Source organism: Hymenobacter profundi, from assembly GCF_019334315.1.
Taxonomy (GTDB): domain Bacteria; phylum Bacteroidota; class Bacteroidia; order Cytophagales; family Hymenobacteraceae; genus Hymenobacter; species Hymenobacter profundi.
The window spans coordinates 57672-106055 of record NZ_JAHWGL010000004.1; the positions used below are offsets into that span (position 1 = coordinate 57672).

Consider the following 48384-nt stretch of genomic DNA (forward strand, 5'->3'; position numbering starts at 1 on the left):
GTCGATACCAATACCGGTTTTGGCCGATACTTCCTGCGACTGATACTTACCACCCCATTCTTCTACCAGAATATTGATAGCCGACAACTCCTCCCGTACTTTCTCGGGGTTGGCGCCGGGCTTGTCAATCTTGTTGAGCGCGATGATGATGGGTACACCAGCTGCCTGCGCGTGGTTGATGGCTTCTTTCGTCTGTGGCATTACCGAGTCGTCGGCAGCTACCACGATGATGGCGATGTCCGTTACCTTGGCACCGCGGGCACGCATGGCCGTAAATGCTTCGTGACCCGGCGTATCAAGGAACGTAACTGGCTTGCCCGACTGCGTTTTCACCTCATAGGCACCAATGTGCTGGGTGATACCACCGGCCTCACCCTTAGCTACGCTCGCATCGCGAATGTAGTCTAGGAGCGACGTTTTACCGTGGTCGACGTGACCCATGATGGTAACAATCGGAGCACGGTCGCGGAGGTCTTCCGGATCGTCCACAATCTCCATCTCGGTCTCCTCTTCCTCCGCCGACAGGAATTCCACGTCATAACCGAACTCATCGGCAATAACGGTAATGGCTTCCGCGTCGAGGCGCTGGTTGATGGATACGAACATGCCCATGCTCAGGCACACCTTAATTACGTCGTTAACCGACGCGTCCATCAGCGAGGCTAGGTCGTTGGCCGAGATGAACTCGGTAACTTTCAGTGTCTTCGAGTCCAGCTCGTTTTGCTGACGCTGCAACTCGGTAGCTTCGGCCACACCAGCCCGCTTGTCGCGGCGGTATTTGGCGCGGTTACCGCGGCTGTTATTGTTGCTGTTGCCGCTAAGCTTCGCCAGGGTTGCTTTAATCTGCTCCTGGATCTGCTTATCGTTCTGCTCGGGCGTATTGGCTACGGCCGGACGAGCTGGCTGATTGCGGTTACCTTGGCCAGGACGGTTATTGCCGCGCTGTTGATCGGGACGACCTCCACCGGTGCGGTTGCCTCCTTGTTGGCCTTGCTGGCCGGGCTGGTTCTGCCCGACAGTTCCACCACCAGGGGTAGGAATGCGCTGCCGCTTCTTTTTGTCCGCACCGATGCCGCTTTTCCGCACATCAGATGAAGCCACAGGCCGCCGGCCACCGCGTCGCGATGAGTCTACGGGTAGCTCAATTTTGCCCAGTACCGTGAGGCCTTTCAACTGATCGGCCTTCGCTACGATGGTTGAATCTTCTTCGGCTGGAGCCGTTGGAGCTGCGGAGGGCGTTTCCGGAGCTTTTGCTGAAGCAGCAGGAGTAACCGTAGCCGCTGGCGCAGCCGGGGCCGCGGGTGGAACCGGAGCAGGGGTAGCAGTAGGTGTCGCGGGTGTCGGAGTTGGAGCCGGAGCAACTGGGCGCGTTGGCGTAGTTACTACTGGTGCCGGTGCCGGTGCCGCCGGAGCGGGAGTAGGCGCAGCCGCTACAGGAACTGGTGCTGGCTGCGGAGCGGCCGGTGTTTTTTCCTGGGCGGATTGTGCTGGCGCTGGTGCAGGAGCAGCCGTCGGCTTGGGAGCTGGGGCTGGGACCGGCGTAGCGGCGGCGGGAGCAGGTGTCGGCGCAGCAGGTCGGGGTGGCACGGGGCGACCCTTGGCATCCAGCTCAATCTTACCCAACACCTTTAGCCCAGGCACGCGGGGTGCTTCGGGCTGGGCGGGAGCAGCAGGGACCGATGGCATAGCAGCCACCGGTACAGCCGCTGCGGGAGCAGGCTGCTCAGCGGGTTTGGGCGCAGCGGGTTGTTCGCTGGCCTTAGGAGCCGGAGCTGGCTCGGGTTTGGGCTGGACGGTTTCTTGCTCCGTCTGGCGCTTGGCCTGGCTGAGCTTGGCCGCCTCGATTTTATCCTGCACCGACGATTCGAAGGCCTTATTGAGCATGCGTACTTGCTCGGCCGTCAATTTCGTGGTCGGTTTATTATCGATATCAATGCCTTTTTCCGACAGAAAGTCCACAATCGTGGAAATTCCGACGTTCAGGTCTTTGGCCGCCTGATTCAGCCGTTTGGTTGCTGCTTCCGCCATTCTATGCTCGCGAACGATACTCTTATCCAGTTGCAAAGTTACTATATTAAATCTTGTCAGCCGACGCTAAGTCGCGCCACTGGCGTGATTTAGCGTCTTTGCCGTACCGGCCGCCGCGCCCTCATTGCGCGTCGTCGGAAATGGTTGGTTCTGTTTGCTCTTCGTCGGCTTCAAATTCCTGGCGGATGATGCGGAAAACATCTTGTACCGTTTCCTCCTCCAGCTCCGTGCGCCGCACGATATCCTCTTTGCTGACCGCTAATACGGCGCGGCCAGTATCGAGACCGATTTTCTTGAATTCATTAAGGATCCACTCCTCAATTTCGTCGCGGAACTCGTCGAGGGCAATGTCCTCTTCGTAATCGCCCGCGTCGCGGAACACATCGATTTCCATGCCCACCAGCCGCGAAGCCAGTTTGATGTTGGCACCGCCCCGGCCAATGGCCAGACTCACTTGGTCCGGCTTCAAGAACACCGAAACCCGACCAGTTTGTTCGTTTATCTTCATCGAAGTCAACTTCGCGGGTGACAAAGCCCGGGCGATGTATAGCTCCAAGTTGTCGGTGTAGTTGATGACGTCGATATTCTCGTTTTCCAGCTCCCGCACCACGGCGTGAATACGCGAGCCTTTCATGCCCACGCAAGCACCTACCGGGTCGATACGGTCATCGTAGCTTTCAACGGCTACCTTGGCCCGCTCGCCAGGCTCGCGCACGATGTTCTTGATGGTGATAAGGCCATCATAAATCTCGGGCACTTCCAACTCAAACAAACGTTCCAGGAACGCCGGTGCTGCCCGCGACAGGATGATCTTGGGCGTACCGTTTAATACATCCACGCGGTGCACTACGGCCCGGATGGTGTCACCTTTGCGGTAGCGGTCCTTGGGGATCTGCTCTACTTTGGGCAATACCAACTCGTTTTCTTCTTTATCCAGAATCAGCGCCTCGCGGCTCCAAACCTGGTAGACCTCGCCGGTGATAATTTCACCCACCATGTCTTTGTATTGCTGGTAGAGATTGTCACGCTCCAGGTCTTTCACGCGCTGAATCAGCGTCTGACGGGCCATCAGCACAGCACGACGACCGAAATCTTCGAGCTTCACGTCTTCGGCTACTTCCTCGCCTACCTCAAAGTCAGCCTCAATCTTGCGGGCTTCGGCCAACGGAATCTTGTCGAAATCCCAGATATCCTCGGAGTTATCATCTACAATTTCCCGGTTGCGCCAGATTTCCAAGTCGCCCTGGTCCACGTTGATAATGACGTCGAAGTTCTCGTCGGTCGTATACTTCTTGCGGATCATGGTACGGAACACGTCCTCCAGGATGCTCATCATCGTGGGGCGGTCAATGTTCTTGGATCGGGCAAACTCGGCAAACGATTCGATCAGGACGTTGCTGTTCATCGAATTTGAAGATTAAATTGTTGAATTGTTAAATGGCTGCTTATTGAATGATAAACGGTCGGTGAGTTCAGCTAGAGCAAACAACCATTCAGCAATTCAACCTGTCAGTACTTAACTATTAACCAGTTATTTAAATGAAATAACCACTTTGGCCTCCGCAATATCCGCAAACGGAATGTGCGCGGCGGGTAGGGTTTTCTTTTTGTTCTTTTCTTTCACTACCTCCGCCAGCTGAATGCCTTCAGGGGTGGTTTCTTCCAATACACCAGTTTTCTCGGTGCCATCGGTGAGCTTCAGATCCAAGGAGCGGCCCACGTGCCGGGTGTATTGGCGTGGGTCGGTGAGGGATTGGTCGGCGCCAGGCGAGGTGACTTCCAGCGTGTAGCTGGCTTCCTCACTGTATTCCTCTTCGATGCGGCGGGCTAGCCGGCGGCTCACCTGCGCGCATTCGTCAATCCCTACTCCTTGTTCGCCATCCAGCGTGACGGTGACTTTGGGCCGAATGGCATCCGAAACCGTCAGGCCTACCACAAACAGGTTGGCGTCATCGGGCAGGCAGGCTTGCAACAGCTCGGCAATGCGGTCACGATCAAACTTCATAGGCAGAAAAGCAGGGGGCAAAAGAAAGAGGGGACTGCGCGTCCCCTCTTCACGATAGCTAATAAGTGGGGCAAAGGTACGAAATAAGAATGCAATTCGCAACCTGTGGCCCACTTACTGTTGCATAGTAGAGAGGGGCAGCAGTACTATAATAGCATAACACTATGTTAGGGCCACTTAGTTCATGTAATGCGGCCTGTATTAATGTGAAGTTACCGGCGTACCTCTACCCAACCTTTGGCTGTTCGACCGTCTGCCAAGTACAGCAGATAGTAGTACACGCCATCGGGATGGGTACCGCCGTCCCAGTCGTTTTGGTAGGACGCCGACTCGTACACTTTGGCTCCCCAACGCGAGAAGATTTGCAACTGCGGCGGGCAACTGGTGGTAACTTGAAAAAAGTCGTTTATATGGTCGTGGTTGGGGGTGATGATGTAAGGCGGCGTGAAGGCTGGCAGCACGTCCACAGCCGCGAGCGTGAGCGGCAGCCGACACAGGCTATCATTATAATAAGGCAGAATGATGGTAGGGTGACAGCGCTTAACTATGGTATAGGTGTGCTACACAGTACTGCCAGCTCCTTGCGTGTTATCGTCAAAATACTAGGTGGTAGTGGCACCTAGGGATAAAATGCGGAGGGGCGTTTTCCGGTTTTCTGAATAGAGTTGGGGAGTAGGCAGGGTAGCCACCCGCACGGTGCGGGTAGTGGTGCTTGAGTATGCGCAGCGTTAGCAGGTAAGCTTGGCCGAACCGGTGAAGCCTGCAGGTGGCGTAAACAGACCGTCGACCATAACGTAGGAGTTGCTCTAAGTGCCGCCGGCCGCGGTGGCGCGCAGGAGGAAGGGTTGGGTAGTGCCTAAATAAATAGTAGTTTACTCTTCGTCTATCTAAAAAGGAATACGCACCGTGACAGTGTCTAATGGAATGAGTGGTAAGATGTGCTGGCCTGTAACCTCGGGGGAGAGGTCAGGGGTAATGCGCCAGTAGATAAATCCCTCCGTGGTATTGTAGTAAGGAAAGACCACGGAAGTGTCGCGTGGGAAGTTCAAAGTATAGCCTCCACCTCCAAAACCGGAAAAAAATATCCGAACCCGGCTTTTAGGCGGTTCATCAACGAGTTGCACCTTGATCCAGGCGGGGGCGAGCACGGGCACTTGCAGGCCCTGGTTCTGGCGCCCGCCCTTCAGGCTGGGAGCCTTGAGCCAGTCGGTGAAGTGGCCCAGCGGGGTGCTGGCGCGCACGATGTAGTCGCTGGCGTCTTCGGTCTCGAAGCGGAAGCGAAAGCGCCCCTGCGCGTCGGTGGGGTAGCTGGTCCCGACGGGGGCATAGCCGCCGCTGCCGAAGCCGCCGCCGCGGCTGGCCTGCTCAACCTGCACCGTGGCGTGAGCCACGGGCTGCTGAGTCTGGCTGTCCACGACCTGGCCCTCGACTAGCGTGGGACCCGACTCTTCAGCGCAGCCACTCAGTAACGCAGCCAGCAGCAGGTAGCGGCCGGTAGCATATAAGAACACACGTGACATGGAAATAAGAGAAAATAAAACAACTAGAAACAGGGTTCGGGTATATGTATATATAGAAGCAGGCGTACCATCGGTAACAAAGTGCCTGTTGCGTTAGGCGATGTGGCATCACGCCACAAACAGAACGTATTCAGCAGCTATGCACTATCTCTTGTATATCGTTTGCTTACAGAAGGCGAAGGCAGAACTAAAAGATAGGCTACAATCAGTGCTTTAATATTAAATAAAAAAAGTGAAGAAAATAAGCTACTGCGGTTTAAGGCAAGTGATATTCTCTCTGTAGGAAAAGCTATAAGTAAATACGATGTAAATGCCTGTTTGTTAAAATGATAAAATATAATTTAAATGTACTTAACTTATATAGAAGGATAATATTTGAAATTCGATATTATTGAAAATTTACAACTTGTTCATATAATCATACTCAACGTCTGACTTCTACCCAACCTTTAATCGTGCGGCCGGCCGTGTCGCGGAGGTGATAATAGTACACCCCATCCGGCAGATTGTCGGCGTGCCAGTCGTTGCGGTACGTCTCGGTTTCATACACTTTCGTGCCCCAGCGGTTGAACATTTTCAGGGCGGCTGGCTGGCAGCTGAAGCGCGGCACAAAGGTTTCGTTTTTGGTGTCGTGGTTGGGCGTAAAAATATTAGGCACGAACACGTCGCCTACCTCCACGGGGGCAAACTGCGTCACGACCACGCAATTGGCGTAGCGGGCCGTTAGCTGCACGCGGTAGCTGCCGCCTTTGGTGTACTCGTGGCTGGGGTTGGCGTCGGTGGATTTCGTGTTGTCGCCGAAGTCCCACTCATAGCTGCCGCCGGGTAGTATCGGCTCAAACTGCACGGTGAACGGGGCCAACCCCGCGTACTGTGGGGCGGCGGTGCATTCGGGTACGTTCAGGACCACGTTGGAGGCAGAAACGGGGGCTAGTACTACCTGTTGGGTGCCGGTGTTTTCGCAGCCATCAAGGGTAGCATAGCGGTAGGTGAGCGTGATGTTAGCGCCTTTGCCCTTGGTATCGGGTGGCGTGAACATGCCGGACGACGATACGCCCGTGCCGGTCCAGGTGCCCCCGGCCGGAGAAGCCGCCGGCAGTTGAAACGCTTGTAGCTGGTCGGCGCAGAGCGTAATAACTGGGTTGGTGGTAATGATAGGGAGCGGCTGCACCGTGACGGCCATCGTAGACACAGTGCAGCTCACCGTGTCGGCGAGCGAATACGTGAGCGTGTGCGTGCCCGCGCCGGCCCGGCTGGGGGTAAAGCTGTTGTTTGCAACGCCAGGACCACTCCAGGTGCCACCGGCTACGGCGGCCGCAAGGGGTAGGGCCGCCGTGCTGCTGACGCATAGGGTAGGCATGGCTGTAAGAGCGACGGGCAACGTGCCCGTTATCACGTAGCGCACGGTGGTGCTGCTCACGCAGGTGCCCGTAACGGGGGCGGAGTAGGTAAGGAAGTAGGAGCCTGCACTCAGGTTGGCCGGCGAGAATTGGTAGGAGCCCGAAGCGGTTCGGGTCACGCCAGGGCCGCTCCAAGTGCCACCGGCGGGCGTGCCGCCCAACGTCATAGGAGACGCGCTGGCGCACACGTAGCGCACCGGGCCGGGGTTGGAGCGCACCGGCAGGAAGTCAATCTTGAACGCGGCATTGTTGCAGTTGCTGCTGCGGTTGGTGCTGGAATACGTGCTGGCGCCAGGTGGTATAGGGAAACTGGAATTGCCCCCGCAACCACCGCACACAGCCTGGTACACCACGCCCCGCTTATCGAAGCGCGAGGTACCACCATCTACGTGTTCCCCAGAGCGGCCGGTGCCCCCAAAGAAGGTAGCGTACTCCAGCCGCACCATGCCCGGCGTAAACTGGGCCAGGTAGAAGTCGGAGCCGTCGGTTTCTTTTTGAATGGCGTTGGCCGTTGTAGGCAGGCTGTAGGTGTTGCCGCTGTAGTTGGTGTTGCCGCCCCAACCGCTGATATAAATCCGCTCACACTCGTCTACCAGAAAAGCCGTGGGCGAAATGTTGGGGTCGGCGGCGCCCGAGCCGAAGGTGCTGATGTATTCGCTGCGCGTGAGGTTGTGGTCGAGCTTCTGCACAAACTGATGGCCGTTCGGGACGCCATACACGCCCGCGGTAGCCGTCATCCGGCCACGTGTCTGACCCAGAATATAGACGTTCTCATCCCCATCAAGCTGCAAAAAATACGCTTGGTCGGTGGCGCTGGTACCCAGGTAGGTGAGGTGCTCCAAAGTAGCGCCATCGGCGCTGATGCGGGCCGCAAACCCATCGATGCCACCTTGGCGGGTAGGGCGGTAGCTGCCGGTGGTGCCGGGCAGGTTGCTGCTGACAGTACCACCGCAGATAAAGACTTCGTGCGCCTTATCTACTTGAATGGAGTAGGCCGCGTCGTTGCCGGCACCGCCCAAATACGTACTCCACGCCAGCGTGTGCAGATCAGCCGAGAACTTGCAGATAACCGCATCGGAAATACCGCCCCCCATACGGCGCTGGAAGCCTGTGGCCGGAAAGTTGTTGCCAGTAGTGGAAGAAGCCAGGTATACATTGCCCTCGGCATCGGTGGTGACATCGCCCCGAAACTGGTCGCCGTAGTTCTGCACCAGGTCATCACCAATGCGCTCCAGGATGCCGTCGTTGGCGGAGCTGCCCAGGTAGGTAGAGGCCAGCAAGGCGCTGCCGTTTGCGCTGAGCTTGCTGATGATGATGTCGGAGCCACCGGGGTAGTCCAGGCCCGGATCGGGGGTGAAGGTGGTACCGCCGTTGTAGGTGCGGTCGTAGGCGCCGGCGCTGGTTGGGTAATTGCCGGAACTGGTAGAACCCAGTATCACCAGCTCACCCTGCGGATTCACTACTAGGCTCTGCGGCACCTCGGCGCCGCTACCTCCTATGTAAGTGGCGTATAACCGGGTAGCGGTGCCGCTCGCCTTGGTGTTGTATTTAATGATGCCAATGTCGGTGTTGCCGCTCCAGCTGGTGCTGTACGCTCCGCGCGACACTGGGAAGCCGAGGGCGAATACCGTACCGCCCGAATACATGTTGCTCTGGGCATCGTAGGTGGCCGTGAAGCCCCAGTTGTCGGCCGTGGAGCCGGTGAACGACGAAAATTCCAGGGTAGGGTCGATGACAAGCGGCAGGCGGTGGTCGTACTTGCCCAGCTGAAACGTGAGCGTGTTGCCGGTGAGCACAAAGGCCACTGGTACGGCCACCCGCCGGCCGTTACGCTCCTGCCAGGCCTGCGGGGCCTGCTCCGTTACGTGGCCCACGCTGGTAGTAATTACCAGGTTGCCGTGGTCGAGGCGCAGCTGGGCACCGTCGTAGCGCAGGCTGATTTGCTCGGGCTGGGCGCCGGGCTGCACCGTGAAATCGTACTCCAGTAGCTGCCGGCTGTTTTCATACAGTCGCATCCCAATGCCAGGGTAGAGCTTGTCGTAGCGTACCGTGTGGTAGCCCTGCGCGGCGCTGGCCCAGCGCTCTTCCTGGTTGCCCAGGAAATAGTTGCGCTGCCCGGCAGTGGGCTCTTCTCCTTGCAGCACGGCATCGGGGTTGGCTCCCACAAACTCCACGCTGTAAGCATGCGCGCGTACTTGGTCGGTGATTTCCGCCGCTACGTGGTCGTGGTGGGCGCGCAGGGCCGCCGGGTCTACAAAGGCGTAGGTGAAGCGGGTAGGGCTCAGAAACAGGCGGCCAGCGGGTAGCTCGGCCGCAAAAGCAGCTTGGTCGTTCCACTGCCCGCGGTTCTCCACAAACTCCAGCGTGCGCGCATCCGGCGTAGCAGACGCAAACGCCGGTAGGGTGCTGGTAATCAAACTAGTAATCAAAGCGCACAAGCCAGTGCGTAGGGTAGAAATAAGCATAGGCGGATAAGGTAAAAACGCAGGTAATGTACGGACAAAAAACTGTTTCCTGCCCTTCCAAAGTTGCCAAAAGATCAGGCTTGTAGTGCTTCCGCTGTCGCCAATCCGCCCCGAAATCCTACCTTTGCCAGCGGACCCGCGTTGCCGGCGCAGGCCTGCTTTTCCGCCGATTTTCGTGGCCTGTGCCACGCCGTAGTGCCTGTGCGTCGTTCCTTTGCTTTTAAGTCTACCCTGCTCATCATCCTGTGGGTGCTGGTGACCATTGCCTGCATGCAAGTGCCGGCCCGCACGTTCTGGCCTGCGGCGTTTGGCGCTCTTACCCTGCCGGTGGCGTTGGGCTTCAACGTGGGCGCCCTGTTCTACTGGCTGCTGCGTAGCTGGCGGGTAGCAGCGTTGCCGCTGTTGGTGGCGGTGCTCACGTGGCCGCACTTCCAGCGTGGGCTAGCGCTGCACCCACTGCACGTGGTGCCGCCTACCAGCGCGCCTGGCCAGCTGGTGCGGGTGCTCAGCGCCAACGTGCGCATTTTCAATGTATACCCACAGCTACGCGATGCGGGCCTCACTTCCTCTCGCCGGCTAATTGAGTGGGTTGCCACTAACCCGGCCGATATCATCTGCCTGCAAGAGTTCTACAACGAGCCCAAAGCCACTCAGGATGGCGACGTGTTCAATGCTGTACGACGCATTGGGCCGGCGCAGGGTAGGGAAGTGTTCGTGTCGAAATCATTGACAAACAGTATAGGAGCGGAATTTGGGTTAGCCATTTTCTCGCGGTTCCCGATTGTCAACCGCGGCACCATTTCCTTTGGCAAGCTCACGCAGAACCACGCCATGTTTGCCGACCTACGTCTACCCTCCGGCGACACAGTGCGGGTGTTCAACTTTCACCTGCAAAGCATGAGCATGGAGGAGCGCGACATTGTGGACAGCTACTCCAGCAAGGCCGGGTTCAAGCAGAAAGGCCGTGGGCTGCTGGCGCGGTTCCGGCGCGGCATGGTGGCGCGCAGCGTGCAGATCGACTCGCTCACGCGCCGATTCGACCGTAGCCCCTACCCACTACTACTCTGCGCCGACCTTAACGACCTGCCCTATAGCTACAGCTACGACCAACTAGCCGACCGCTACCAAAACGCCTGGGCCAGCATCGGCAACGGGGTAGGGGCCACCTACAACGGCCGCATACCCTTCGTGCGCATCGACAATCAATTTGTGAGCGATGAGTGGACCATCGACGACGTGCAGGTGCACCGCGAAATTCCGTATTCCGACCATTTTCCACTCACGGCGCGCTACCGTTTGCACGTGTCAACACCGGCAAAGTAGTGTTATGTACTGGCAATTGAACTTTATATACTGTTGAGCTTCGACTTTATACTACGCAAACTGACTTTTGTACTTAGTTGCGTCATAAAACAAGAAAAAACAGGACGCCGGAAACGAAACGGCCTCGAACTAGTTAGCTGTTCTTACTCGCTAATTGTTTGTCTGACGGCCGCACACAAAATCAGTGCAAGCCGCTGAATCAGCAATATCTGCGATTTACCTTTGCCTTCATGGAGCACCCGCTTTCCCTCTACAATACCCTCACGCGCCGCAAGGCCCCGTTCGAACCTCTACACGCGCCGTTTGTGGGTGTGTATCTGTGCGGCCCTACCGTCTACAGCGAGGCGCACCTAGGCAATGCCCGTGGCCCGGTGGTGTTTGATGTGCTGACGCGCTACCTGCGCTACCTTGGCTACACCGTGCGCTACGTGCGCAACATCACCGACGTAGGCCACCTCGAAAGCGACGCCGACGAGGGTGAGGACAAACTGGCAAAGAAGGCCCGCGCCCAGCAGCTGGAGCCCATGCAAGTGGCCGAAACCTACGCCCACCGCTACCACCACCACATGGCGCAGTTGGGCAACTTGCCGCCCGACATCGAGCCTCGTGCCTCTGGCCACATCACCGAGCAAATCACGATGATCGAGGAAATCATCGCCAACGGCTTTGCCTACGAGGTGAACGGCTCAGTGTATTTCGATGTGCCTACCTACAACGAGAGCCACAACTACGGCAAGCTCTCCAACCGCAACATCGACGAGCTGTTGGCCGGCACCCGCGACAACTTGGCGGGCCAGAGCGAGAAACGCTCCCCGCTGGACTTTGCGTTGTGGAAAAACGCGTCGCCCGAGCACATTATGCGCTGGCCCTCACCCTGGGGCGAAGGCTTTCCGGGCTGGCACCTGGAGTGCTCGGCCATGAGCCGCAAGTACCTGGGCAAGGAGTTCGACATCCACGGCGGTGGACTGGACCTGATGTTTCCGCACCACGAGTGCGAAATTGCCCAGAGCCAAGCCAGTCACTCGCACACCGATGAGTCGCAGGTATGGATGCACAACAACATGATTACGGTGAACGGCACGAAGATGAGCAAGTCGACGGGCAACTTCATCACCCTCACCGACTTGTTTGCCGGCACCACCGAGGCGCTGTCGCAGGTGTTTTCGCCCATGGTGGTGCGCTTCTTCCTGCTGCAAGCCCACTACCGCTCGCCCGTAGATGTGACGGAGGACGGCTTGCAAGCCGCCCGCAAAGGCTACCGTAAGCTCATGAACGGCCTGCGCCTACTCGACAAGCTGGCCCTACCCGAAGGTACCGAGCGCGCCCCCGACACTGAAAAGGCCGATGCTGAGCTGCGCAAGCTGACGGCCGACTGCTTCGTGGGCCTCAACGACGACCTGAACACGGCCCGCTGCGTGGCCAGCCTGTTCAACCTGCTGCGCAAGCTGAACGGCTACGGAGCCAATCTGGCTACCCTCGCCAACGTGAGCGAGGCTGCGTTGCAGGAAACTACCGCTGCCTACCGTGCGTTGGTGACCGACATTCTGGGCCTGGCCGACGAGCCTCGCGCCGACGCCGAGCAACTGCTGCACCTCACGCTGCACTTCTACCAAGAAGCCAAAGCTGCCAAAGACTACGCAAAAGTGGACGAAATCCGGGCCGCGCTTAAAGAGCAGGGCATTGTGGTGAAAGACACCAAAGCAGGTGTTGATTGGGCGTACAGCGAAGAGTAGGTTTGTCGTTAACGCAATACGTTTTGACGTAGAAAATCACTTCGTCTGACCGTCATTCTGGGCTTGTCGAGGAATGACGTTCTTAGCGCGCTATTTATTTCAATAAAATGACCCAAAAATTCTCCTGGCTGGCTCCTGCGCTGGCGTTGCTGCTGCTCGTAACGGGTTGTAAGAAAGACAACCAGGCCGAAACCACCGCCACCGCACCCGAAACGCCTGCCCTACCCAAAGCCCCCGCTTTCAACGCCGACTCGGCCTATGCCTACACAGCTAAGCAGGTAGCGTTTGGGCCGCGTGTGCCCAACTCCAAGGCCCACGTAGCCACCGGCAACTGGATTGTAGACAAGTTTAAAAGCTTTGGGCTAAGTGTGCGCGAGCAGCCGTTTGAGGCGATGGCGTTTGATGGTAAGATGCTGCGCAGCCGCAACATCATTGCGCAGTTCAACCCGCAGGCGGGGCGGCGCGTGGCGGTGTTTGCCCACTGGGACACGCGCCCGTTTGCTGATAAAGACAAAGAGAACAAAAACGCCCCGCTCGATGGGGCCAGCGACGGCGCCAGCGGCGTGGGCATTGCCTTGGAAATGGCCCGCCAGCTCAGCATGCAGCCCGATAGCCTGGAGCCCAATGTGGGCGTCGACTTTATCCTGTTCGACTCGGAAGACTACGGTTATGACGAATCGACCCAGAGCGACCTGAAAAACCGCATTACCGACGGTACCGATAGCTGGTGCCTGGGCTCACAATATTGGGCCAAGAACAAGGTGCCAGCTAATTATAACCCTAGCTTCGGCATTCTGCTGGATATGGTAGGCGCTCAAAACGCCAAATTCAGCCGCGAGGAGCTGTCGGTGCAGAACGCTAAAGACGTAGTAGATAAGGTGTGGAATAACGCCTCCAACCTCGGCTACTCCGACTACTTCCTGTTCCAAAGCGCCCCCGGTATCGACGACGACCACGTATACACCAATCAGGCCGGTGTGCGCACTATCGACATCATCGACCACCTACCCGTAGGCGACGAGTACTTCCCCGCCTACCACCACACTACCCTCGATAATATGGACATCATCGACAAGCGCACGCTGAAAGCCGTGGGCCAAACGGTGCTGACGACGATTTACGGCGAGTAAACAAGTTATCTATAAAAGCAAAGGGCCACCGCGTTACAACGCGGTGGCCCTTTGCTTTTATAAGTACTGTAGTTGTGTACCGTCCCTATTCACCAGTAGCCGTGCCCTGCGCCCCACCACCAGCGCCATATTTTCGGGCTCGTGGCCTACCGGGAAGCCGTATGCTACCGGGAAATTATACTTGTTGGCGTAGGTAGCAATGATTTCCTCGGGCGTCTGCCCGAAAGGCACTGTATTGTCCTGCGGAGCCGAGAAGTGACCGACCACCAAGCCCGCCAGATTACGCAGCTTGCCGGTGCGGTCAAGGTGCACCAGCATCCGGTCGATGCTGTAGAGATACTCCTCTACATCCTCTAAAAACAAGATGCGTCCGGCCGTAGATACATCGGAAGCGGTGCCAGTAATGGTTTGAAGCAGACTAAGGTTGCCGCCTACCAGCTCACCTTCGGCCGTACCTAAACGGTTGAGCAGGTGCAACGGCACAGCATACGAAACTGGCTCCCCGAATAGCACCCGCCGCAGACTTTCCAACGATGCCTCACCGCCCGCCTGATGAAATAGCAGCGGCATCACGCCGTGAATGCTCGCGTGGCCCAGGGCCAGCAAATGGCAGTTCAGAGCCGTGATGTCGCTGAAGCCGGCTACCCATTTGGGGTTGGCAGCGAAGCCAGAAAAGTCTACCTGGTCGAGGATGCGGGTGGTGCCGTAGCCGCCGCGCGCCACCAAAATCGCGCGGATATCGGGGCGGTCCAGCATTTGCTGCAAATCCTGCCGGCGTACCTCATCGGAGCCGCCAAACTGATGCTGCGCGACGTTGGTGGACGCACCCAGTACTACCTCTAGGCCCCATGCAGTGAGGGTAGCAACGGCGGCGGCAAGCTCTTCGTGCGAGGCTTTGCGGGCGGTGCAAACAATGGCAACCCGGTCGCCGGGTCGGAGGGTAGGAGGGAGGGTAGGCATAACGTAGCAGCTTGTTCGGCGCAAACCTACTCAACAAACACACTACTTATATAGGTGAACAAGTGTAGCTACTGGGCTAGCGCAGTAGCATAGAACTGCGCCAAATGGTGCGCAATCTGCTCTACCTCAATCAAAAAGCCATCGTGCCCGTAGCGGGAGTCCATTTCGGCGTAGGTGGCGCCGGGAATGTGCTGCGCTAGGAATTGCTGCTCGCTGGGCGGAAACAGCACATCGGAAGAAATACCCAGAACCAGCGTATGCGCCCGGATGCGGGCCAGTGCTTCTGCTGCGCCTCCTCGTTCCCTACCCAAATTGTGCGAGTCCATAGCCCTCGATAGCGTTACGTAAGAATACGCATCGAAACGAGCCGCGAGCTTTTGGCCCTGGTAGCGCTGGTAGGCGCTGGCGCGGAAATCAGTGAGCTTCTCGTCGGTGTCTTCCTGCTGCGTTTGGCCGTAGGCATCGTAGGTGCGGTAGCTGAGGAGCGCTACGGCCCGAGCTGCTTGCAAGCCAGCCTGGCCGCCGTCGGGTGTGGCCGCGTGGTAGGTAGGGTCAGCCAGAATGGCCATGCGTTGGGCTTCGTTGAAGGCAATGCCCCAGGGCGAATGCCGGGCGCTGGTAGCCAGCACCACCAAATGCTCGAATAAAGCAGGCTGCTGCACGGCCCACTCCAAGGCTTGTTGCCCGCCTAGCGAGCCACCTATCAGCGTGTGAATTTGTGTGATGCCCAGGTGCTGGCACAACAACTCGTGGGCGGCCACCTGGTCGCGGATGGTGACCAGGGGAAACGCCTGGTAGGGCGCCGGCGCGCCGGGCGCGGCTGGCGTGAGCGGCCCCGTGGAGCCGTAGCAGGAGCCCAGCACATTGGCGCACACGATAAACCAGTCGGCCGGATCGTAGTAAAAGCCCGCACCAAACAAGCCGGGCCACCACGTCAGCACGTCGGCGTTGGCCGTGAGGGCGTGGCACACCCATATCACATTGGTGCCAGCGGCATTCAGCGTACCCCAGGTGCAGTAAGACACCTGCATCTGGGGTAGGGAGGTGCCACTCTCCAGCGGAAAGGGCTCAGGTGATACAAAAAGGTGAGTTGAATCCTCCATAAAACGCGAAAAGCAGGCAGTGGTACCAGCCGCCGTATTGCGCCCGGTACGCACTTCCTGCGCATAGAATATACCTCAAATTGGAGCCGGTGCCGAGGGAACGTTTAAAAGTCCCACCCCAAAAACAAAACCCAGTCGGCACCGGACCAATTAGATTGTCATTTCGAACGCAGTGAGAAATCTGAGTGAAGACCCCAGGTTTTACTCAGATTTCTCACTGCGTTCGAAATGACAGGCTTATACTTCCAGCGGCTGCACGTGCTCCTTGGCTGGCTTTTGCAGCGCCTCCTCCGACTCGTCGGGGGTAGCGAGGTTTTTCACCGCATCAAAAGCTTGTTGCAGGTCACCTTTGATGTCTTCAAAGTGCTCAATGCCTACTGAGAGGCGCAGGGAGGTAGGCGTCACGCCCGAGGCTAGCTGCTCTGCTTCCGACAACTGCTGGTGCGTGGTAGCCGAAGGCTGGATGATGAGCGTTTTGGCATCGCCTACGTTGGCCAAGTGGCTCACTAGCTTCAGGTTGTCGATGAACTGAGTAGCCGTTTCCTTCGAGCCTTTGATGCTGAACGTAAGCACGCCGCCTGCGCCTTTGGGCAGGTATTTCTGCGCCAGGGGGTAGTAGGGGCTGCTTTGTAGACCAGGGTAGTTCACCGATTCCACTTGCGGATGCTGCTCCAGCCAGTTCGCAATTTTCAGGGTGTTTTCTACCGTGCGCTCCACGCGCAATGAGAGCGTTTCCAGGCCAATCAGCAACTGCCAGGAGTTGAAGGGGCTGATGGCGGGACCAAAGTCGCGCAGGCCCTCTACCCGTGCCCGAATGGCAAAAGCGATGTTGCCAAATGGCCCGCCTACTCCAAATACGTCGTTGAACACCAGACCGTGGTAGCCATCGGAAGGCTCTGTGAACTGCGGGAACTTGCCGTTGCCGAAGTCATACTTGCCGCCGTCTACAATCACGCCGCCCACGCTGGTGCCGTGGCCGCCAATCCACTTCGTGGCCGATTCTACCACGATGTGCGCGCCGTGCTCCAGGGGGCGGAACAGGTAGCCGCCCGCCCCGAAGGTGTTGTCTACTACCACCGGCAGGTCGTGCTTCTCAGCAATAGCCGTAATCTTTTCGAAGTCTGGAATGCTGAAGCTGGGGTTGCCGATGGTTTCCAGGTAGATAGCCTTGGTTTTGTCGTCAATCAGCTTCTCAAATTCCTCGGGCTTGTCGCCATCGGCAAAGCGTACTTCAATACCCAGCCGCTTAAATGCTACCTTAAATTGGTTGTAGGTGCCACCATAGAGGTAGGTGGTGCTCACGAAGTTGTCGCCGGCCTGCAAGATGTTGTTGAGGGCGATGAACTGCGCCGCCTGACCCGAACCTACTGCCACAGCCGCTACCCCGCCTTCCAGAGCCGCCACGCGCTGCTCAAACACGTCGGTGGTAGGGTTCATCAGGCGGGTGTAGATGTTGCCAAACTCCTTCAGTGCAAACAGGTTAGCACCGTGCTCAGCGTTTTTGAAGACGTAGGAAGTAGTCTGGTACAAGGGTACAGCACGAGCGCCCGTGGTAGGGTCGGGTTGTTGGCCGGCGTGGAGTTGGAGGGTTTCGAAGTGGAGGTTCTGCGTAGACATATGGAAAACGAAAAAACGAGTCAGAGAAGAAGAAAAAAAGCAGGATTGGGAAACTCCAGGGGCTGTCGGAGCCGGGCCAGGGACGCAGCAGGGCGTGCGTCGGAGGAGAGGGGCCGCTCGTGCGCAGGGCATGAAGCGGCGTGCTGGCAAGGGAAAGGAGCGATGCGCGCTACGGCAGCATCAAAAAGCTACATCCGACAACCCCAACACATTCGCATTCGCACCGGCGCAGTAGCCCGTGAAACGCAAGAACTCGCAAAACTTTCGGAACACGACGAGGCGGCCGGAGTGTGCGAGTAGGTAGGGATGATGTCGGAAGAAAGCAACATGTGGTACTCAAGGTTATAGTTCCCGCCGGCAATACGCCAAGCGGGCAGGAATTGGCACCTGTCGCGCTTCCGCGGATGGTTGCCAGTGGGTCAGGGAGCCTGTTCTCTCGCCACTTCTGTATAAATCTCAAAAAAACTACCCCATCGTGTTGGGGGAGTACCGGGTTGGTGGTTGCAAATGTAAAGGCAGGATTTTAAAATCCAAACTTTAATAAAAATATTTTTTTGAAGGCGTAGCAGGAAAAGCAACTGGGCTGCCAGGGTCGTAGGAGCGAGGGATACACAATAAAAAAGCCGCTTTCTATAGTAGAAAGCGGCTTTTCGATATGTTGGATTAGCTTAGAGCTTAGGCAACTGAAGCACTTGGCCTACCTCGATTTTGTCGGGGTTGCTGCCGATGGTGCCTTTGTTGGCATCATAAATCTGGTGCCACTTGCTGGCGTCGCCGTAGTGATTTTTGGCAATTTTGGAGAGCGAGTCGCCGCTTACTACCGTGTAGGTTTCGCTCGTGGTAGCTGCTGCGGTAGTGGTATCGGCTTTGCTGTTGCCGAAGAAATCGGTGTCGGCATTGGCGTTGGGCGTCCCGGCGGCGGGGGCAACAGGTTTTTCTTCGCCTTTATTCAGAAAATCAAAGAGTCCCATGATATATCAAATGCTAGGAGGTGAGGGAACTAGGAAAAACCGCATGTGGCTGAGCCTCATACGGTCTTGCGTAACTTACGCTTGCCGGGCATTTTGGTTGTGCGGAGCACGGTAGCGCTTGCGTGTGGTAAACTCTTTCGAGCTAGGGGCGTAGAAGTCGCAATATCGGCGCAGTGCTATACCGTATTGTGCGATTTGCTTTTATTCACCCCATTTCACTCCTCCCTATGAAACGTTTTCCCCTTTCTTACCTAGCCAGTTTGTTGATGCTGGTGTCTCTGTTCATGGCTAGCTGTAGCTCAGAAAACAAAGTAGGCGAAACCAACCTGCTCTATGGCACCGACAGCAAAACCTGGACAACTGACAAAGAAACCAATGCCGCCGGCGAAAAAGTGGCCCAAACCAGCGCCGACAAGAAAACAGAGCTAAAATTCTACGCCAATGGTTCGTTCAATATGTCGTCGCCCGCGCAGAGCATGCAGGGCAACTACACCTTCGACCAAACGGCCAAGAAAATAACCCTCACGCCTACTGGCGCGCCCAATTCTATGACGTTCGACGTGGTGAACCTGACCAAGGATGAAATCACGCTGAAAGCTCCCGACGGCTCGCAGATGATGCTGGAAGCTCAATAGAAATATTGGGTTTTAAGTGTCGAATTAGCTTTGACACACAACACAAAAGGCCCGCTGACTATCTTAGTCAGCGGGCCTTTTGTGTTGTGTAGGAAGGGTAGGCTCATTACGACGCCATAACCTCGGCCGCTGCTCGCCGGCCAAACACCCGGCCTACCCACCGCGGCAGGAAAATGGCGCCGAATACCAGGTACAGGTAGTAGGTAGTGATGCGATAGAGTAGCACAATGAAATTGGTCATGGTGGGCGTGCCGATGAATTTGCCGAAGAAGGTAGGGAAAGCACCTTCGGCAATACCTGCGCCACCGGGCGTAATAGCCAGCAACAGAATTACTTTGTAGGTAAGGTTGCGGGCGAAAATCATGGCAAAATCGTGGCCCGTAACCTGAATGAAAGCGGCAATAATGCAGCCGATAACCGCGTAGCGGGCCGTCCAGACGAAAATGGTAGAGAAGATGGCCCGCAGCCAGTAGCCCGAGCCGTTGCCACGCAGCTGGGCCGAGGCCGCTACCATTTCGGCGCCGTGCTGGTAGGCGCTGCCACGCCACCGCCGCAGCAGCTGCCACGAAAAGAACCGCACCAGAAACCGTCGCACCGATATGGGGTTGATAAACAGCGCGTACAACATCAGCCCGGAGTAGAGCGACACCATCACGTAGCTCAGCACAAAGGCAATTTGCAAGGTAGTGATGAGGCCGCTGTGCAGGGTTTCGTCGGGGTAGAGGCCCTCGCCGGCCAGCAGCACCACTAGCGGAACCAGCACCACATAGTACATATTATCCAGCAGGGCCGTCACCATCACATAGGCCAGCGATTTGCCTAACGTAATGCCTTCTTTATTTAGCAGAAAGGGTGCTACCGAGGTGCCGCCTACCGCGGAGGGTAGAACACAGGAGGCAAATTCCCAGACCATAATTACCTCCATGCTAGCCCGCCAGCTTAATACTTTCTCCGAAATGTGCCGGATGCGGTACATATAGCCCGCATCGCGGGCAATAAGCACGAGTAGGGTGATAAATAACCAGTGCAATTTTGCATTGGCCAGTGGGGCAAGGTCGCCGGGCTTGTAGCTGCGCCAGAACATGAAGCCCACTACACTCAGCCCCAGCAGCACTGGCAGCACGATGCGCGAAGGGCGCAGTTTGTGAAGCAGTTGCTGTTCCTGAGAGTCTTCAATAGGTGGCATATGCAGGTAGGGTAGGGAAAACAAAAGTAGGTATTAATCAGGCTGGCCCGGAATTGGTTGCTAGGCAGTAAGTCAGGAGCAAGGTATCGTACAACCGCGCCTTCGGAAAAGTCGTACCTTTGTCTAGTGTACGGCATGTAACGTATGGTTGGGTTCGAGCAACGTCATCCGGCCGATTAACCGACACTATTTCTAGCTTATTCTGCTCTCTCTACGATGATTGTTGAACCTGGTCCCCTGCTGGCGGCAATAGACTCGCCCGACGACTTAAAAAAGCTCAGCCCCGAGCAGCTCGTACAGCTCAGCCAGGAACTCCGACAATTCATTATTGATTCTGTTTCCATCTACGGCGGACACTTCGGTGCTTCACTGGGCGTGGTGGAGCTTACAGTGGCTTTGCACTACGTTTTCAATACCCCTTACGACCAATTGGTGTGGGATGTGGGCCACCAGGCCTATGGTCACAAAATCTTAACAGGCCGTCGCAACCAGTTTCCTACCAACCGCCGCTACCACGGCATGTCGGGCTTCCCGAAACGCACCGAGAGTGAGTACGACGCCTTTGGGGTAGGGCACAGCAGTACCAGCATTGGCGCTGCGCTGGGCATGGCCGTGGCCAGCGAGTACAAAGGTGAGCACGACCGCCAGCACATTGCCGTGATTGGCGACGGCGCCATGACGGCCGGTATGGCTTTCGAAGCCCTTAACCACGCCGGGGTAGAAAACTCCAATCTACTGGTGGTGCTCAACGACAACTGCATGAGCATCGACCCCAACGTGGGCGCACTCAAGGAATACCTCACCGACATCACTACCTCCCGCACCTACAATAAAGTGCGCGACGAGCTGTGGAACGTGCTGGGTAAGCTGTCCAAATTTGGCCCAAACCCTCAGCAAATTGCCCGCCGAGTAGAGCAGGCCATGAAGGCTACCTTGCTGAAGCAAGGCAACCTGTTCGAGGCATTGAAGTTCCGTTACTTCGGCCCAGTGGATGGACATGATGTGCAGCACCTTGTCACCATCATGCGCGACCTCAAGAATATTCCCGGCCCCAAACTGCTGCACTGTGTGACGGTGAAGGGCAAAGGTTACGCACTGGCTGAGAAGGACCAGACGCTGTGGCACGCGCCGGGCTTGTTCGACAAGATTACGGGCGAGATCTACAAGAAAACTCCCGACAAGCCCCAGCCGCCTAAGTATCAGGATGTATTTGGGCATACGCTGGTAGAACTGGCCGAGCAAAACGACAAAGTGATGGGCGTGACGCCCGCCATGCCGTCGGGCTCGTCGATGAATATTATGATGAAGGCCATGCCCGACCGCGCCTTCGACGTGGGCATTGCCGAGCAGCATGCCGTTACGTTTTCGGCGGGCCTGGCTACCCAGGGGCTGGTGCCGTTCTGCAACATCTACTCGTCGTTTATGCAGCGCGCCTACGACCAAGTGGTGCACGACGTGGCCCTGCAAAACCTGCACGTCGTATTCTGCCTTGACCGCGCCGGGTTTGCCGGCGCCGATGGCCCTACCCACCACGGCGCCTACGACCTGTCGTACATGCGCTCGATTCCGAATATGGTGGTAGCCGCTCCCATGAACGAGGAAGAGCTGCGCAACCTGATGTACACGGCCCAACTACCCGAAAACGCAGGTCCATTCACCATTCGCTACCCCCGCGGCGAGGGCGTGATGCCGGAGTGGCGCACGCCGCTCAAGAAGTTGACGGTAGGCACGGGTCGCGTGGTGCGCAAGGGCCAAGGTGTGGCTATCCTGACCATCGGCCACATTGGCAACTACGCCGTGCGCGCCACCAAGGAACTAGCCGCCGAAGGCCTCAGCACTGGTCACTACGATATGCGCTTCTGCAAGCCGCTGGATGAGGAAATGCTACACGACGTATTCAGTCGCTACCGCGCCATCGTGACGGTAGAAGATGGCTGCCTACCCGGCGGCTTCGGCTCGGCGGTGCTGGAGTTCATGGCCGACCACGGCTACTCCCTACCCGTGCGCCGCCTCGGCATCCCCGACCGGGTGGTGGAACACGGCACCCAAGACGAGCTATACAAGGAGTGCGGCTTCGACGCAGCCGGTATCGCCGCCGCCGTGCGCGAGATGAGCGGGAAGATAGAAGCTCTAGCGCCGGTGGAAAAGGTGTTGCTGTAAGCTTGCTGATTCTGACATGAAAAGGCCCCGCCGGACGCAACGTCCGGCGGGGCCTTTTGGCTTATGTGGCATTAGTGAAGACTGATACGCTGCGTTGGCAACGCCTCATGGGCTAGTCGTAGAAAATAAATTCCTTTCGGTAGATGACTTAAATTAGCCTCAGTGGTACCCCTGGCTCCTACGACTAGTGGGAGCGTTTGCACCAAGCGGCCAGTGGCGTCCCATATTTCCGCGCTGTGGCTGCCCGCCATATGCGTTGGAAGTTGCATCTGCACGTAGCCCGTAGAGGGGTTGGGGTAGATACTCCAAGCAGCCGAAGACAGCTGGCTGGGACGAGTGGCTGTAACGGCACCCGCATCTACTATCACCGCAAAATCACGCACCATCTCGTACTCTTCATTGCGGGTACAGGGCCTGGGTTGACTAGCAAATTGCCGGTAATAATCAAACTGCTGCTGGTATGCCAGCCGTAAACGTAGCGGCCGGCCGGTGGGGGTATTGGGCGGTGGTGTAATGGTGCCAGTGCGGGTAAACATAACCGGCTCTTTGGTAGAGTTAAATAGTAACTCATCCGGCGTAAACTCCCCGTCGTCGTTGCTATCCAGCCACATGTACAAGGTATGATAGTAAATATTCTGGCCGATTAGGGTAAAAGGTTGCGCCTGTCCCTGAGCCAGTCGAATGGTGGTTGCAGTGCAGGTATTATCGAGGTAGCCGGGCGCACGAAGCGTGTCTCCGTAAACCAGATTGCCTAATTTCAATTGAGCTATCCGGTAGTCGTAGGTGAATGCTCCTGAACGCGGAACACACGCGGCCGGGCGCACGCCAGGCGCAGTGCCGGTTACGATTACGGCGTTGGTCTGCGTGGTCGTATGGCTACCATAGCGGTTCGTAGCCCGCAGCGATACAGTGTAGGTGCCGGGAGCGGCGTAGGTATGCTGCGGATGCTGCTCGCTGGCAGTAGTGCCGTCGCCAAAGCTCCACTGCCACGCCGTCGGTACGGACTCGCTCTGGTCTCGGAACTGCACTGTCCCTGTGCAGGAGTTTGGCCAGTCTACCGCAAAGCCCGCACGGGGAGGTGCGGCGTCCGGCAGCAGCAGTACAGTGTAGTCTTCCGTAGAAGTATTAAAAGAAAAGGGTGTACAGGAGTCGGAAGCCAATTGATCTTGTCCATAAATCAGTAAGCGCAGGCGTGTGGCCCCAAGCCGAGCGTTGCGGGGCACTGTAAACGTGAGCCGGTACGGGCTGTAGCTATTAGTAGCTTGAGGCGTCACTAACTCGGAGGGTCCCATCTGTCCATCCTGATTGTAGTCAATCCAGGCTACCACGTGCGCCCACACGTCGGCCGAGGCAAAGGTTCGCTCCAGTGACTCAGTCCGTAGTTCATAGGTTTTTCCCAGTTGCAAGGTGGCCGTTAGCTGGGTGAAGTCGCGGTAGCCCACGCCCCAGGCGCGAGGTGCGACGTTGTCTAGATCAGCCAACTGCACGCGGGTGAAATAGAACGGAATATCGGGGGTGCCGCCGTATCCTTCCGGGGTACAATAGCTGGGGCAGGCGCCGGCCACCACTACGGTCTGACGAGCAGTAGTGCTGCCAAATGTATTTTGGGCTGTAAGCTGCACATCGTATGTGCCGGGTTGAGTATAGGTGTGCGCGGGGGGCTGCGCTAGGGTAGAGGTGGTGCCATCGCCAAAGTTCCACTGATAAGCGGTGACAGTACCAATGGTAGTATTATCGAACTGTACGCGCACCGGGCCACAAAATTGTTGGTAGTGCATGGCTATACTGGCCGTAGGCGGCACTGTATTGGGTAGCACCGTTATGCCATAATCTTCTACCTGACCGCTGGTAACGTCGCGGCAGGGACTAGCCGCCGCGCCACTGGCAAAATCCGCTACTACGCGTAGCCGCAGCACTTTATTATATACCATACCTGTAGGAAGCGAAGGGACGGCCAATGCTATGGTAGGGCTTTGCACACCCAAGCCTTCGTAGAGCAACTCGGTGGATGAAAACTGCCCATCGTCGTTGCGGTCCAGATAAATGCGCACGTCGTGGCCGTTGGCACCTGTGGTGAGGCGAAGCGAGTAAGGCTGATCGACCGTAAGAGTAGCCTGGGAACGGCAGCTAAAATCCTGGTACCCCTCGGCCCCGTCGCCCGAGCGCTGATCGATGTCCAGGAGTTGTAGCCGGGTGATACCAAATCCGCAGCAGTAGGCTAGCGTGCGTGGTTGGCAAGTGGCCGGTCGGGGTGCCGAAGCCCGCACCACTACGTAATCTGTTTTGGTCAGCGCATCGCATCCGGTGGCATTGCACACCCGTAGCCGAACAGAATAACGGCCGGGGACCGCATACTGATGCTGTGGGTGTTGCGCGGTAGAGGTGGTGCCGTCGCCAAAATCCCACTCCCAACTGGTAGGCGTGTTGCGCGAGCGGTCCTGCCACTGTACCAAGCCGCTACAGGAGAGGCTGTCGGGCGTGCTGAAAGCTGCTTGTGGCAACAACGTGCCACTGGTTAGTACCACACCATAGTCTTCGGTCTGCGAGTACTCGGGGGAGGAGCAGGGGGTAGGGAAGGGAGCGTTGGCATTATCGGCCGCGATGCGTAGGCGCAGGTGCTGCTGAAGCACGGCATTGGCGGGCACCGTGAAGGTAGCACTATGCTTGCGGGCATCATTGGAAAGCAGCACCAACTCCTTGGCGGGGTCAAAAACACCGTTGTTATCGAAGTCAATCCATGCCCGCACATTCTCATCGACGTTGGGGTTGGTTTGCACGGTGAGCGTATAGCTGCCCTGACGAACTAGGGTAGTAGTTTTGGTGCAGCTATAGTTCTGGTAGCCATCAGTACCTCCTAGCGTGGTATGATCGAGTTGGCCCAATTGCACCCGGTAAATGCCCATGCCAAAAATGGCATTTGCGGCGGGTGCTGCGCCGGGCGTGCAACTGGCGGGTGCCGGACACTGCGCCGCTGCATGAGCCGCGTTCCACACCAACAAACAGCCAACTAAAAAACGTCGTAATGAGTATCTCGCTTTCACGGGTAATCGTAGCCTTAAATTTCAATCAATAGTTGAAGGGCTGATCGAAGTCGTGTACAGCCCTGTTTTCTTGCAAGCGTTTAACGCTGCTAATACATAATCTGGAACCAGCCCTTGTAGGAAGTCCCATCGGGGAGCTTAAACAAATAGTAGTGTATGCCGCTACTCGTGCCCTCGCCCCCGTAAGTGTTGCGGTAATTAGTTGTGCGGTACACCTCCTTGCCCCAGCGGTCAAATACCGTAAGCGTATTATTAGGATAAAGCGCTACGTTGTCGATGAAGAGCACGTCGTTTTTGCCGTCGTTGTTGGGCGTAATAATATTGTAGAAGCCCAGCTTATTCTCGAAGGCCACGCACGCGTCGTTGGAGTACGCCAATAGCGGCTGCGCGTCTCCACTCACAGCCTGCACCCGGAAGCACTGGCTGAAGCCTGCTGCACCAGTAGCCAATTCGGTGCGGAGCGTATTGCCGGGTACAGTCGCTACTAATTCGGGCGGTGCATTATCAGTGGCGCGGTACACGCGGTATTCCTGCACGGCGAAACCCTGGTAGGCCGTCCAACTAATCTGGGCAGTGCCGACCGCGCGGCCCCCGGTGCTTTCGGTGGCGGTTGCCGTAGCCAAGATGGTGGTATGCGGGGTGCTAAGCAGGACGGTGCCACAGCTGTTGAGAAGTTGTAGCTGGTATTCGTAGCTGTTGCGGTCTGCATCCACGTCTGGGTCGGTGTAGGTAGTGGCCGTAGTTGGCAGGCTGGCTATTGGCTGAAAAGCACCAGTGCTACCTGCTACCCGCCGTACTACACGCACCTGACCAGTAGAAGCTACAGGATTGGTTACTCGGAAAGTCAGCGTGGTATGATGGTCATCGGTGGGGCCCACTGAGGCTGTGTACAAGGCCACCTGAACATTGTCGGGCGCGACAGTGAGCGAGGCCGTACAGCTAGCACTGGTGGTTTCTGTTACCTGAAGCGTAGCCGTAGTCGTGCCGGCCGGGATGTCTACCTGCACCGTGGCCGTGCCTTGGCCCCGCACGATAGTACCTCCGACTACCACCCAGTTGTATACACCATTCGGTAACGTGGTGGCAGTATACGTGAGAGCCGTACGGGCTTCGGGGCAATAAAAGCGTGGCCCCGTAATAATTAGTGGAGGTGTTACCAACAGTTGCTTCGTGTAAAGCGGTCCTTGGCAGCCATTGCTGTTGGTTTCCTGCGCCGTAAGCGTATAGGGTGTCGTGCTGGCGGCGGGGGTAGGGAGCGTAATAGTCATTCCGGCAGCACCCGGCAGCACCATGCCGTTCAGCCTAAACTCATAGCGCGAGGTAGGCGCGCCAGGTAGAGAGAAGGAAACAGTAGTGACTGCTGCGCACACTCGTTCGGGTCCGCTGATGGCTAAATCGGTAGCGGGGGTAGGCAGCACGCGCACATAAAGTGTGTCGCTCTGCCCGCGGCAAATACCTCCCGTTGGATTGCTCATTTCTGTTACGATGAGCTTGCCTATGCCCGGCCGGGTCCACTGCACCCGCACTGTGCCCTGGTTGGTGCTCACCTGGGTGCCGCCCACAATTTGCCAGCCATACACTGAGCCATTGGTGTAGGGCGTTTGGTAGGTTAGCACACCATCGGAAAGGCATGCTTGGGTAGGACCGCTGGGCGTTACCGTTGCTAGTTGCGGATGAACACGCACGGGCAGTACCACGGCCTCAGAGGCACACCCCGTAGTGTTGAGTGTAACGGCCCGCACACTACCGGCCGTAGTGGCGGCGCCCCAATCGACGAGAATACTACTCGTGCCCTGCCCCGCGCTGATGGTGCCGCCGCGTACCTCCCATTGGTAGGCTCCCGCCCGTGGGTTGCGAATTGAGTAAACAATACCCCGAACCGTGGGGCAAACCGATTGACTACCCTGAATACTATCGGGTATCGGACGGGGATTGACGGTGATGCGAACCGTATCGTGGGCGACGCAGCCCGTGGGAGCCGTAGCCAGCACTGCGTAGGTGAGAACGACAGGTGCAGACGTAGCATTGGTAGGCGTCAGAGTCGGCTGGGCAGATGTGGTGCTGCTCAAGCCAATAGCTGGGCTCCACTGGTAGGAGTAGCCTGGTAAGGCCGCCGTACCCAACTGAGTTTGCGCAGCGGCGCATGTTATCCGGTCGGAGCCGGCGTTTACTGTGGCCGGCGGTTGTACCGTTACCTGCACGCTGCTGGTGGCCGTGCAGCCAGTAGCGGTTGTGACGGTGAGAGTAAAGGTGTAGGTTTGAGCTACACCAGTAGGCGGTCTAAAGGTCGGCTGGGCAGATGTGGTGTTGCTCAGGCCGATAGCCGGGCTCCATTGGTAGGAGTAGCCCGGCAAGGCCGTCGTACCCAGCGTGGTAGTACTACCCGGACAAAGTGCTACGTTGCCGCCAGCATTGGCTACGGGTGCGGGCGCTACGGTCACGGTTACCTGCCGGCTGATTGTGCAATTACCCGTTGTGGCAGTAAGCGTGTAGGTAGTTGTGCGCGTTGGCGACACTGTGACCGTAGCCCCACGAAAGGTCTGACCATCGCCGGTCCACGTATAGTCCTGCCCACCCGAGGCCGTGAGGGTAGTGCTTGCGCCAGGGCATATACTCGCGGCTGGGCTGACAGCCACTGCATTGCCCGGTCGCAGATCTACCACCTTTGAAACAGAGTCGGCCAAGCAGCCCTGAGCTTTATACACGGTGACGCGTCCCGTTGGGCCAGTACCCCAAAGCACTTGCACGGTATTACCAGTGGTAGCACCCTGCAAGGTGCCGCCACTTACAAGCCATTGGTAACCAGTGGTGCTAGAAGAAGCTGTAGCGTACGTAACAGGTTGCGACCGGTCGCAGATGCTGGCCTCGCCCGTAATAGGAGCTAGTGGTGCTGCTTTGGTTACCATGATGCGGTATATTTCCGCAATGCTTTTGCTGCCACACGCGTCGTCCGTCACTGTTATAATTACATCGTAGGGTGTAGCGCGCGCGTCGCCGCAACCAGCAGTATATACAAAGCTGCCGTTGATGGTGCCCACGGCCGTGCTGCTGGCTGAGCCCGTGGCACTTCCCGTAGCTATCGTCCCGGGATTATTATTGAAAGTAGCGTTAAAAGGCCCAGCACCATCCAGCAGCGCACTATTAAGCTTCATCGTGAGCTTTTGCTGCTCTGGGTCAGATGCCATTACCGTAAAACGCACCGTTTGGCCTTCCTCAATGGCATATTCTTTTACAGCAACAGAGGATGGCGTAAATACTGGTGGTAGGTTGGAGGGACAAGGGCGCACTACCAGTTGCACATCCCGGCGGGTGGTACCGACCAGTACTTCCCGCCCGTTTAGCTTGCGGTATTCTTTCACATCTACGGCCACCACAAAGTTGCCCAAGGCAGGAGAGGCGTACCGACTCAAGCCTGTAGTGGCGTTAAGCGCCGCGAAACCATTCTTGCCGAAAGGTTGATTGACCGTATACCCCGGTGCGTACAGCACCGATCCCGGCGGTGGGGCAAAAACGGTACTGCCCAATGGCGCGCCCTGGTAAGGGGTGCCAAACGAATAAATTAGCCGGTCGCCATCGGCATCGTAGGCATTATTGAGAATTAGGCTGGTATCTCCCTGACAAATAACAGCCACGGCCGTGTCCGAAAAGACCGGAGACGTATTGGGGAGCAGTGGTGGCGCCATCTCGGTGTATAACAGCATGTTGGTATCACCGGAATTGACCAGATTGATAATGCCCACATTGCGCGTGTTGTCAGCAAACACAGCGTAATAACCGTCAAACGAAAGAGGGAGATTGACGGTAGTCTTGTATGTGGCCAGCGTTACGCGGGGCGGCCTGTTAGGGAGGGCGCAAGTTCCGGAAACAGGTGGGGTTACCTCTGCAAAGCTATTGCGCGGTACCTCTAGACTCAGGATGCGAGCACCAGCTTGAGATTTATTGTAAATATTAAGTGTGATATAAGGTCTGCCATCCGGAATCTGGGAGGAGGGTTCCTTATTAAGATACGCTAATACGGTTACCTGGTACCGAAACGGAGCTGCCGTCGGCCCGTTCGCATCAAGGTACTTATAGTGCATTTCGCCGCCCAACAAGTGAGAGGCCGTGGCTGGCAGAACAGCGAGTAGTAATAACCATAAGATGCTAAAACTAGTGCGTAGTAGTGGAAACATAAGCAGAAAATATATAGCGCATTTCGTGGCTCGAAGGTAAGAGAATAGGCTATTTTTAAATTTGAAAAAAATTGCATTTTTTTAATTTATTTATCTGGAAGTAAAAGCGATAAGCATGTGAAATGTATCACAGTTTTACATTGTAAATAATTGATAATAAATAGTAAATCGAGGAATATAAAGAGGGTAATTTTTAGTTAAAAAACATAAAAAAAATACAGCCAGGTTGAGTAGGCTAGTCGTAAGTATAGACTACTACAATTTCGCGTTACTCAACCATGCACCAGCATCAACACCCTACCCTCGTCTTCCTCCACGGCTTCATAGAAAGCCGCGAAATATGGACGGATTTCACCCGTGACTTTCCCAACGACTACCCCATCTTCGCACCCGATCTATTAGGCCACGGCGATAATACGGCGCCCGTAGCCAACTACTCCATGCGTGCCCAGGCCGATTATGTGGCCAAGCAACTACAGCAGCAAAACATTGAAAAAGCCGTGCTGATAGGCCACAGTATGGGCGGCTACGTAGCGCTGGCCCTAGCCGAAAAGCACCCAGAGCTGGTAGCAGGGTTGTGCCTGCTCAACTCCTCGGCGCTGGCTGATACGGACGAGAAAAAGCAGAACCGCGAGAAGAACATTGATTTCATTGAGCGCCACGGGGTAGAGAAGTTCATGAACTCCTTCGTGCGCCCCCTGTTCGCGCCCGCCCACCGCGACTCGATGCCCGAGCAGCTACGGATGCTGGAGAATATCGGTAAGGCCACGCCCAAGGAAACCTTCATTGGTGGGCTGCGGGCCATGGCCGCCCGCGCCGACCGCACGCAAGTGCTACGCGAGGCGCAGTTTCCGGTGCTCGTTATTGCCGGTAAAGAGGATTTGGCGGTACCCTTCGAGCAGTCGATAGAAGTGACGCAACTGGCGCCGGTTACATACGCGCTGTTTTTGGCGGAGGTAGGGCACTTGGCCTACCTAGAGGCGCCGGAGCGCACGCGACAGGCAGTGCTTGATTTCGCGGCGGTGACGTTTGCATAAAAAATGGTCTGATGAAGCTCGCTTCATCAGACCATTTTCAGATTCTAACTTAAGGGGATTACTTCTCGATTGGCACCATTTTGTCGCGTAGATCGGCCGGTACATCTTCCGTTGAAATGATGCTAAGGCCATCATTTTTGAAGAGGATAGAACCCTGTGCACTTTCAGCCATTACACCTTGCACATCGCGCTGTGCAATGCGGTACATGGCGCCAGTAGCCGGGTCTACAATCAGCATTCCTATAAGGCCTCCAAAAACGATGTTGCCAAAATACCAGCCGTTTAAATTGGCTTCCAGGGTCATTTGGCGGTCGGCATAGCCTGCCTTTTTAAAGGTGAGAGTGTAGATTTCCTTTTTAAAGAAGCCGGCACCCGATTTTAGCATAACGGCGGTGGGCACCTTGCCCGCAAATACTTCCTTACCGGCACGATTGGTCACGGTAACATCGGCACCGACTGGCACACTATTGATGGCGACAGGGTAGCGACTTTTGCTAACAATGGAGGCGCAGCTGCCTAGTGCCAATGTAGCAGCCAAAGCGAAGGGTAAAGTTACTTTCATGTAATAATGAGTATGATTAAAAAAAGAAAAAAGATCAAATAATTTTCTATTCCGGAAAGGATTTTAGAAGAAGTATGCGAATATAGAAATGGCCAATATCATTGTATGCAAGGTGATTCATTATTTTTTTCCTTAACCTTATAATAGAATGACAAATACTTATTATATAATAATTCTTATAATTTGAGTTGCCTGTAATTTTCGTAAATACCACAGTGCCCCGATCGGATGAGTCCGACCGGGGCACTGTGGTATTTGCTGCTATAACTCTGCGGTAGCCTCACTGGCCTACCCAATCAACCCCATTTTCATCATGGCCTCGGCAATTTGCACAGCGTTGGTGGCGGCGCCTTTGCGCAGGTTGTCGGCCACTACCCACATATTGAGGGTGCGGGGCTGGGTTTCGTCGCGGCGGAGGCGGCCGACGAGCACGGCGTCTTTGCCGTGGGCGTCTTTGGGCATGGGGTAGACGTTATTTTTTACGTCGTCTACCACTTCCACGCCTTCGGTCTGGCGCAGCAGTTCGCGCACCTCGTCGAGGTCAAATTCCTCGGCAAACTCCACGTTCACCGACTCCGAGTGGCCGCCCATCACGGGAATGCGCACGGTGGTGGCTGTCACGCGGATGCTGTCGTCGCCGAAGATCTTATTGGTTTCCTTCACCATTTTCATCTCCTCCTTCGTGTAGCCGTTGTCCTCGAACACGTCGATGTGGGGTAGCACGTTCAGGTCGATGCGGTGGGGGTAGGCGGGGTTGCTGGCATCCTGGCCGGCGCGCTCCTCCAGGAGTTGATCTACAGCTTTTTTGCCGGTGCCTGTTACGCTTTGGTAGGTGCTTACTACAATGCGCTGCACCTTGTATTTTTCGTGTAGCTTGTTGAGAGCCACCACCATTTGAATGGTAGAGCAGTTGGGGTTGGCAATGATTTTATCATCGGCAGTCAACTCTTTGGCGTTGATTTCGGGCACTACCAGCTTTTTGGTGGGGTCCATGCGCCAAGCCGAGGAGTTGTCAATTACTACGGTGCCTACCTCGGCAAAGCGTGGGGCCTCCTCCTTGCTGGTGGTGCCGCCGGCCGAGAAAATGGCTACATCGGGGCAAGCCGCTACGGCGTCGTCCATGCTCACCACCTTGTATTTTTTGCCCTGAAACTCAATTTCCTGGCCCACCGATTTGGCAGAGGCCACGGGTAGAAGCTCGGTGACCGGGAAATTCCGCTCGGCCAACACTTTCAGCATTTCGCCCCCGACTAGGCCGGTGGCACCTACTACGGCTACTTTCATGGTTGTTTAAAAATGAGTAGAACAGTAAAGGTACACGCTGCTGCTCTTTTTTGTAGTAGAACTTGGATTTCCTGATACAATGCGCAAAGGTTGGCGCGTATTCTGCGTGAGAATACAACGTGCACCGCGCCGGAAATTACTAGTTCGATCCTCGTGAAACTCTATTTGCTATTGGCAGCCCTGCTGCTCACGCTGTCCGCACACGCCCAGCTCAGCGACTCGTTTACCGACGGTGACTTCACCCAAAACCCACCCTGGACCGGCGACGCGGCCGGCTTTACCATCAACGCGCAGAAGCAGCTGCAAACCAACGGCCCCGCCGTGACGGGCACCCAACTGCAACTCGTAACGCCCTGCCAGGCCGTAACGGGCACCACCTGGGAGTGTTGGGTCAACATCAAAAACACGGTGAGCAGCGGCAACTACGCCGACGTGTGGCTGCTGGCCGACCGTGCCGACCTAAAAACCAGTGGCACGCAGGGCTATTTCGTGCGCCTCGGCGGCACACCGAAGGAAGTAGCGCTATTTCGCAAAAATGCCACGGGTAGCCCAACGTACGTGGTTGATGGGCAGGATAACACGCTGAATTCGACCAGCAATAACCTGGTGCGCGTGCGCGTGACGCGCTCCGTGCAGAACGTCTGGACGCTGGAGCGCGACCTGACCGGCGGCTCCAACTTCACCACGGAAGGAACCGGTACCGATGCCACGCACCAGCATGGCGGCTACGTGGGGGTAGTCGTCACGTACTCATCGGCCAACAGCCAGAAGTATTCCTTCACTGATTTTCGGGTGACAGACACCGCACCGCCTACCCCAGTGAAAGCCACGGCTACGGCTGCCCGGCAGCTTGATGTGACGTTCAACGAGCCCGTAGCGCCCGGCGTTGGTGCCGCCAGTTTCCGATTGGTGGCGGCCGGGGCGCCGCCAATCCTGAGCGCCGAGCGCGACGCGGCGGACCCTGCCGTAGTGCATCTCACCTACGCGGCCAATTTGCCATTGGGCAGCGTTACGGTGGAGGTACGCAACGTGGTCGATCTGTACGGCAATGCAGCAGCCGGGCCGCTTACGGTGGGCTTTGTCAACAATGGCTTTGCCGTGGCGCCAGGCTTCAACCAAGTGCTTATCACTGAAATACTAGCCAACGAAATGCCTGTTGTAGGGCTACCCGCGTCGGAATACGTGGAGGTGCACAACCCTAGTGCCACGGCTGTGCTGGACCTAGTGGGCGTGCGCCTGCTGAAACCTAGCAGCACCGGTAATCCGGCGGTGTTTCCGACTGGGGCAGTGCTGTTACCGGGCGAGTACGCCGTGGTGTGCGGCAGCACGCGGGCTGCGCAGTTTGCCGGCTTCGGGAAAGTATTTGGCCTAACGAATTTCCCTAGCCTCACCAATGCCGGCGACCAACTGGTATTGCGCAGCCGCACGGGGCAGACGTTGTTTGAAATCAGCTATTCCGATACGTGGTACAAGGACAGTAAGAAAAAAAACGGCGGTTGGGCGCTGGAAATGGTGGATAGGGCCAACCCCTGTGCCGGCCTCGCCAATTGGACCGCCAGCCAGGATGACAGCGGTGGCACGCCCGGCCGCGCCAACTCTGTGCGCGCTACCAACCCCGACCAAACGCCACCTGCGCTACTGCGGGCACTGGCCACTAACCCTACCACTGTGCGGCTGTTTTTTGAAGAGAAGCTGGATAGTGCCGCCGTGGCGAACGTAGCGCTGTATGCGCTTACTACGGGTATCATCACGCGGGCCACTGCCATAGCTCCCGATTTCCGGGCGGTGGACCTCACGCTGGGCGCGGCTCTGCAAGCCAATCAGCCCCTCACGGTAACCGTACAACGCGCCGTAGACTGTGTGGGCAATACTATCGGCGCTGCGGCTACGGCTACGTTTGCCCTACCCGGCACCCCTGCCGCGGGCGACGTGGTTATCAATGAAATTCTGTTCAACCCGCGCACGTATGCAGTGGATTTTGTAGAGCTATTGAATCGCTCCGATAAGTACCTGGATGTGCAAGGCTGGACGCTCAGCAACCAAAAGCCTGACGGTACTCTGGACACAAAGTCCGTAACGGCCGCGCCCTATGTACTGGCTCCGCGCCAACTGGTGGTCCTGACGGAGCGCCCCGATATCGTGCAAGCGCAGTACCCGACGTCTCACGATGCGGCCGCGTTCCTACCTGTTTCCGCCCTACCCACCTACCCCGATGATGCCGGTATAGTAAGCGTCAGCTCGGCCGCTGGGGTGCTGCTCGACCGCTACGCCTACGATAAAGCGCAGCATCTGGCTCTGCTCAGCGACCTGGATGGGGTGTCGTTGGAGCGCATCCGGACCGATGGGCCGAGCGCGGCGGGCAACTTTCACTCGGCGGCCAGCGCGGTGGGTTATGCCACGCCGGGTAGGCCCAACTCGCAGTACCAGGAGGATCCTGGGGGCGATAAGCTGTTTCGGCTGGAGCCCGAGGTATTCACGCCCGACGAAGATGGGCAGCAGGATTTCACTACCCTGAATTACCAACTCGATCAACCAGGGTATGCTGCCACCGTTACTATCTACGATGCTCAGGGCCGGCTTATACGCCGCCTCGTGCGCAACGAAACCCTACCCCTCAGCGGCTTCGTGCAGTGGGATGGCCTCAACGACCAGGGCCACAAAGTGCCCGTAGGGGCCTACGTACTGCTGATTGAACTCCTGCACCCAGCCAGTGGCAACCAACGGCAGTACAAAAAGACAGTGGTAGTAGGCGCCCGGTTTTAGGTAGCGTTTCGGGCAGAATGGGTAGATAATCAAATAAAAACCGTCCTACCGAATACAGCTGAAGGCTGTATTCGGTAGGACGGTTTTTATTTGATTATGGACAGTTACTTAATTGCTGCCCGTGGTGCCTGTGCTGCCCGTAGTACTGCCGCCCGTGGTGGTACCCATGCTACCTGTAGTGCCCGTGGTGCTACCTGTGGTGCCGCCTGTGTTACCTGTGGTACCACCGCTTGTGCTACCCGTAGTACCTGCACCGCTGGCATTACCGGCGCTATCCGCCATGCCTGCGTTGTTGGGCGCATCTATGCGGGGTGAGAGTTGCTCTTGTTGGGCTGTGGTTTCGGGGTTGCCGTTGCCTGCCTGGTACGTTTCGTCGGTGGTGTGGCTACGGCAAGAGCCCAGCGTAGCGGTGAGTAGTGCAGCAGCGGCGGCTATGGAAAGGAGACGTTTCATGGGAAAAGAATAAGGAAGGTGTGGTTTTCTGATGTTACCGCGGAAAGTCAGACAAGGTTGTCCTCTAGCTGAAAATCAAATGCCAGCCCCGCCGTAGATGGTTGAACCTTCAGGATGGGTAGGCATCCAACGGCCGTCACGAATCGACGGTGTCATGACGCAGCAGCAACTCCAGTATTCGTACTGACCTTCTCGGACTTTGGCCGGTGATAAGTCAAAACGCCAGCAACGGCACCACCAGCAGGTTTCAAGAAGCAAGGCATCCTCAACGACGCACCCAACCTGCACGACCTCGACGCCGGCGACCTGAAGTATCACTTCGTTCTTCGCGCCACCTACGCCACCGTGCTCCGCAACTGGCTTCAGGCCGATGACACTACCATTTTGGGTAGCCAATTTGAAGGCCTGAGCGGGGTGACGTAAAGGTGAGCGCCAAAGCTGAAGCATAGGCAAAGAATGCGGCTGAAAAATAGCAGCTCGACAATATCTATTGAGTATCAGGTACGTAGAAGGCGGGGTACGCTGTTTCTCTCACCAAACACTTCTCCTCATGAAAATTCTGTCTCCGTCTGCACATGGCATCCTCGATTACCTGACCGTTGCCTTTTTCGCGTTGGCCCCCACCGTATTTGGGTTCACGGGCACTTACGCCACGGTATGCTACGTACTGGCCGCGGGCTACCTGCTCATTACCCTGCTCACAGCCTTCCCCATGGGCGTGCTCAAGGTTATTCCGTTTCTGGTGCACGGCCGGCTGGAGCTGGTAAGCGGACTGGTGTTTCTGGTTTCGCCCTGGCTGTTTGGCTTCGCCGACGACAACTTGACCGCCCGCAACCTCTTTATGGCCTCGGGGGTAGTGTTTCTGCTGGTGTGGTTCATCACCGACTGGCACGCCGAAACCCGCAGCGTCGCAACGGATACGCCTAGAGTGTAACACTCGGTATACCTAATACGGTTATAAGAAAGCCCTGTCAGACACTGCTGACAGGGCTTTTTGTGGTTTTTAACGGCTTGTACTCAGCGTCTACAGCCGGAAGCTGAACCCCACGAAATACTCGTGGTCTGTTTGGCGGTTGAGGGCAATGTGCGTACCGATGTCGAATTGTAGATTGTCGCTAACGTCGAACTGCGGCCCCAGATTCACGCCGGCTTGCCAGCGGTTTTTGCTTGTATCCCAGTGCCCTACCACTTCTGCAAAGCCTTCCAGCCAATGCGTAAAAACCTTATCGATGGTGAAGGTAGGCGTGAGTAACACAAAATGCGAAGTGCTTTCGCGGTCGTACATCCACTCGGCGGCGGTTTGGGCGCCTATGTTCCAGTCGTGGGGTAACATGTAAATTACTGGCACCAGAAGTCCATATTCCACGGCCCCGTCGCCTACCTCTTTGCCGGTGGGCAGGCGTACGTAGCCGATGGCCGCTAAGGCAAAGCCTTTGTTGTCGTCGCCAATGAGGTTGCGTTTGAGGCGCACCACCATATCGCCCATGCGGGCTTGCCGATCCGGATCCATCGTTCCTTTATCTTCCCAATGTTTGTTGATGGTATAGGAATTCAGCCCTACCTGCAAATCGGTCTGGTTGGTAAGGCCTATTTTCATTAGGACATGGTTGAGGTAAAGCGACCGGTCGCGGGCGTCTCCATCACGGGAGTTGAGCAGGCGCAGTCCATCGTTTTCCAGCTGAAAGTGGCCCGCATCCACTGTGTAAGGGCTTTCAGTAATGCCAGGGCGGTCGGGCACCATCGGGCGCATGTACTTGCGCGGGGTAGGGTGGAACAAGTCGTAATGACTTTTATTGACCGAAATGGTGTCGTTGGTCTGGGCACGGGCGCTCAAGCCAACTAGCAGTAAAATTGCCAGTAGCAACGAGGGGTAGGGGAGGGACATAGCGCGAAGGTAGGCGGAAGGAATATAGGTCGCATCGCCCTGGGCTGAGCAAGCCCCTGCGTAGGCTTTCGGTATAACTATTAAGATAAGGCCAAAATCCACCCTGTTGTGCTTCACTATCTGTATACTGCCTCTGCCGTGAATAAAATACAGAATGGATATACAATCTATTGCATGCCAATGTTTTATTGTGGCGCACAGGTATTGGTTGTGATTTTGAGCAATTTGCACGCAGCCGAAAGCAATAGGATGCAGACTTTTGTAGCCAATTGTTTTCAGCGCTGCTGTTCATCCCCACTCCTACCCATGCGTAATATTCTTCTATCAATTCTAGCTGCTGGTATACTAAGCGCGCCGAGCGCTACAGCTCAGAAAGCCACCGCCCCAGCTGCCAAAACCTATTCTGCCGCCGGCAAAAAAGTGCAGGTATACACCACGGCTGCCAATACCCAAATGCGCCTCGCCAAAGCGGATAACGACCTCAGCTTCCAGCAAATGGGGCAGCCGCTGGAGACGCAGGTGTGCCTGTTTGTAGACCCTACCCACACGTTTCAGTCGCTCACGGGTATTGGTGGCGCCCTCACCGATGCCTCAGCCGAAGTATTTGCTAAGCTGCCTAAAGCCCAGCAAAAGGAGTTGCTGGACGCCTACTATAGCCCTACCAAGGGCATTGGCTACACGTTGGCCCGCACCAACATTGCCAGCTGCGACTTCTCCAGCGCCAGCTACACCTACGTGGCCGACAACGACAAGGAGCTGAAAACCTTCAGCGTGAAGCACGACGAGCAGTACCGCATTCCGTTCATTAAGCAGGCCACGGCGGCGGCGGGCGGCAAGCTGCCGCTGTTTGTGAGTCCCTGGTCGCCGCCCGCCTGGATGAAGGACAACAACAGCCTGGTGAAAGGCGGTAAGCTCCTACCCGAGTACCGCCAGGCCTGGGCCAACCACTACGTGAAGTTTATCAAAGAGTATGAGCGTCAAGGGATTCCAATTTGGGGCCTCACGGTGCAAAACGAGCCCATGGCTAAGCAAACCTGGGAGTCGTGCGTGTATTCGGCCGAGGAGGAGCGCGACTTCGTGAAGAACTTCCTGGGCCCGACGCTCAAGAAAAACGGCTTGTCTGACAAAAAGCTCATCGGCTGGGACCACAACCGCGACCAGATCTTCCAACGGGCCACCACCTTGTTCGACGACCCCGAGGCCAGCCAGTACTTCTGGGGTATCGGCTTTCACTGGTACGAAACCTGGACCGGCAGTGGCCAGCTGTTCGACAACCTGCGCCGCGTGCACGAAACCTACCCCAGCAAAAACCTGGTGTTCACGGAGGGCTGCGTGGAGCAGTTCAAACTCGACAACATCGGCGACTGGAAGCTGGGCGAGCGGTACGGCCGCTCCATGATCAACGACTTCAACGCCGGCACCGTCGCCTGGACCGACTGGAACATCTTGCTTGACGAAAACGGCGGCCCCAACCACGTGGGCAACTTCTGCTACGCCCCCGTGCACGCCGATACGCGCACCGGCAAGCTCACCTACACTAACTCGTTCTACTACATCGGGCACATTTCCAAGTTCGTGCGCCCCGGCGCCAAGCGCATTGCCGTGGCCTCTACCCGTGACTGGCTCTCGGCCACAGCCTTCGTAAACCCCGATGGCAAAGTGGCCGTGGTGGTGATGAATGATAGCGACAAAAAGCAGGAGTTCAGCCTCTGGATTAAAGGCCAAGCCGCGCCTACCGTCAGCCTACCCCACTCCATGATGACGCTGGTAGTGAACTAAATAGCTGCGTACAAACGAAATCTAAGATAGAACGTCATGCAGAGCGGAGCCGAAGCATGGCGTTCTTTTGTATTCTACCCATACCTCAACCCATGAAAACCCTTCTTCTCGCTACCCTTTCGCTTTTTCTAACGTTCACGGCGGCTGCCCAATCCTTCTCTACCATGCGCTGGCAAAACGCTCCCAAAAAATCGACCATCACCGCCAACAGCGTGCAGGTACAGGTAGACGGCGGCACCGATTTCTGGCGCGTGACGCACTACGGTTTCATCCGCGACAACGGCCATTTCTTCTTTCAGGAGCAGGAAGGCGATTTTCTGGCGAAAGTGAAGGTAGTAGGCCAGTACAAAGAACTGTATGACCAAGCCGGCCTCATGATTCGGTTGGATGAGAAGAACTGGATCAAGACCGGTATTGAGTACGTGAAGGGCGTGCAAAACGTCAGCGCCGTCGTAACCCGCGAGGTGTCCGACTGGTCGGTGGTGCCGCGGCAGGATAGTCCGAAAGCCATGTGGCTTACGCTCCTACGTAAAGGTGACTACGTGGAAATTCAGTATTCCTTCGACAACAAGGAGTTCAAGATGCTGCGCCTGGCCTACTTCCCGCCCACGCCGGGTAAGAAAGTGCAGATTGGCCTCATGTGCGCTGCTCCCGATGGCAAAGGCTTCCCCGTAACGTTCGAAGAATTTTCGGTGACGCCGGTAGCGAACGGAAAGTAGACCCTACTTCGGTTTCAAAAGCACGGCTTTCATAAACTGAAATGCCGTGCTTTTCTTTGTTCTGGCTTTATCACAATGGCACCACCACCTTCACGCTCACATTCCTACCCTGATTATAGATACCTGAGCGGCCATTGGGCGAGGCGGTGTAGTACTCAAAGTATTTCAGCCGGTTCAAGTGCGATTGATACGCCATATTGAACACGTTATCAACCTGCACAAACAGCTGCGCTACCTCACGTTGCCCACTACGCAATGTAGTGCCCGCGCCCAGGCCCAGCAGCGTGTAGCCCGCGGTGCGGGTTTCGGTGTTATCAACAGCGTAGAAGCGGTTTTGGGCGGCGTTGATATCCACTGTGGCACGCACATAGGTAGCGTGAAAGGGGCCAAGCGGGCGCGGCGTGGTATAGCGCGCTTCGGAGCGCGCCTGTAGGGGCGGAATGAACGGTAAGTACTTAGCCGCGTTGCCCTCCGTGGTGCGCAGGGCGTTGTTCTGATTCAGCCCCACCACATAGGCTAGGCTGTTGTTGAGCACGAAACCGGGTAGGGCGGTGGGATGTAGGTTGGCCGTGAGTTCGGCGCCGTAGAGGCGGGCGCCGCTCTGCTGGTATTGGTAGGTGGCGTTGCCGGGCACCAGCTCCACGGGCTGGCCGTTGGCATCGGTGAGGCGAGCCTGGTAAATGTAGCCGGTGATGCGGTTGTGGAAGGCGTCCACGCTTAGGTCGGCCCAGGGTAGGCGGGCGGCTAGGCCCAGGTCTTGTTGGAGGCTGAACTCGGGGTTGAAGGTGCGGTTGCCGAGGTACACGATATGGGCGCCGGGGTCGAGGCCGTTGGAACCTACCTCCGTGATGTTGGGCGCCCGGTAGCCCCGCGCCACGTTGGCGCGCAACACGTACCGTTCATTCAGCGCATACGTGCCCCCCACGCTAGCCGATACGCCCCGGTACCAACGCCCAAACGCCGCAAACTGCGGCTTCTTACCCAGCGCGGCCGGTACCTGCTGCTCAAAACCCGTGGCTGGGTTTGGTCCCACGTAGAAGTCGTTCCAGGTGAGGTAGCGTGTATCGTAGCGCAGACCGCCGGCCAGGTCCAGGCGGCCGAACGTCTTTTTCAGATGGATGTAGCCACCGATGTCGAACAGGTTGTAGTCGGGAATGGGGAAGTCGGTGGCGTCCTGATTGCGGTTGCGCTGGGCCATGCCGTTCAAGCCCGCGGTAGCCTCCACCCCCAGCAGGGTAGGAGCGGCGTAGCGGAGGTCATAGTTATAAGTAGTGAGTTGCACGCTCAGGCCCGGCTGCTCGGGTAGGGTAGGGTGATTGTACTCGCGGCGGCGGTTTTGCTGCACGCCCAGCAGCGCGTGCAACTCGCCCGCACCCAGCCGGAAGCGGTTGCGCGTGAGCAAGCGGTAGTGCTGAATGCGCTGGTACAGCGGGTTGAGGCGGTAGGTGGAAAGCTCAGCCGTGGGCACCAGCGGCCGGTTGCGGATATCATCGCCCTCGTCCAGCACCTGCCGCGTAAAACGGCGGCTCAGGGAGTCGCGGCTGCCGTCGGGGATTTCCTGGTGGTTGTCGTAGAGCGTCGCCGACCAGTCGGAGCTACCCCAAGTTTTGTCTACCCCGGCCGTGCCCGTGGCGTTCAGCTCCCGGAAGGCGGTGCCGTACACGCGGCCATCCACCGGGTTGCGGTAGTTCTGAGCCAGGCGGTAGGAGGCGCGGCCGCCGTAGTGCCAGCCGGCGCGGTGGTAGCGCAACCCCACCGACGCGCCCAGCAGGTTGTTGTTGGTCTGATATTCCGTGAGAGCGTCGCCGTGGAGCTGTCCCTCGGAGCCGTCGTCGGGACGGCGGGGTAGCAGGTTCACTACTCCAGCCACGGCATCGGAGCCGTAGATGAGGCTGGCGGGTCCTTTCACCACCTCAATGCGCTCAATATCATACTGATCTATCTCAATGCCGTGCTCATCGCCCCACTGCTGGCCCTCTTGGCGTAGGCCGTTGTACATGGTCAGCACGCGGTTGTAGCCCAGTCCCCGGATAAACGGTTTGCTGATGTTGGGGCCGGTCGTTACGGCATTCAGGCCGGGCACGCCCCGCACGGCCGCGTCAATCACGTTGCCGTTGGCGTTCAGGTTGATATCGCGGCGGTTGAGGGCTGCCACCGGCACGGGGCTGCGGCGCAGCTCCGTAGCGCGGGACACACCCGTGACTACCACTTCTTCCAGTGCCGCAGGCGTGGCTACCAGGGTAGCATCCAGCACCAGGGTTTGGGCCGCTGCTACCGTCACGCGCCGCCGCACTGGCTGGTAGCCCACAAACGAAAACACAATTTCCGTAGCGCCGGCCGGCACGTTGCGCAGCTCGTAGCGCCCTTGTGCATTGGTGGTGCAGCCCTCCGCAGTGCCTACCAGCGCCACCGTCACCTGCTCCAAGGGCTGGCCCGCCGCCCGCACCTGCCCCCGGATGGTAGCAGCTGTAGCAGACTGCGCTACTGACTCACTTCCTATCAACAGCATAAACAGAAGAAAGAAAAGCTGTTTCATATTTAAAGCGTATGAAAAATATATTTAGATTAATCTAAACCTGTTGACCCAAAAAAAGCGCCGCGGCGGACTTACCCACCACAGCGCTTTCGTATTTATCCTATAAACGTCTGCACCAGCAGGTACACGTTCAGTACCACGATGATGGCCGATACACTCCAGGCCGTGGCTTGCATCCAGGGCTTGTTCACGAACACACCCATCTTGAGCTTGCTACCCGTGAAGAGTACCAAGGGTATCACAGCAAAGCTGAGTTGAAAGGAGAGGATAACCTGGCTGAGCACCAGCAGCTCGCTGGTGCCGTGCTCCCCGTACATCACCGTGACCACAAAGGCCGGCACCACCGCAATGCTGCGCGTAATCAGGCGGCGCATCCAGGGTTTCAGCTTCAAATCCAGAAAGCCTTCCATCACGATTTGACCTGCGAGGGTGCCCGTAAGGGTAGAGTTTTGACCCGAAGCCAGCAGTGCCACCGCAAACAGTACACTGGCCGCGCCTGCGCCCAGCACTGGCGCCAGCAGCTTGTGCGCGTCGGTAATGTCGGCCACGTCGCGGTAGCCGTTGTAGTGGAAGGCCGCGGCTGACGTGACCAGAATGGCTCCGTTTACGAAAAACGCTAGCAACAGTGACACCGTGCTGTCGATGGTCGCAAACTTGATAGCCATGCGCTTGCCGGGCTCCGTCTGCTCGATCTGCCGCGTCTGCACAATGCTGGAGTGCAAGTACAGGTTGTGCGGCATCACGGTAGCACCCAAAATGCCAATGGCAATGTAGAGCATGTGCGGGTTGGTAACAATTTGGGGCTGAGGTACCAATCCTTGCGCCAACGCAAAGTAATCAGGGTGCGACACCACTACTTCGTAGATAAAGCACACAAAAATTACCACCATCAGGCCTGCCACAAAGCTTTCCAGCGCCCGGAAACCCTTATTCTGGAACAGCAGCACCACCATCACGTCCAGGATGGTGAGGGCCACACCCCAGGTGAGGGGCAGGCCAAAGAGCAGGTTGAGCGCAATGGCGGAGCCGATGACTTCGGCTAAATCGCAGGCGGCAATGGCAATTTCGCAGAGTACCCACAGCACCAGGCTTACCGGCCGGGAGTAGTGGTCGCGGCAGGCCTGAGCCAGGTCGCGCCCGGTTACGATGCCGAGCTTGGCCGCCAGGTGCTGCAAGAGCATGGCGAAAAAGTTGGAAATCAGAATCACCGACAGCAGTGTGTAGCCGTAGCGGGCACCGCCTTCAATGTCGGTGGCCCAGTTGCCGGGGTCCATGTAGCCCACGGCCACCATCAGGCCGGGCCCGCCAAAGGCCATCAGCTTGCGCCAGAACGACGCGTCGGCGCCGGGTACTTTAATGGAACTGTGTACCTCGGGTAGGGAATTGGCGCGCCGAGCGTGCCGCCAGCCGGCATCGGGTGCATCGGCGGGGGTAGGGGCAGAAGCGAGTGGGGTAATCGAATCCTGTACGGGTAGAGGCATAAGTAACTTGTAGCGAAAGAACTGCGAAAGCTAGTTTAATTTTTAGATAAACCTAAAAATTAATTTAAGCGTCTATAAATACGTAGAAAAGCAGGGTAAAAGTTTCGCTGAAAACAGAAGTGGTTTTTTTCGCGGAATTTTGTTGCCCTTTTTGCCGTTGCTCCCCTCCCTATGCTTGATAAGAAAACCAAAAACCGTCTGGGCCTGCTATCGTTGGTGGTGAGCGTGGCGCTAGTGGCGCTGAAGTTCTACGCCTACTTCATGACCCGCTCGCAGGTGGTGCTGACGGATGCGTTGGAGTCGATTATCAACGTCTTTACGAGCGGTTTTGCGTTCTACAGCATCTACCTAGCCAGCCTACCCAAGGACGAAAACCACCCCTATGGCCACGGAAAAATCGAGCATCTATCGGTAGGATTCGAAGGCGGACTGATTCTGTTTGCCGGCCTCTATATCTTCTACAGCGCCACGCGCACGCTGTTTGAGCCGCACGCCGTGGCCGCGCCCGATCTGGGCGTGTGGCTGCTGGCGGTAGCGGGTGTCATCAACTTAGGGGTAGGCTACCTGCTGGTGCGCGAGGGCAAGCGCCTGAAATCGGCCGCGTTGGTCGGAGATGGACAGCACTTATATATTGATGCGTTGACGTCGCTGGTATCATGCGCGGCGCTTCTGCTGGTGTTTCTCACTGGCATTGTGCTGTTCGATACGCTGGCGGCGCTGCTGCTGGGCATTGTGATTGTGGTGAATGGCTACAAGATGCTGCGCAGCTCCGCCTCGGCCCTAATGGATGAATCGGACGCGGCCACGGTGGCCGAGGTAGTGGCCGAGCTACAACGCCACCGCCAACCCGCTTGGATTGACGTGCATAACCTGCGCGTGCAGCGCTACGGCGCCAACCTGCACATCGACTGCCACATGCAGATGCCATATTATTTCAGCCTTGAAGCCATTCATAATGAGCTGAATAAGATTGAAACCCTCATGCGCCAGCACGCCGACGCCGAGGTGGAAATGTTTGTGCACGCCGACCCCTGTACCTTCCGCGCCTGCTCTCTATGCCATATGGCCGACTGCCCCGTCCGCCAACACGCCTTCGCGCACGAGGTAGAGTGGAATCTCGCTAACGCCGTCCGCAACGAGCGACATCAGTTGGCGGAAGGGTAGGAAAATTGACAAAACCTGTCATCCTGAGCGCAGCGAAGGACCTTCTCATGTTGAACGACCATCGTACCAACGACTCGTGCCAACGTGAGAAGGTCCTTCGCTACGCTCAGGATGACAAATGAAAACCTACTTCTGTCGGTCCTGACCGGTCATGTCCAGCATCCAGCCGGGGTACTCGGCGGGTAGGGCGCTGGCTTCGGCCAGTTGCTTCAGCTCTTCTTCGGAGAACTGTACGTCTACCGATTTCAGGTTGTCTTCGAGCTGCGACATTTTGCTGGCGCCGATGATAATGCTCGTCACGGCCGGCTGGTGCAGCAGCCACGCCAGAGCCAACTGGGCCACGGAAGCACCTTTTTGTTTGGCCAATGGGTGTAGAATATCCAGAATATCGAAGGCCCGGTCGCGGTTCACGGGCGGGAAGTCGAAGTTAACGCGGCGGCCGTCTTCGCCTTCCTGCTTCTCGCGGCTGTACTTGCCGCTGAGCAAACCGCCCGCCAGCGGGCTCCAGACCATTAACCCTACCTTCTGGTCTTGCAGCAGCGGAATCAACTCGCGCTCCAGTTCGCGCCCAGCCACGGTGTAGTAGGCTTGCAGCGACACAAATTTCTCCAGGTGCAGGTGCTCGGAGGTGCCCAGCGCTTTCATCAGTTGCCAAGCGGCCACGTTGCTGGCCCCAATGTAGCGCACCTTGCCGCTACGCACCAGGTCATCAAACGCCCGCAGGGTTTCCTCGAAGGGCGTCAGCGGGTCGTAGCTGTGCATTTGGTAGAGGTCGATGTAGTCGGTGCCGAGGCGCTTGAGGCTGGCTTCGGCCTGGTCCATGATGTGCTTGCGCGTGAGGCCCACTTGGTTGGGACCATCGCCCATTTTGCCGCGCACTTTGGTGGCAACGATCAGTTCGTTGCGGCTCAAACCCAAGTTGCGGATGGCCTGCCCGGTCATCTCTTCTGATTGGCCTTCGGAATACACGTTGGCCGTGTCAAGGAAGTTGATGCCCGCGTCTACAGAGCGCTTCAGCAACTCATCGGCGCCGGCCTGGTCTACCTTGGCAATTTCCTTGAAGCGGCCTTCGGTCTGGCCAAACGTCATGGTGCCCAGGCACAGCTCGGATACTTTCAGGCCGGTGTTGCCTAACAGATTGTATTTCATGTTGGGGAGGGGTAGGTGGTTGTGGAAAGGGTATGCTTACCTTAACTACAAGGCAGTTGTGGCTGATGTTTCCCTGACCTTTCACTTTCTCAGTAGCTGATTGGCTACTTGAACGGTGTAGAGACGCATACTTGCGTCTCATCGTTGAACGATTTCGGCCATCTGGCGCGAGCGAGGAGACGCAAGTATGCGTCTCTACACCGTTCAAGTAGCCTGGAAAATCAACGCAAACAACTTCCAGATAACAACTTGGATTCCTCGCTTTGCTCGGAATGACAAGAAGTTACTTGCGTAAGTGGGTAGTCCGAGTAGCTTTGCTGTGCACCTGCTGTCCCTACTCTTTCATGCTAAGAAAAGCCCTACCCTACCTAGCCGTGGGCCTGACCTGCTTCGGTGCGGGCGCTTTCGCCACGCGCCCCGTCGAGCTGCCGCCCATCACGCTGGCTACCCTACAAGCTGCCCAGGACCTACTGGGCTTGCACTTCACCGATGCTCAACTCGACTCTACCCTGGGTAACCTGCGGCAAAACCGCGCCAGCTACGAGGCCCTGCGTCAGTTGAATATGCCCAACAGCGTAGCGCCCGCCGAAACCTTCGACCCGCGCCCGCTCCGCATCCGGCAAGCCATGCAACCAGCCCGCGTAGCGGACGCCGGCAAGCTGCCCAAAAGGGACAAGGTGAAGCTGCCCACCAACCGTGACGACTTGGCCTACTACACCGTGCGCCAGCTAGGCGAGCTGCTGCGTACCAAGCAGCTTTCGTCGGAAGAACTGACGCAATTCTGTCTGGCCCGCCTCAAAAAGTACGACCCGCAACTGCACTGCGTCATCAGCCTCACCGAGGAGCTGGCCTTACAGCAAGCCCGCCAAGCCGATAAGGAAATCAAAGCCGGTAAGTACCGCGGACCGCTGCACGGTATTCCGTGCGGGGTGAAGGATTTGTTCAGCGCCAAGGGCTACAAAACCACCTGGGGCGCCATGCCCTACAAAGACCAGATGCTGGATGAAAACTCGGCCGTGGTGGAGCGCCTGGAGCAGGCCGGAGCTGTGCTAGTGGCTAAGCTCACGCTGGGGGCGCTGGCCCAAGGCGACGTGTGGTTCGGTGGCAAAACCCGCTCACCGTGGAAGCTGAGCGAGGGTAGCAGCGGCTCGTCGGCAGGGTCGGCATCGGCGGTGGCGGCGGGGCTGGTGCCGTTTGCCATCGGCACCGAAACGTTGGGCTCGATTATGAGTCCTAGCACGGCCTGCGGCACCACCGGCCTGCGCCCTACCTACGGGCGCATCAGCAGGGCCGGAGCGATGGCCCTGAGCTGGACTATGGACAAAGCTGGTCCGCTTACCCGCTCGGCCGAGGATTGCGCCCTGGTGCTGGCCGCCCTGGCCGGCCCCGACCCGCGCGACCCGGCTACCCTGCAAGCGCCCGCGCCGTTCCGCTACGCCTTCGATACCAATATCAAGAAGCTGCGGGTAGGCTACCTGAAAGCGGAGTTTGACCGCGACTACCCCACCAAAGCCAATGACCAGGCCAGCCTGGAAGTGCTACGCAAACTGGGCGTAGAGCTAGTGCCGCTGGAATTGCCTACCCTACCCGCCGGGGCCATGCGTTTCGGCCTCTCGGTGGAGGGCGCCGCCGCCTTCGACGACCTCACCCGCTCGGGTCGCGACGGGCTGCTGGTGCAGCAACACCGTTACGCCTGGCCCAACACGTTCCGGTCGTCGCGGTTTGTGCCGGCCGTGGAGTACATCCAGGCCCAGCGCGCCCGCACCCTGCTGATTGAAGCCATGGACCAGAAGCTGCAAGGCTTCGACCTTTACCTAGCGCCCACCAGCAGCGCCAGCCTCACCATCACCAACCTCACCGGCCATCCGGCCGTGGCCGTGCCCAACGGCTTCCGTGCCAGCGGCCTACCCAGCACCATCACCTTCACCGGCCAGCTCTACGAAGAAGGCAAGCTGCTGGCCCTGGTGAAAGCCTACCAAGACGCCACGGACTTCGACGAGAAGCACCCGCCGCTGTTTCAATAGTATAACTTAACGCTCACCCCACCCCCCTAGCCCCCTCCCCTCTGGGAGAGGGGGAGCCTTTTCCGGAGCTATTAGCTGATAGTTTTCCGTTGAACAAGA

The 48384-nt window shown here is 57.3% G+C and carries 33 protein-coding genes and 1 riboswitch (1 of these 34 cut by a window edge); of the genes, 12 read left to right on the forward strand and 21 right to left on the reverse strand.

The features are described from left to right. From infB to KYK14_RS02270, 6 genes are all read right to left on the reverse strand, one after another. A protein-coding gene (gene infB, locus KYK14_RS02245) for a translation initiation factor IF-2 (RefSeq protein WP_219156590.1) crosses the window boundary here: on the reverse strand, positions 1 to 2028 show its 5' portion. It extends 1044 nt beyond the left edge of the window; the window shows 2028 of its 3072 coding nt (coding positions 1-2028); its start codon is at positions 2026 to 2028; its stop codon lies beyond the left edge, outside the window. Between the two features lie 121 nt (positions 2029 to 2149). Beyond that, entirely contained in the window at positions 2150 to 3433 is a 1284-nt protein-coding gene (gene nusA / locus KYK14_RS02250; RefSeq protein ID WP_185281474.1) for a transcription termination factor NusA, read from the reverse strand. A gap of 126 nt (positions 3434 to 3559) precedes the next feature. Beyond that, positions 3560 to 4033: a ribosome maturation factor RimP gene (locus tag KYK14_RS02255; protein WP_219156592.1), complete on the reverse strand. Its 474-nt coding sequence runs from the start codon at positions 4031 to 4033 to the stop codon at positions 3560 to 3562. 212 nt (positions 4034 to 4245) lie between these two features. Next, positions 4246 to 4500 carry a T9SS type B sorting domain-containing protein gene (locus KYK14_RS02260; protein ID WP_219156594.1) on the reverse strand — a complete coding sequence of 85 codons (255 nt, stop codon included), beginning with the start codon at positions 4498 to 4500 and terminating at the stop codon, positions 4246 to 4248. Positions 4501 to 4920: 420 nt separating this feature from the next. Beyond that, entirely contained in the window at positions 4921 to 5553 is a 633-nt protein-coding gene (locus tag KYK14_RS02265; RefSeq protein ID WP_219156596.1) for a peptidase associated/transthyretin-like domain-containing protein, read from the reverse strand. A 424-nt stretch (positions 5554 to 5977) separates the two neighbouring features. Continuing rightward, complete coding sequence (locus tag KYK14_RS02270; protein WP_219156598.1) at positions 5978 to 9418, reverse strand: DUF7948 domain-containing protein; 3441 nt, start codon at positions 9416 to 9418, stop codon at positions 5978 to 5980. A 63-nt stretch (positions 9419 to 9481) separates the two neighbouring features. On the opposite strand from KYK14_RS02270, the gene KYK14_RS02275 reads away from it, so the two are divergent. From KYK14_RS02275 to KYK14_RS02285, 3 genes are all read left to right on the forward strand, one after another. Beyond that, positions 9482 to 10741, forward strand: coding sequence for an endonuclease/exonuclease/phosphatase family protein (locus KYK14_RS02275; RefSeq protein WP_219156600.1), 1260 nt, complete (start codon positions 9482 to 9484; stop codon positions 10739 to 10741). A gap of 230 nt (positions 10742 to 10971) precedes the next feature. Further along, the gene (cysS, locus tag KYK14_RS02280; RefSeq protein ID WP_219156602.1) at positions 10972 to 12474 is read left to right on the forward strand and encodes a cysteine--tRNA ligase; all 1503 of its coding nucleotides are present in this window, start codon (positions 10972 to 10974) and stop codon (positions 12472 to 12474) included. 107 nt (positions 12475 to 12581) lie between these two features. After that, positions 12582 to 13604 (forward strand): M28 family peptidase, encoded by a 1023-nt coding sequence (locus KYK14_RS02285; RefSeq protein WP_208306574.1) that lies wholly within the window; start codon positions 12582 to 12584, stop codon positions 13602 to 13604. A gap of 57 nt (positions 13605 to 13661) precedes the next feature. On the opposite strand, the gene KYK14_RS02290 is transcribed toward KYK14_RS02285, so the two are convergent. The 4 genes from KYK14_RS02290 to KYK14_RS02305 form a co-directional block, all read right to left on the reverse strand. Next, complete coding sequence (locus KYK14_RS02290; RefSeq protein ID WP_219156604.1) at positions 13662 to 14564, reverse strand: S66 peptidase family protein; 903 nt, start codon at positions 14562 to 14564, stop codon at positions 13662 to 13664. Between the two features lie 68 nt (positions 14565 to 14632). Beyond that, positions 14633 to 15667 (reverse strand): homoserine O-acetyltransferase family protein, encoded by a 1035-nt coding sequence (locus KYK14_RS02295; RefSeq protein ID WP_219156606.1) that lies wholly within the window; start codon positions 15665 to 15667, stop codon positions 14633 to 14635. Positions 15668 to 15904: 237 nt separating this feature from the next. Further along, positions 15905 to 17284, reverse strand: a complete 1380-nt coding sequence (locus tag KYK14_RS02300) for an O-acetylhomoserine aminocarboxypropyltransferase/cysteine synthase family protein (RefSeq protein WP_219156608.1) — start codon at positions 17282 to 17284, stop codon at positions 15905 to 15907. Between the two features lie 339 nt (positions 17285 to 17623). Next, positions 17624 to 17740: riboswitch (SAM riboswitch) on the reverse strand. 212 nt (positions 17741 to 17952) lie between these two features. After that, a complete protein-coding gene (locus KYK14_RS02305) occupies positions 17953 to 18255 on the reverse strand; it encodes a LysM peptidoglycan-binding domain-containing protein (RefSeq protein WP_185281461.1) in 303 nt (100 codons plus the stop codon). 227 nt (positions 18256 to 18482) lie between these two features. Between KYK14_RS02305 and KYK14_RS02310 the strand changes: the two genes are divergently transcribed. Further along, positions 18483 to 18890 carry a copper resistance protein NlpE gene (locus KYK14_RS02310; protein ID WP_219156610.1) on the forward strand — a complete coding sequence of 136 codons (408 nt, stop codon included), beginning with the start codon at positions 18483 to 18485 and terminating at the stop codon, positions 18888 to 18890. A gap of 106 nt (positions 18891 to 18996) precedes the next feature. Here KYK14_RS02310 and KYK14_RS02315 read toward each other — a convergent pair whose 3' ends face one another. Beyond that, positions 18997 to 20076 carry a lysylphosphatidylglycerol synthase transmembrane domain-containing protein gene (locus KYK14_RS02315; RefSeq protein ID WP_219156611.1) on the reverse strand — a complete coding sequence of 360 codons (1080 nt, stop codon included), beginning with the start codon at positions 20074 to 20076 and terminating at the stop codon, positions 18997 to 18999. Positions 20077 to 20292: 216 nt separating this feature from the next. Here KYK14_RS02315 and dxs point away from each other — a divergent pair, with 216 nt between their 5' ends. Continuing rightward, positions 20293 to 22236: a 1-deoxy-D-xylulose-5-phosphate synthase gene (gene dxs / locus KYK14_RS02320; protein ID WP_208306569.1), complete on the forward strand. Its 1944-nt coding sequence runs from the start codon at positions 20293 to 20295 to the stop codon at positions 22234 to 22236. 71 nt (positions 22237 to 22307) lie between these two features. Here dxs and KYK14_RS02325 read toward each other — a convergent pair whose 3' ends face one another. Next, a complete protein-coding gene (locus tag KYK14_RS02325; protein WP_343217048.1) occupies positions 22308 to 25229 on the reverse strand; it encodes a PKD domain-containing protein in 2922 nt (973 codons plus the stop codon). Positions 25230 to 25366: 137 nt separating this feature from the next. Continuing rightward, complete coding sequence (locus tag KYK14_RS02330; RefSeq protein ID WP_219156614.1) at positions 25367 to 29041, reverse strand: T9SS type B sorting domain-containing protein; 3675 nt, start codon at positions 29039 to 29041, stop codon at positions 25367 to 25369. Positions 29042 to 29727: 686 nt separating this feature from the next. On the opposite strand from KYK14_RS02330, the gene KYK14_RS02335 reads away from it, so the two are divergent. Then, positions 29728 to 30486 (forward strand): alpha/beta fold hydrolase, encoded by a 759-nt coding sequence (locus tag KYK14_RS02335; RefSeq protein ID WP_185281457.1) that lies wholly within the window; start codon positions 29728 to 29730, stop codon positions 30484 to 30486. A gap of 58 nt (positions 30487 to 30544) precedes the next feature. Here KYK14_RS02335 and KYK14_RS02340 read toward each other — a convergent pair whose 3' ends face one another. After that, complete coding sequence (locus tag KYK14_RS02340) at positions 30545 to 31048, reverse strand: peptidase associated/transthyretin-like domain-containing protein (protein ID WP_208306566.1); 504 nt, start codon at positions 31046 to 31048, stop codon at positions 30545 to 30547. Positions 31049 to 31336: 288 nt separating this feature from the next. Continuing rightward, positions 31337 to 32332 (reverse strand): aspartate-semialdehyde dehydrogenase, encoded by a 996-nt coding sequence (locus tag KYK14_RS02345; RefSeq protein WP_219156616.1) that lies wholly within the window; start codon positions 32330 to 32332, stop codon positions 31337 to 31339. 153 nt (positions 32333 to 32485) lie between these two features. Here KYK14_RS02345 and KYK14_RS22385 point away from each other — a divergent pair, with 153 nt between their 5' ends. Further along, the gene (locus KYK14_RS22385; RefSeq protein ID WP_219156618.1) at positions 32486 to 35095 is read left to right on the forward strand and encodes a lamin tail domain-containing protein; all 2610 of its coding nucleotides are present in this window, start codon (positions 32486 to 32488) and stop codon (positions 35093 to 35095) included. Between the two features lie 108 nt (positions 35096 to 35203). Here the strand turns inward: KYK14_RS22385 and KYK14_RS02355 are convergent, their stop codons facing one another. Next, complete coding sequence (locus KYK14_RS02355) at positions 35204 to 35548, reverse strand: hypothetical protein (RefSeq protein ID WP_219156620.1); 345 nt, start codon at positions 35546 to 35548, stop codon at positions 35204 to 35206. Positions 35549 to 35623: 75 nt separating this feature from the next. Next, positions 35624 to 35995, reverse strand: coding sequence for a hypothetical protein (locus tag KYK14_RS02360; RefSeq protein WP_219156622.1), 372 nt, complete (start codon positions 35993 to 35995; stop codon positions 35624 to 35626). Between the two features lie 103 nt (positions 35996 to 36098). Between KYK14_RS02360 and KYK14_RS02365 the strand changes: the two genes are divergently transcribed. After that, on the forward strand, positions 36099 to 36482 hold the full coding sequence (locus KYK14_RS02365; RefSeq protein WP_185281450.1) for an SPW repeat domain-containing protein: 384 nt from the start codon (positions 36099 to 36101) through the stop codon (positions 36480 to 36482). Between the two features lie 90 nt (positions 36483 to 36572). Here KYK14_RS02365 and KYK14_RS02370 read toward each other — a convergent pair whose 3' ends face one another. Next, positions 36573 to 37433, reverse strand: coding sequence for a transporter (locus KYK14_RS02370; RefSeq protein ID WP_219156624.1), 861 nt, complete (start codon positions 37431 to 37433; stop codon positions 36573 to 36575). Between the two features lie 306 nt (positions 37434 to 37739). Between KYK14_RS02370 and KYK14_RS02375 the strand changes: the two genes are divergently transcribed. Both KYK14_RS02375 and KYK14_RS02380 read left to right on the forward strand, forming a co-directional pair. After that, on the forward strand, positions 37740 to 39212 hold the full coding sequence (locus tag KYK14_RS02375; protein ID WP_219156626.1) for a glycoside hydrolase family 30 protein: 1473 nt from the start codon (positions 37740 to 37742) through the stop codon (positions 39210 to 39212). Between the two features lie 92 nt (positions 39213 to 39304). Then, positions 39305 to 39931: a DUF1349 domain-containing protein gene (locus KYK14_RS02380; RefSeq protein ID WP_243900163.1), complete on the forward strand. Its 627-nt coding sequence runs from the start codon at positions 39305 to 39307 to the stop codon at positions 39929 to 39931. A 70-nt stretch (positions 39932 to 40001) separates the two neighbouring features. On the opposite strand, the gene KYK14_RS02385 is transcribed toward KYK14_RS02380, so the two are convergent. Together KYK14_RS02385 and KYK14_RS02390 are read right to left on the reverse strand one after the other, a co-directional pair. Beyond that, positions 40002 to 42467, reverse strand: a complete 2466-nt coding sequence (locus KYK14_RS02385) for a TonB-dependent receptor (RefSeq protein WP_219156628.1) — start codon at positions 42465 to 42467, stop codon at positions 40002 to 40004. A 95-nt stretch (positions 42468 to 42562) separates the two neighbouring features. Continuing rightward, positions 42563 to 43948 (reverse strand): Nramp family divalent metal transporter, encoded by a 1386-nt coding sequence (locus tag KYK14_RS02390; RefSeq protein WP_219156630.1) that lies wholly within the window; start codon positions 43946 to 43948, stop codon positions 42563 to 42565. Between the two features lie 171 nt (positions 43949 to 44119). Here KYK14_RS02390 and KYK14_RS02395 point away from each other — a divergent pair, with 171 nt between their 5' ends. Then, on the forward strand, positions 44120 to 45112 hold the full coding sequence (locus KYK14_RS02395) for a cation diffusion facilitator family transporter (RefSeq protein ID WP_185281445.1): 993 nt from the start codon (positions 44120 to 44122) through the stop codon (positions 45110 to 45112). Positions 45113 to 45238: 126 nt separating this feature from the next. Here KYK14_RS02395 and KYK14_RS02400 read toward each other — a convergent pair whose 3' ends face one another. Then, the gene (locus KYK14_RS02400; protein ID WP_219156632.1) at positions 45239 to 46261 is read right to left on the reverse strand and encodes an aldo/keto reductase; all 1023 of its coding nucleotides are present in this window, start codon (positions 46259 to 46261) and stop codon (positions 45239 to 45241) included. Positions 46262 to 46605: 344 nt separating this feature from the next. On the opposite strand from KYK14_RS02400, the gene KYK14_RS02405 reads away from it, so the two are divergent. After that, positions 46606 to 48285, forward strand: coding sequence for an amidase (locus KYK14_RS02405; RefSeq protein ID WP_219156634.1), 1680 nt, complete (start codon positions 46606 to 46608; stop codon positions 48283 to 48285). Positions 48286 to 48384: the final 99 nt, after the last annotated feature.

What these genes read in the sequence shown, in the direction of transcription:
- nusA (WP_185281474.1), bottom strand. Translation starts at nt 3,433, where the DNA reads ATGAACAGCAACGTCCTGATCGAATCGTTTGCCGAGTTTGCCCGATCC.
- KYK14_RS02255 (WP_219156592.1), bottom strand. Translation starts at nt 4,033, where the DNA reads ATGAAGTTTGATCGTGACCGCATTGCCGAGCTGTTGCAAGCCTGCCTG.
- KYK14_RS02265 (WP_219156596.1), bottom strand. Translation starts at nt 5,553, where the DNA reads ATGTCACGTGTGTTCTTATATGCTACCGGCCGCTACCTGCTGCTGGCT.
- KYK14_RS02270 (WP_219156598.1), bottom strand. Translation starts at nt 9,418, where the DNA reads ATGCTTATTTCTACCCTACGCACTGGCTTGTGCGCTTTGATTACTAGT.
- cysS (WP_219156602.1), top strand. Translation starts at nt 10,972, where the DNA reads ATGGAGCACCCGCTTTCCCTCTACAATACCCTCACGCGCCGCAAGGCC.
- KYK14_RS02285 (WP_208306574.1), top strand. Translation starts at nt 12,582, where the DNA reads ATGACCCAAAAATTCTCCTGGCTGGCTCCTGCGCTGGCGTTGCTGCTG.
- KYK14_RS02290 (WP_219156604.1), bottom strand. Translation starts at nt 14,564, where the DNA reads ATGCCTACCCTCCCTCCTACCCTCCGACCCGGCGACCGGGTTGCCATT.
- KYK14_RS02295 (WP_219156606.1), bottom strand. Translation starts at nt 15,667, where the DNA reads ATGGAGGATTCAACTCACCTTTTTGTATCACCTGAGCCCTTTCCGCTG.
- KYK14_RS02300 (WP_219156608.1), bottom strand. Translation starts at nt 17,284, where the DNA reads ATGTCTACGCAGAACCTCCACTTCGAAACCCTCCAACTCCACGCCGGC.
- KYK14_RS02305 (WP_185281461.1), bottom strand. Translation starts at nt 18,255, where the DNA reads ATGGGACTCTTTGATTTTCTGAATAAAGGCGAAGAAAAACCTGTTGCC.
- KYK14_RS02310 (WP_219156610.1), top strand. Translation starts at nt 18,483, where the DNA reads ATGAAACGTTTTCCCCTTTCTTACCTAGCCAGTTTGTTGATGCTGGTG.
- KYK14_RS02315 (WP_219156611.1), bottom strand. Translation starts at nt 20,076, where the DNA reads ATGCCACCTATTGAAGACTCTCAGGAACAGCAACTGCTTCACAAACTG.
- dxs (WP_208306569.1), top strand. Translation starts at nt 20,293, where the DNA reads ATGATTGTTGAACCTGGTCCCCTGCTGGCGGCAATAGACTCGCCCGAC.
- KYK14_RS02335 (WP_185281457.1), top strand. Translation starts at nt 29,728, where the DNA reads ATGCACCAGCATCAACACCCTACCCTCGTCTTCCTCCACGGCTTCATA.
- KYK14_RS02340 (WP_208306566.1), bottom strand. Translation starts at nt 31,048, where the DNA reads ATGAAAGTAACTTTACCCTTCGCTTTGGCTGCTACATTGGCACTAGGC.
- KYK14_RS02345 (WP_219156616.1), bottom strand. Translation starts at nt 32,332, where the DNA reads ATGAAAGTAGCCGTAGTAGGTGCCACCGGCCTAGTCGGGGGCGAAATG.
- KYK14_RS02355 (WP_219156620.1), bottom strand. Translation starts at nt 35,548, where the DNA reads ATGAAACGTCTCCTTTCCATAGCCGCCGCTGCTGCACTACTCACCGCT.
- KYK14_RS02360 (WP_219156622.1), bottom strand. Translation starts at nt 35,995, where the DNA reads ATGCTTCAGCTTTGGCGCTCACCTTTACGTCACCCCGCTCAGGCCTTC.
- KYK14_RS02365 (WP_185281450.1), top strand. Translation starts at nt 36,099, where the DNA reads ATGAAAATTCTGTCTCCGTCTGCACATGGCATCCTCGATTACCTGACC.
- KYK14_RS02370 (WP_219156624.1), bottom strand. Translation starts at nt 37,433, where the DNA reads ATGTCCCTCCCCTACCCCTCGTTGCTACTGGCAATTTTACTGCTAGTT.
- KYK14_RS02375 (WP_219156626.1), top strand. Translation starts at nt 37,740, where the DNA reads ATGCGTAATATTCTTCTATCAATTCTAGCTGCTGGTATACTAAGCGCG.
- KYK14_RS02380 (WP_243900163.1), top strand. Translation starts at nt 39,305, where the DNA reads ATGAAAACCCTTCTTCTCGCTACCCTTTCGCTTTTTCTAACGTTCACG.
- KYK14_RS02385 (WP_219156628.1), bottom strand. Translation starts at nt 42,467, where the DNA reads ATGAAACAGCTTTTCTTTCTTCTGTTTATGCTGTTGATAGGAAGTGAG.
- KYK14_RS02390 (WP_219156630.1), bottom strand. Translation starts at nt 43,948, where the DNA reads ATGCCTCTACCCGTACAGGATTCGATTACCCCACTCGCTTCTGCCCCT.
- KYK14_RS02395 (WP_185281445.1), top strand. Translation starts at nt 44,120, where the DNA reads ATGCTTGATAAGAAAACCAAAAACCGTCTGGGCCTGCTATCGTTGGTG.
- KYK14_RS02400 (WP_219156632.1), bottom strand. Translation starts at nt 46,261, where the DNA reads ATGAAATACAATCTGTTAGGCAACACCGGCCTGAAAGTATCCGAGCTG.
- KYK14_RS02405 (WP_219156634.1), top strand. Translation starts at nt 46,606, where the DNA reads ATGCTAAGAAAAGCCCTACCCTACCTAGCCGTGGGCCTGACCTGCTTC.